59 protein-coding genes (2 of these 59 only partly in view) are annotated in these 55,478 nt (G+C 67.6%); 47 read left to right on the top strand and 12 right to left on the bottom strand.

Annotation, left to right across the window (positions count from 1 at the left end; translation table 11 throughout):
- The 11 genes from nuoH to QO010_RS03830 all read left to right on the top strand — a co-directional run.
- On the top strand, positions 1-593 hold the 3' portion of the coding sequence (gene nuoH / locus QO010_RS03780; RefSeq protein WP_307346121.1) for an NADH-quinone oxidoreductase subunit NuoH. It extends 481 nt beyond the left edge of the window; 593 of the gene's 1,074 nt are visible here — the last part of the coding sequence; the start codon falls outside the window, past its left edge; the stop codon is at positions 591-593.
- Complete coding sequence (locus QO010_RS03785) at positions 593-859, top strand: hypothetical protein (protein WP_307346124.1); 267 nt, start codon at positions 593-595, stop codon at positions 857-859. Before nuoH ends, QO010_RS03785 begins: the two co-directional genes overlap by 1 nt.
- Entirely contained in the window at positions 856-1,347 is a 492-nt protein-coding gene (gene nuoI / locus QO010_RS03790; protein WP_307346127.1) for an NADH-quinone oxidoreductase subunit NuoI, read from the top strand. The genes QO010_RS03785 and nuoI overlap by 4 nt, the downstream gene beginning before the upstream one ends.
- A gap of 118 nt (positions 1,348-1,465) precedes the next feature.
- Positions 1,466-2,098, top strand: coding sequence for an NADH-quinone oxidoreductase subunit J (locus QO010_RS03795; RefSeq protein ID WP_307346130.1), 633 nt, complete (start codon positions 1,466-1,468; stop codon positions 2,096-2,098).
- Positions 2,095-2,400 (top strand): NADH-quinone oxidoreductase subunit NuoK, encoded by a 306-nt coding sequence (gene nuoK, locus QO010_RS03800; protein ID WP_307346133.1) that lies wholly within the window; start codon positions 2,095-2,097, stop codon positions 2,398-2,400. The genes QO010_RS03795 and nuoK overlap by 4 nt, the downstream gene beginning before the upstream one ends.
- 10 nt (positions 2,401-2,410) lie before the next feature.
- The gene (nuoL, locus tag QO010_RS03805) at positions 2,411-4,489 is read left to right on the top strand and encodes an NADH-quinone oxidoreductase subunit L (protein WP_307346137.1); all 2,079 of its coding nucleotides are present in this window, start codon (positions 2,411-2,413) and stop codon (positions 4,487-4,489) included.
- A gap of 7 nt (positions 4,490-4,496) precedes the next feature.
- A complete protein-coding gene (locus QO010_RS03810) occupies positions 4,497-5,981 on the top strand; it encodes an NADH-quinone oxidoreductase subunit M (protein WP_307346139.1) in 1,485 nt (494 codons plus the stop codon).
- A gap of 4 nt (positions 5,982-5,985) precedes the next feature.
- On the top strand, positions 5,986-7,419 hold the full coding sequence (gene nuoN, locus QO010_RS03815) for an NADH-quinone oxidoreductase subunit NuoN (RefSeq protein WP_307346141.1): 1,434 nt from the start codon (positions 5,986-5,988) through the stop codon (positions 7,417-7,419).
- A 1-nt stretch (position 7,420) separates the two neighbouring features.
- Positions 7,421-8,158, top strand: a complete 738-nt coding sequence (locus tag QO010_RS03820; protein WP_307346144.1) for a biotin--[acetyl-CoA-carboxylase] ligase — start codon at positions 7,421-7,423, stop codon at positions 8,156-8,158.
- Complete coding sequence (locus tag QO010_RS03825; RefSeq protein WP_307347066.1) at positions 8,155-8,943, top strand: type III pantothenate kinase; 789 nt, start codon at positions 8,155-8,157, stop codon at positions 8,941-8,943. Before QO010_RS03820 ends, QO010_RS03825 begins: the two co-directional genes overlap by 4 nt.
- Positions 8,940-10,619, top strand: a complete 1,680-nt coding sequence (locus QO010_RS03830; protein WP_307346149.1) for a ribonuclease J — start codon at positions 8,940-8,942, stop codon at positions 10,617-10,619. Before QO010_RS03825 ends, QO010_RS03830 begins: the two co-directional genes overlap by 4 nt.
- Here the strand turns inward: QO010_RS03830 and QO010_RS03835 are convergent.
- Positions 10,616-11,002 (bottom strand): hypothetical protein, encoded by a 387-nt coding sequence (locus QO010_RS03835; RefSeq protein ID WP_307346152.1) that lies wholly within the window; start codon positions 11,000-11,002, stop codon positions 10,616-10,618. The two genes, QO010_RS03830 and QO010_RS03835, sit on opposite strands and share 4 nt — an antisense overlap.
- Before the next feature lie 13 nt (positions 11,003-11,015).
- Positions 11,016-11,459: a hypothetical protein gene (locus tag QO010_RS03840; protein WP_307346154.1), complete on the bottom strand. Its 444-nt coding sequence runs from the start codon at positions 11,457-11,459 to the stop codon at positions 11,016-11,018.
- A gap of 129 nt (positions 11,460-11,588) precedes the next feature.
- Here QO010_RS03840 and mce point away from each other — a divergent pair, with 129 nt between their 5' ends.
- The 6 genes from mce (at position 11,589) to QO010_RS03870 (ending at position 16,113) form a co-directional block, all read left to right on the top strand.
- Positions 11,589-12,008: a methylmalonyl-CoA epimerase gene (gene mce / locus QO010_RS03845; RefSeq protein ID WP_307346157.1), complete on the top strand. Its 420-nt coding sequence runs from the start codon at positions 11,589-11,591 to the stop codon at positions 12,006-12,008.
- Positions 12,008-12,268 carry a DUF1467 family protein gene (locus QO010_RS03850; RefSeq protein WP_307346159.1) on the top strand — a complete coding sequence of 87 codons (261 nt, stop codon included), beginning with the start codon at positions 12,008-12,010 and terminating at the stop codon, positions 12,266-12,268. The genes mce and QO010_RS03850 overlap by 1 nt, the downstream gene beginning before the upstream one ends.
- 63 nt (positions 12,269-12,331) lie before the next feature.
- Positions 12,332-13,651 (top strand): proline--tRNA ligase, encoded by a 1,320-nt coding sequence (proS, locus tag QO010_RS03855; protein ID WP_307346162.1) that lies wholly within the window; start codon positions 12,332-12,334, stop codon positions 13,649-13,651.
- Positions 13,648-14,934 carry a lipoprotein-releasing ABC transporter permease subunit gene (locus tag QO010_RS03860; protein ID WP_307346165.1) on the top strand — a complete coding sequence of 429 codons (1,287 nt, stop codon included), beginning with the start codon at positions 13,648-13,650 and terminating at the stop codon, positions 14,932-14,934. Before proS ends, QO010_RS03860 begins: the two co-directional genes overlap by 4 nt.
- Complete coding sequence (locus tag QO010_RS03865) at positions 14,927-15,613, top strand: ABC transporter ATP-binding protein (RefSeq protein WP_307346166.1); 687 nt, start codon at positions 14,927-14,929, stop codon at positions 15,611-15,613. The genes QO010_RS03860 and QO010_RS03865 overlap by 8 nt, the downstream gene beginning before the upstream one ends.
- Before the next feature lie 116 nt (positions 15,614-15,729).
- Positions 15,730-16,113, top strand: coding sequence for a hypothetical protein (locus QO010_RS03870; protein ID WP_307346169.1), 384 nt, complete (start codon positions 15,730-15,732; stop codon positions 16,111-16,113).
- A gap of 19 nt (positions 16,114-16,132) precedes the next feature.
- Here the strand turns inward: QO010_RS03870 and QO010_RS03875 are convergent, their stop codons facing one another.
- Positions 16,133-16,429, bottom strand: coding sequence for a hypothetical protein (locus tag QO010_RS03875; protein WP_307346172.1), 297 nt, complete (start codon positions 16,427-16,429; stop codon positions 16,133-16,135).
- A gap of 190 nt (positions 16,430-16,619) precedes the next feature.
- On the opposite strand from QO010_RS03875, the gene QO010_RS03880 reads away from it, so the two are divergent.
- From QO010_RS03880 to QO010_RS03980, 22 genes are all read left to right on the top strand, one after another.
- Positions 16,620-17,597, top strand: a complete 978-nt coding sequence (locus QO010_RS03880; RefSeq protein WP_307346175.1) for an IS1595 family transposase — start codon at positions 16,620-16,622, stop codon at positions 17,595-17,597.
- A 55-nt stretch (positions 17,598-17,652) separates the two neighbouring features.
- Complete coding sequence (locus QO010_RS03885) at positions 17,653-18,072, top strand: hypothetical protein (RefSeq protein WP_307346179.1); 420 nt, start codon at positions 17,653-17,655, stop codon at positions 18,070-18,072.
- 195 nt (positions 18,073-18,267) lie between these two features.
- The gene (locus QO010_RS03890; RefSeq protein WP_307346182.1) at positions 18,268-18,852 is read left to right on the top strand and encodes a DUF4145 domain-containing protein; all 585 of its coding nucleotides are present in this window, start codon (positions 18,268-18,270) and stop codon (positions 18,850-18,852) included.
- Positions 18,853-19,068: 216 nt separating this feature from the next.
- Positions 19,069-19,158, top strand: a complete 90-nt coding sequence (sidA, locus tag QO010_RS23965) for a cell division inhibitor SidA (RefSeq protein ID WP_370873708.1) — start codon at positions 19,069-19,071, stop codon at positions 19,156-19,158.
- Between the two features lie 43 nt (positions 19,159-19,201).
- Positions 19,202-22,633, top strand: a complete 3,432-nt coding sequence (gene dnaE, locus QO010_RS03895; protein WP_307346185.1) for a DNA polymerase III subunit alpha — start codon at positions 19,202-19,204, stop codon at positions 22,631-22,633.
- Positions 22,634-22,832: 199 nt separating this feature from the next.
- A complete protein-coding gene (rpsB, locus tag QO010_RS03900) occupies positions 22,833-23,777 on the top strand; it encodes a 30S ribosomal protein S2 (RefSeq protein WP_307346188.1) in 945 nt (314 codons plus the stop codon).
- A gap of 81 nt (positions 23,778-23,858) precedes the next feature.
- A complete protein-coding gene (gene tsf, locus QO010_RS03905) occupies positions 23,859-24,797 on the top strand; it encodes a translation elongation factor Ts (protein ID WP_307346190.1) in 939 nt (312 codons plus the stop codon).
- Between the two features lie 89 nt (positions 24,798-24,886).
- Positions 24,887-25,606 carry a UMP kinase gene (pyrH, locus tag QO010_RS03910; protein WP_307346193.1) on the top strand — a complete coding sequence of 240 codons (720 nt, stop codon included), beginning with the start codon at positions 24,887-24,889 and terminating at the stop codon, positions 25,604-25,606.
- A gap of 12 nt (positions 25,607-25,618) precedes the next feature.
- Positions 25,619-26,185 carry a ribosome recycling factor gene (frr, locus tag QO010_RS03915; protein ID WP_307346196.1) on the top strand — a complete coding sequence of 189 codons (567 nt, stop codon included), beginning with the start codon at positions 25,619-25,621 and terminating at the stop codon, positions 26,183-26,185.
- A gap of 61 nt (positions 26,186-26,246) precedes the next feature.
- Positions 26,247-27,035, top strand: a complete 789-nt coding sequence (gene uppS, locus QO010_RS03920) for a polyprenyl diphosphate synthase (protein WP_307346197.1) — start codon at positions 26,247-26,249, stop codon at positions 27,033-27,035.
- Positions 27,013-27,864, top strand: coding sequence for a phosphatidate cytidylyltransferase (locus QO010_RS03925; protein WP_307346199.1), 852 nt, complete (start codon positions 27,013-27,015; stop codon positions 27,862-27,864). Before uppS ends, QO010_RS03925 begins: the two co-directional genes overlap by 23 nt.
- Positions 27,852-29,051: a 1-deoxy-D-xylulose-5-phosphate reductoisomerase gene (locus QO010_RS03930; protein ID WP_307346201.1), complete on the top strand. Its 1,200-nt coding sequence runs from the start codon at positions 27,852-27,854 to the stop codon at positions 29,049-29,051. Before QO010_RS03925 ends, QO010_RS03930 begins: the two co-directional genes overlap by 13 nt.
- Before the next feature lie 20 nt (positions 29,052-29,071).
- Positions 29,072-30,289 (top strand): M50 family metallopeptidase, encoded by a 1,218-nt coding sequence (locus QO010_RS03935; protein ID WP_307346204.1) that lies wholly within the window; start codon positions 29,072-29,074, stop codon positions 30,287-30,289.
- Between the two features lie 23 nt (positions 30,290-30,312).
- Positions 30,313-32,709 carry an outer membrane protein assembly factor BamA gene (bamA, locus tag QO010_RS03940; RefSeq protein WP_307346206.1) on the top strand — a complete coding sequence of 799 codons (2,397 nt, stop codon included), beginning with the start codon at positions 30,313-30,315 and terminating at the stop codon, positions 32,707-32,709.
- 6 nt (positions 32,710-32,715) lie between these two features.
- Positions 32,716-33,399 carry an OmpH/Skp family outer membrane protein gene (locus QO010_RS03945; RefSeq protein ID WP_307346209.1) on the top strand — a complete coding sequence of 228 codons (684 nt, stop codon included), beginning with the start codon at positions 32,716-32,718 and terminating at the stop codon, positions 33,397-33,399.
- Positions 33,400-33,552: 153 nt separating this feature from the next.
- Positions 33,553-34,575, top strand: coding sequence for a UDP-3-O-(3-hydroxymyristoyl)glucosamine N-acyltransferase (lpxD, locus tag QO010_RS03950; protein WP_307346211.1), 1,023 nt, complete (start codon positions 33,553-33,555; stop codon positions 34,573-34,575).
- Positions 34,575-35,039, top strand: coding sequence for a 3-hydroxyacyl-ACP dehydratase FabZ (fabZ, locus tag QO010_RS03955; protein WP_307346213.1), 465 nt, complete (start codon positions 34,575-34,577; stop codon positions 35,037-35,039). Before lpxD ends, fabZ begins: the two co-directional genes overlap by 1 nt.
- On the top strand, positions 35,036-35,830 hold the full coding sequence (gene lpxA, locus QO010_RS03960; RefSeq protein ID WP_307346216.1) for an acyl-ACP--UDP-N-acetylglucosamine O-acyltransferase: 795 nt from the start codon (positions 35,036-35,038) through the stop codon (positions 35,828-35,830). The genes fabZ and lpxA overlap by 4 nt, the downstream gene beginning before the upstream one ends.
- Before the next feature lie 4 nt (positions 35,831-35,834).
- The gene (lpxI, locus tag QO010_RS03965; protein ID WP_307346218.1) at positions 35,835-36,674 is read left to right on the top strand and encodes a UDP-2,3-diacylglucosamine diphosphatase; all 840 of its coding nucleotides are present in this window, start codon (positions 35,835-35,837) and stop codon (positions 36,672-36,674) included.
- On the top strand, positions 36,671-37,831 hold the full coding sequence (lpxB, locus tag QO010_RS03970; protein ID WP_307346221.1) for a lipid-A-disaccharide synthase: 1,161 nt from the start codon (positions 36,671-36,673) through the stop codon (positions 37,829-37,831). The genes lpxI and lpxB overlap by 4 nt, the downstream gene beginning before the upstream one ends.
- A 1-nt stretch (position 37,832) precedes the next feature.
- Complete coding sequence (locus QO010_RS03975) at positions 37,833-38,252, top strand: hypothetical protein (RefSeq protein ID WP_307346224.1); 420 nt, start codon at positions 37,833-37,835, stop codon at positions 38,250-38,252.
- Positions 38,253-38,278: 26 nt separating this feature from the next.
- Positions 38,279-38,731 (top strand): hypothetical protein, encoded by a 453-nt coding sequence (locus tag QO010_RS03980; RefSeq protein WP_307346227.1) that lies wholly within the window; start codon positions 38,279-38,281, stop codon positions 38,729-38,731.
- Here QO010_RS03980 and gltA read toward each other — a convergent pair.
- Positions 38,728-40,011 carry a citrate synthase gene (gene gltA / locus QO010_RS03985; protein ID WP_307346229.1) on the bottom strand — a complete coding sequence of 428 codons (1,284 nt, stop codon included), beginning with the start codon at positions 40,009-40,011 and terminating at the stop codon, positions 38,728-38,730. The genes QO010_RS03980 and gltA overlap by 4 nt on opposite strands.
- Positions 40,012-40,081: 70 nt before the next feature.
- Complete coding sequence (gene gltX / locus QO010_RS03990; RefSeq protein ID WP_307346231.1) at positions 40,082-41,512, bottom strand: glutamate--tRNA ligase; 1,431 nt, start codon at positions 41,510-41,512, stop codon at positions 40,082-40,084.
- Here gltX and QO010_RS03995 point away from each other — a divergent pair.
- A complete protein-coding gene (locus tag QO010_RS03995) occupies positions 41,436-43,664 on the top strand; it encodes a ComEC/Rec2 family competence protein (protein WP_307346234.1) in 2,229 nt (742 codons plus the stop codon). The genes gltX and QO010_RS03995 overlap by 77 nt on opposite strands.
- Before the next feature lie 39 nt (positions 43,665-43,703).
- Here the strand turns inward: QO010_RS03995 and lexA are convergent, their stop codons facing one another.
- The 4 genes from lexA to QO010_RS04015 all read right to left on the bottom strand — a co-directional run bounded on the left by lexA (position 43,704) and on the right by QO010_RS04015 (position 46,890).
- Entirely contained in the window at positions 43,704-44,402 is a 699-nt protein-coding gene (gene lexA, locus QO010_RS04000) for a transcriptional repressor LexA (protein WP_307346235.1), read from the bottom strand.
- Positions 44,403-44,495: 93 nt separating this feature from the next.
- Positions 44,496-45,287 (bottom strand): indole-3-glycerol phosphate synthase TrpC, encoded by a 792-nt coding sequence (gene trpC / locus QO010_RS04005; protein ID WP_307346237.1) that lies wholly within the window; start codon positions 45,285-45,287, stop codon positions 44,496-44,498.
- Entirely contained in the window at positions 45,287-46,300 is a 1,014-nt protein-coding gene (gene trpD / locus QO010_RS04010; protein WP_307346239.1) for an anthranilate phosphoribosyltransferase, read from the bottom strand. Before trpD ends, trpC begins: the two co-directional genes overlap by 1 nt.
- Entirely contained in the window at positions 46,300-46,890 is a 591-nt protein-coding gene (locus tag QO010_RS04015; protein WP_307346242.1) for an anthranilate synthase component II, read from the bottom strand. Before QO010_RS04015 ends, trpD begins: the two co-directional genes overlap by 1 nt.
- Before the next feature lie 82 nt (positions 46,891-46,972).
- Between QO010_RS04015 and QO010_RS04020 the strand changes: the two genes are divergently transcribed.
- The 4 genes from QO010_RS04020 to QO010_RS04035 all read left to right on the top strand — a co-directional run bounded on the left by QO010_RS04020 (position 46,973) and on the right by QO010_RS04035 (position 48,824).
- Positions 46,973-47,188 (top strand): hypothetical protein, encoded by a 216-nt coding sequence (locus tag QO010_RS04020; protein ID WP_307346244.1) that lies wholly within the window; start codon positions 46,973-46,975, stop codon positions 47,186-47,188.
- Position 47,189: 1 nt separating this feature from the next.
- Complete coding sequence (locus tag QO010_RS04025) at positions 47,190-47,639, top strand: GNAT family N-acetyltransferase (protein ID WP_307346246.1); 450 nt, start codon at positions 47,190-47,192, stop codon at positions 47,637-47,639.
- Between the two features lie 4 nt (positions 47,640-47,643).
- Complete coding sequence (locus QO010_RS04030; RefSeq protein WP_307346248.1) at positions 47,644-48,330, top strand: VOC family protein; 687 nt, start codon at positions 47,644-47,646, stop codon at positions 48,328-48,330.
- Positions 48,331-48,554: 224 nt separating this feature from the next.
- Positions 48,555-48,824: a hypothetical protein gene (locus QO010_RS04035; protein WP_307346251.1), complete on the top strand. Its 270-nt coding sequence runs from the start codon at positions 48,555-48,557 to the stop codon at positions 48,822-48,824.
- A 37-nt stretch (positions 48,825-48,861) separates the two neighbouring features.
- Here the strand turns inward: QO010_RS04035 and trpE are convergent, their stop codons facing one another.
- Positions 48,862-50,406 carry an anthranilate synthase component I gene (gene trpE, locus QO010_RS04040; RefSeq protein ID WP_307346254.1) on the bottom strand — a complete coding sequence of 515 codons (1,545 nt, stop codon included), beginning with the start codon at positions 50,404-50,406 and terminating at the stop codon, positions 48,862-48,864.
- A complete protein-coding gene (locus tag QO010_RS04045; RefSeq protein ID WP_307346258.1) occupies positions 50,403-52,370 on the bottom strand; it encodes a peptidyl-prolyl cis-trans isomerase in 1,968 nt (655 codons plus the stop codon). The genes trpE and QO010_RS04045 overlap by 4 nt, the downstream gene beginning before the upstream one ends.
- A 165-nt stretch (positions 52,371-52,535) precedes the next feature.
- On the opposite strand from QO010_RS04045, the gene tpiA reads away from it, so the two are divergent.
- Positions 52,536-53,285: a triose-phosphate isomerase gene (gene tpiA / locus QO010_RS04050; RefSeq protein ID WP_307346261.1), complete on the top strand. Its 750-nt coding sequence runs from the start codon at positions 52,536-52,538 to the stop codon at positions 53,283-53,285.
- A 172-nt stretch (positions 53,286-53,457) separates the two neighbouring features.
- Here the strand turns inward: tpiA and QO010_RS04055 are convergent, their stop codons facing one another.
- Positions 53,458-53,973, bottom strand: coding sequence for a GNAT family N-acetyltransferase (locus tag QO010_RS04055; RefSeq protein ID WP_307346263.1), 516 nt, complete (start codon positions 53,971-53,973; stop codon positions 53,458-53,460).
- A gap of 121 nt (positions 53,974-54,094) precedes the next feature.
- On the opposite strand from QO010_RS04055, the gene secG reads away from it, so the two are divergent.
- Positions 54,095-54,547 (top strand): preprotein translocase subunit SecG, encoded by a 453-nt coding sequence (gene secG / locus QO010_RS04060; protein WP_307346265.1) that lies wholly within the window; start codon positions 54,095-54,097, stop codon positions 54,545-54,547.
- A gap of 58 nt (positions 54,548-54,605) precedes the next feature.
- Positions 54,606-55,478: the 5' portion of a CTP synthase gene (pyrG, locus tag QO010_RS04065; RefSeq protein ID WP_307346268.1), read on the top strand. 777 nt of this gene lie beyond the right edge of the window; the window shows 873 of its 1,650 coding nt (coding positions 1-873); its start codon is at positions 54,606-54,608; its stop codon lies beyond the right edge, outside the window.

A 55,478-nucleotide genomic window follows, 5' to 3' on the forward strand; every position in this document is an offset into this window, starting at 1 on the left:
TCGTGATCATCACCGTCATCCTGCTCAGCGGCACCATGCACCTCAGCCAGCTGGTCGATCAGCAGAAGGGCTGGATCTGGAACTGGTACGTGTTCGGCGGCGGCCTGAAGAACCTGCCCCTGGCCCTGGTGATGATCCCCATGGCGGTGATCTTCTTCATCTCGGCCCTGGCCGAGACCAACCGTCCCCCCTTCGACCTGCCCGAGGCGGAGTCGGAACTCGTGGCCGGCTACCAGGTCGAATACAGCTCCACCCCGTACCTGCTGTTCATGATCGGCGAGTATTCCAACATCGTCCTGATGTGCGCCATGATCGCGGTGCTGTTCTTCGGCGGCTGGAACCCCGGCTTCCCGACCGACTTCATGGCCAGCTGGTCGCCGACCCTTCAGAGCTTCCTGCTGTTCCTGGTCTTCTTCGCCAAGATCATTTTCTTCTTCTTCCTGTTCGCCATGGCCAAGGCCATCGTGCCCCGCTACCGCTATGACCAACTGATGCGGCTGGGCTGGAAGGTCTTCCTGCCGATCACGGGCATCGCGGTGGTGCTGGTAGGCGGCTACCGGGTGTTTTCACCGCTGCTCTGGGGACAAGGCTGATGCTGAAAGTCCTGCCGCCCACGGTTTTGTTTGGCGCCCTCCTGCTGGGTTTGGGCGCCTGCGCCACCGATGGGACTTCGCCGACGGCCCAGGCGAGCGACCAAAGCTACACGCTGGGCAGCGGCCTGATGAGCTATGACGGCTTTAGGCGCGCCACGGACCTATGCAAATCGCGCGGCGGCGAGGTGCGGCCCAAGGACGAGGGCGGCGATATGGCTCAGATGTCCAACTACATCTGCTTCGTTCCGAAGAAGACCAAGTCATGACGAACCGACTGACCCAGGCCATCAAGGGCGCGGCCCTCATGGATTTCGGCGGGGCCTTCTGGCTGGCCATGAAATACATGCTGGCCCCCAAGAAGACGGTCATCTACCCCAACGAGCGCGGCCCGCAGTCGCCGCGTTTCCGGGGCGAGCACGCCCTGCGCCGCTACCCCAGCGGCGAGGAACGCTGCATCGCCTGCAAGCTCTGCGAAGCCATCTGCCCGGCCCAGGCCATCTATATCGAGGCCGAACCCCGCGAGGACGGCAGCCGCCGCACCACCCGCTACGACATCGACATGGTCAAATGCATCTATTGCGGCCTGTGCCAGGAGGCCTGCCCGGTGGACGCCATCGTCGAGGGGCCCAACACCGAGTTCGCCACCGAGACCCGCGAAGAGCTCTATTACGACAAGGAACGCCTGCTCGATAACGGCGACCGCTGGGAGCGGCAGATCGCCAGGAACCTCGAGATGGACGCCGAGTACCGATAGCCCTTCCCACTCTTTGCAAACCCAGGACCGGCGTCTAGAAGACCCCCGCCGGTCTGGGCCCTGGCGGTAAAGATTCGTCAGGCGCCCTTCGACAACCGAACGGAGCCCAAGACCCCAGATGCCGCTTCAGGCGATCGCATTCTACCTGATGGCGGCGGTGACCATCGCGGCGGGCCTGGGCGTGGTTTCGGCCCGCAACCCGGTCCATTCGGTGCTGTTCCTGATCACCGCCTTCTTCTCGGCCGCCGGCCTCTTCGTGCTGCTGGGCGCGGAGTTTTTGGCCATGCTGCTGGTCGTCGTCTACGTCGGCGCGGTAGCGGTGCTGTTCCTGTTCGTGGTGATGATGCTCGACATCGACTTCGCCGCGCTCAAGCAGGGTTTCGCCCGCTACATGCCCATCGGCCTGGTCGTCGCCGGCGTGCTGGTGCTGGAGATGATCTTCGTCACGGTCAGCGTGGCCAACGGCGGCAAGGCCGGGCCGGGCGCCACGCCGCAAGCCTCCGGCGTCGATATCAGCAATGTCGAGACCATCGGCCGGGTGCTCTACACCGACTACGCCTACTTCTTCGAAGCGGCCGGCATGGTGCTGCTGGTGGCGATGATCGGGGCCATCGTGCTGACCCTGCGCCACAAGCCCGGCGTCAAGCGCCAGAACATCGGCGCCCAGGTGGCCCGCGGTCCGAAGACTGGCATGACCATCGTCGATATCGGCTCGGGCGCCTCGGTCGATGAGGGGAGCCTCAATCAATGATCGGCCTGACCCATTATCTGGTCGTCGCGGCCATCCTGTTCACCATCGGGGTGTTCGGCATCTTCGTGAACCGCAAGAACGTCATCGTCATCCTGATGTCGATCGAACTGATCCTGCTGGCGGTGAACATCAACCTGGTCGCCTTCTCGGTCTATCTGCACGACGTGGTGGGTCAGATCTTCGCGATGTTCGTGCTGACCGTCGCCGCGGCCGAGGCCGCCGTGGGCCTGGCCATCCTGGTGACCTTCTTCCGGAACCGCGGCGACATCGCCGTGGACGACGCCAATGTGATGAAGGGCTGACGCCAGACCGATGACGCCGCAGCTTCTCGTCACTCTGCTGGTCTTCGCGCCCCTGCTCGGGGCCGCGATCGCCGGCCTGTTCGGCCGCCGCATCGGCGACATCCCCAGCCAGGCGGTGACCACCGGCCTGCTGCTGGCCGCCGCCGCCGGCTCGTGGGTGACCTTCTACGGGGTGATCTGGGGCGACTGGCCGGCCCGGTTCATCGTCCAGATCGCGCCCTTCATCGACGTCGGAAACTTCCATTCCAACTGGTCGATCCGCATCGACAGCCTGTCGGCGGTGATGCTGGTGGTGGTGACCACCGTCTCCAGCCTCGTGCACGTCTACAGCTGGGGCTACATGGCCAGCGACGACAGCCGGCCGCGCTTCTTCGCCTACCTGTCCCTCTTCACCTTCGCCATGCTGGCCCTGGTCACCGCCTCGGACTTCATGCAGCTGTTCTTCGGCTGGGAAGGGGTGGGGCTGGCCTCCTATCTGCTGATCGGCTTCTGGTACAAGAAGCCCACCGCCAACGCCGCCGCCATCAAAGCCTTCGTGGTCAACCGGATCGGCGACTTCGGCTTCGCGCTCGGCATCATGACCTGCTTCTGGGTGTTCGGCTCGGTGCAGTTCGCCGACATCTTCCCGCAGGTCGCCGCCAAGGCCGCCACCACCTGGCAGTTCGCCGGCCACAGCTGGCACACGGTCGACCTGGCCTGCGCCCTGCTGTTCGTCGGGGCCATGGGCAAGTCGGCCCAGTTCTTTCTGCACACCTGGCTGCCCGACGCCATGGAGGGCCCGACCCCGGTCTCGGCCCTGATCCACGCGGCGACCATGGTCACCGCCGGCGTCTACATGGTCTGCCTGCTGTCGCCGATGTTCGAATACGCCCCGGTGGCCAAGCAGATCGTCACCCTGATCGGGGCGATCACCGCCCTGTTCGCCGCCACGGTCGGTCTGGCCCAGAACGACATCAAGCGGGTCATCGCCTATTCGACCTGCTCGCAGCTGGGCTACATGTTCTTCGCCGCCGGCGTCGGCGCCTATCAGGCGGCCATGTTCCACCTGTTCACCCACGCCTTCTTCAAGGCCCTGCTGTTCCTGGGCGCCGGCTCGGTGATCAACGGCATGCACCACGAGCAGGACATGCGGAAGATGGGCGGCCTGTGGAAATACCTGCCCGTCACCTACGGGGTGATGATGATCGGCACCATCGCCATCACCGGCATGGGCATCCCAGGCTACGACCTGGGCTTCGCCGGCTTCTATTCCAAGGACACCATCATCGAGGCCGCCTTCGCCGCGGGCCGGACCAGCGGCGTCGGCTATTTCGCCTTCGTCATCGGCGTCCTGGCCGCTGGCCTGACCGCCTTCTACAGCTGGCGGCTGGTGTTCATGACCTTCCATGGCCACGCCAAGTGGGGCCATGACGCCCACCACGCGGTCGCCGACGACCACGCCAGCCACGCCCAGATCGAGACCCACAGCGAACCGCTGCCGGATGATGCCCACGACGACCATGGGCACGGCCACGACCATACCCCGCATGAGAGCCCGCTCTCCATGCTGGTCCCGATCTGCCTGCTGGCCGTCGGCGCCATTGGGGCGGGCTATCTGTTCGTCGAGAACTTCGTCGGGGCCGAGCAGGTCGAGTTCTGGCGCGGCGCCATCTTCAACGGCGCGGCCAACCACATCCTGCACATGGCCCATACCGAGACCCCCGAATGGGTCAAGCTGGCGCCGCTGGTCGTCTCGCTGCTGGGCCTGCTGGGCGCCTGGTATGTCTATATCGCCCGCGAGGGCATGGGCGCGCGGATCGCCGCCGAGAAGGGGCCGGCTTGGTCCTTCCTCTACAACAAGTGGTTCTTCGACGAGATCTACGACGCCACCTTCGTGCGGCTGGCCAGAATCCTGGGCGACCTGTTCTGGAAGGGCGGCGACCAGAAACTGATCGACGGCCTGGGCCCCAACGGCGTCTCCTGGCTCTCCTACGTCATCGGGCGCGGGACCGGGCGGCTGCAGACCGGCTATGTCTACCACTACGCCTTCGTGATGCTGCTGGGCATCGCCGGCCTTCTCGGCTGGTTCCTGTTCATGTGGTCGCGGTGAGGCAGCGATGACCGGTATCCTCTCCGCCATCACCTTCGTGCCCCTGGTCGGCGTCGCGGCCATCCTGCTGCTGCGCGCCTTCGGCCAGACCGGCGAGCGCGCCGACACGGCCGCCAAATGGATCGCCCTGGCCGCCACCCTGGCCAGCTTCGCCCTGTCTGTCCTGCTGGTCTTCCAGTTCGACCCCGCCAACACCGGCTTCCAGTTCCTGGAAGATGTCCCGTGGTTCGCCGGCCTGCACTACCGCATGGGGGTCGACGGCATCTCGGTGCTGTTCGTGCCGCTGACCACCTTCCTGATGCCGCTCTGTATCGCCGCCTCGTGGAAGTCGATCGACAAGCGGGTGGCCGAATACATGGTCGCCTTCCTGGTGCTGGAGACCCTGGTCATCGGGGTGTTCTGCGCCCTGGACATCATCCTCTTCTATACGTTCTTCGAATTCGGCCTGGTGCCGATGTTCCTGATCATCGGCATCTGGGGCGGCAAGAACCGGGTCTATGCGGCCTTCAAGTTCTTCCTCTACACCCTGCTGGGCAGCGTGCTGATGCTGGCCGCCATCTTGTTCATGATGGGCGTGGCCCACACCAGCTCCATCCCCGAGCTGATGCAGTTCAAGTTCTCGCCCTCGACCCAGACCTGGCTGTGGCTGGCCTTCTTCGCCAGTTTCGCGGTCAAGATGCCGATGTGGCCGGTCCACACCTGGCTGCCCGACGCCCACGTCGAGGCCCCGACCGCCGGTTCGGTGATCCTGGCTGGCATCCTGTTGAAGATGGGCGGGTACGGCTTCCTGCGGTTCTCGCTGCCGATGTTTCCGCACGCCAGCATTCAGTTCACGCCGCTGATCTTCGCCCTGTCGGTGATCGCCATCATCTACACCTCGCTGGTCGCCTTCCGGCAGACCGACGTGAAGAAGCTGATCGCCTATTCGTCGGTCGCCCATATGGGCTTCGTGACCATGGGCATCTTCAGCGGCAACGCCCAGGGCGAGCAGGGCGCCATCTATCAGATGATCAGCCACGGGGTGATCTCGGGCGCGCTCTTCCTCTGCGTCGGCGTCATCTACGACCGCATGCACACCCGCGAGATCAACTTCTACGGCGGCCTCGTCAGCCGCATGCCGTTCTACGCGGCGGTCTTCATGCTGTTCACCATGGGCAATGTCGGCCTGCCGGGCACTTCCGGCTTCGTCGGCGAGATCCTGACCATGACCGGGACCTACCAGGCCTCGACCTGGACGGCGCTGCTGGCGGCCACCGGGGTCATCCTGTCGGCCGTCTATGCCCTGACCCTCTATCGGCGGGTGATCTTCGGCGAGATGACCAACCCGGCCCTGGCGACCATCACCGACATGGACTGGCGCGAGATGGCCATCTTCGCGCCGCTGATCGTCTCGACTCTCTGGCTGGGCGTGCAGCCCAACCTAATCTTCAACATTACAGGCGCTTCCGTCGACGCGCTGGTCGGCGCCTGGCGCGTCGCCGTAGCCGGGTAGGGCGATGCCACTCTCCGATCTCCAACTCGCCGCGCCCGAACTGATCCTGGCCCTCTCGGCCATGGTCCTGCTGCTGTGGGGCGCCTTCGCTGGCCGCGCCAGCACGGCCCACACGGTCGCCAGCATGGCCGCCCTGCTGGCCGCCGCCGTGGCCGCCGTCTATGCGCCGCACGGCCGGGCGTTCGCCGGCGGCTTCGTCTCGGACGACGCGGCGACCTTCGCCAAGGTCGCCATCTTCGTCGCCAGCGCCGTCTCGATTCCCCTGGCCACCGGCTGGTTCGCCCGCCGGGGCGACAGCCGCTTCGAGTTCCCGGTGCTGGTCATCCTGGCCGCGCTTGGCATGGGCATGATGGTCTCGGCCGGCGACCTGATCAGCCTCTATGTCGGGGTCGAGCTGCAGTCCCTGGCCCTCTACGTCCTGGCCGCCTTCCGCCGCGACGATCCCAAGGCCTCCGAGGCGGGCCTCAAGTATTTCGTGCTCGGCGCCCTCTCCTCGGGCCTGCTGCTCTACGGCGCCTCGCTGATCTACGGCTTCGCCGGCTCGACCCATTTCGACGTCATCGCCGCCGCGGTGGGCGATGGGGTCGGCAAGTCGGGCGTGCTGTTCGGCATGGTCTTCCTGATCTGCGGCATCGCCTTCAAGGTCTCGGCCGCGCCCTTCCACATGTGGACGCCGGACGTCTACGAGGGCGCCCCGACCCCGGTTGTCGGCTTCTTCGCCGCCGCCCCCAAGCTGGCCGCCATGGTCCTCTTCGCCCGGGCCCTGGCCGACGGCTTCGCCGGGGCGCTGGACCAGTGGCGCCAGGTGCTGATCATCATCGCCCTGCTGTCGGTGTTCGTCGGCGCCTTCGCCGGCCTGGCCCAGAGCAATCTGAAGCGCCTGTGGGCCTACAGCTCGATCGCCAATGTCGGCTACGCCCTGATCGGCCTGGCCTCCGGGGACCAGGCCGGCATCCAGTCGATGCTGATGTTCATGGTCCTCTACATGGTCGATGTGACCGGCTTCTTCGCCTGCCTGACCGCGCTCAGCCGCGAGGGCAAGCCGATGGAAACCATCCAGGACATGGCGGGCCTCTTCAAGGAAAAGCCCGGCATGGCCCTGGCCATGACCGCCTTCTCGCTCTCGGCCCTGGGCCTGCCACCGTTCAGCGGCTTCTTCGCGAAATTGTATGTCTTCAAGGCCGCCGTCTTCGCGCCGAACATGGCCTGGGTGGCCGTGGCCGGCCTGGTCGGCAGTGTGGTGGCCGCCTTCTATTACCTGCGGCTGATCAAGGTCATGTGGTTCGACGCCGCCTCCGGCCCGGTCGAGGCGACGCCGACCGAGGCCCGCGTCATCGCCATTGGGGCGGCGGTCTTCTCCATGCCGCTGGTCTGGCTGGCCCTGCATTGGCTCGATCAGTGGGCGGGTGCGGCCGCCGCGGCTTTCGGCCATAGCTGAGGTGTCCATCCCGCCGATCGAGGCGCTGGACGAGATCGACTCGACCAACGCCGAAGTGCGGCGCCGGGCCGAGGCCGGCCAGACCGGCCCGGTCTGGATCACCGCCCTTAGACAAACGGCCGGCCGCGGCCGCCGGGGCCGCAGCTGGGAAACCCCCGTCGGCAACCTCGCCGCCACCCTGCTGTTCGTCACCGACAAGCCGCCCGCCGAGGCCGCCCAGGTCAGCTTCGTCGCCGCCCTGGCCGTCGCCGACCTCGCCTCGACCTACGTGCCCGCCAGCCTGGTCAGCCTCAAATGGCCCAATGACCCGATGATCGCCGGGATCAAGACCAGCGGCGTCCTCATCGAGTCCGGCCAGCATCCGATGGGCGGCCTGTGGGTCGCGGTCGGGATTGGCGTCAACCTGGCCCATCCGCCGGTCGTGTCCGAAAAGCCCGCCACGGCCCTGGCCCTGCACATGACGGCCCCGCCGCCCAAGCCCTTGGAGGCGCTCTCGATCCTGGCCGAGGCCTTCGAGCGCTGGCGCCGCCTCTGGGACAGCGCCGGCTTCGCGGCCATCGCCGATGCCTGGACCGCGCGCGCCCATGGCCTGGGCGAGCCCTGCGTGGCGCGGCTGGGGACTGAAACCCTGCACGGGGTGGCCGAGGGCCTGGACAGCGACGGCGCCTTGCGTCTTCGTCTGCCCGACGGCTCCCTTCGGCGGATCACCGCCGGCGATGTCTTCTTTGGAGAGGCCTGATGCTGCTGGCTATCGAGCAGGGCAACACCAACACGCTCTTCGCCATCCATGACGGCAATGAGTGGATCGCCCAGTGGCGCGCCGCCACCGACAGCCGCCGCACCGCCGACGAATACGCCGTCTGGCTGTTGCAGCTTCTGGAGATGCGCGGCCTGAAGCTGGCCAGCCTGGACGGCTGTATCATTTCGAGCGTCGTGCCGCAGTCGCTGTTCAACCTGCGCAACCTCTCGCGCCGCTACCTGCATGTCGAGCCGCTGGTGATCGGCGAGAACGCCGAGCTGGGCGTCGCCGTCCGCATCGAGAAACCTTCCGAGGCCGGCGCCGACCGCCTGGTCAACGCCATCGGGGCCCATGTGATCTATCCGGGCGACCTGATCGTCATCGACAGCGGCACCGCCACCACCTTCGACATCGTGGCGGCCGACGGCGGGTTCGAGGGCGGGGTGATCGCGCCCGGCATCAACCTCTCCATGCAGGCCCTGCACGACGCCGCCGCCAAGCTGCCGCGCATCGCCATCCAGCGGCCCGAGCGCAACCGCGTGGTCGGGACCGACACCGTCACCGCCATGCAGTCGGGGGTGTTCTGGGGCTATATCGCCCTGATCGAGGGGCTGATTGCCCGCATCAAGGTGGAACGGGGAACGCCGCTCACCGTTGTCGCCACCGGCGGCGTCGTCTCGCTGTTCGAGGGCGCCACCGATTCCATCGACTTCTTCGATCCCGATCTCACCATCCGAGGGCTTCTCGAAATTCACCGTCGCAATCGCCATATCGCCGGCCAATGAGCAAAAAAACCGACGATCAGCTCGTCTTCCTGCCGCTGGGCGGGTCGAACGAGATCGGCATGAACTTCAACCTGTATGGCTTCGGCCCCGCCGACGACCGCAAATGGATCGTCGTCGACCTGGGGGTGACCTTCGGCGACCAGACCACGCCCGGGGTCGACATCATCCTGCCCGACCCGGAATTTGCCGTCGGCATCGCCGACGACATCCTCGGGATAGTGCTGACCCACGCCCATGAGGACCATATCGGCGCGGTGGCCTGGCTGTGGCCGCAGCTCAAGGCCCCCGTCTACGCCACCCCCTTCACCGCCTACCTGCTGCGCGAGAAGCTGCGCGACGCCAACCTGCTCGACGAGGTGAAGATCACCGAGGTTCCGCTGTCGGGCCGCTTCAGCCTAGGGCCGTTCGACCTCGAACTGATCACCCTGACCCACTCCATTCCCGAGCCCAACGGCCTGGCCATCCGCACCCCGCTGGGCACGATCCTGCATACCGGCGACTGGAAGATCGACCCCGACCCCATGCTGGGCGAGGTCACCGACATCGACGCCATACGCCAGCTGGGCGACGAGGGCGTGCTGGCCATGGTCTGCGACAGCACCAACGTCTTCGTCGATGGCTCGGCGGGCTCGGAGTCCGATGTCCGCAAGGCGATGACCGCGCTGATCAAGCCGCTCAAGGGCCGGGTCGCCGTCGCCTGCTTCGCCTCCAACGTCGCCCGCATGGACACCGTCATCCGCGCCGCCGAGGCGGCCGGGCGCAGGGTCTGCCTGGTCGGCCGCTCGATGTTCCGTATGGCCGGCGCCGCCCATTCGGTGGGGCTGATGAGCGACATCAAGCCCTTCCTCAGCGACGGCGAGGCCCGCCACATGCCCGCCGACGGCGTGCTCTATCTCTGCACCGGCAGCCAGGGGGAGGGCAGGGCCGCCCTGGCCCGCATCGCCGAGGGCAACCACCCGCATGTCAAGCTGGGGCAGGGCGATCACTGCATCTTCTCCTCGCGGGTCATCCCCGGCAACGAGGTGCCGATCCGCAACCTGCAGAACAAGCTCGCCGACCGCGGGGTGCGCCTCTACACCGAGCGCGACCACCCCGGCATCCACGTCTCCGGTCACCCGTGCCGCGACGAACTCAAGCAGATGTACCAGTGGGCCCGGCCGCAGATCGCCGTCCCCACCCACGGCGAGCGCCGCCACCTCTTGGAACACGCCGCCTTCGCGCGCGACCTGCAGGTCGGCCAGACCGTCTCACCCCGCAACGGCGACATGGTCCTGCTGGCCCCCGGCCGCGCCCAGATCATCGACGAGGTCCCGTCAGGCCGACTCTATGTCGACGGCGGTGTCGTCACCCCCGAGAACGGCGAGGCCCTGAAGGAACGTCGCCACGCCGCCTTCAATGGCGTCTTGATGGTTTCGGTCGTGCTGGACGGCAAGCACCGCATCGTCTCGGGCCCGCAGGTCAAGGCCATCGGCCTGCCGGGGGACGCGGAATACACACTCGACGAAGCCCTCTACGACCTGGCCGAGGATGCCGAACAGGCCCTGCGCAAGCTGCCGGCCGAGGAACGCGACCTGGACGAGACCATCGAGACGGCCCTGTCACGCGCGGTCAAGAAGGGAGCCTATCGCATCTGGGAGCGGCGGCCGGTGGTCGAGACGACAGTGCTGCGGATCTAGGTGGCCGCCGGTTTCGGCTGCACCAAAGTCGGAAACAGATTGAACCCCGTCTTGTTGTAGATCGCCCAGCCGACCACCTTGAACACGGTGTTCTCGACCTGCTGGGCCAGGGCCAGGGTCATGTACTGGGAAAACTGCAGGGTCTGGGTGAAGGCGGTCTTCTGCATGCCCAGGATCTGGGTCGCGGTCGCCTGGTCGATGCGGCCCTCGGCCAGGGCCAGCTGAGTCTGGATCGCCGCTTCCGAGAGCGACTTGATATAGCCCGCCACCAGGGTCGAGTTGGTGTTCCACCAGGCGGTGGCGTCACCCGACACCTGGCTGGTGATTTCCTGGAACAGCGCCTGGGCGTTGGCCGGGTTGAAGGTGCTGAGATCGGTGGCCATCGGGCGCTCCTTGTTACGGCTTCAGCGCCTGGGCCGCGCGGGCGGCCTGGTCGCAGCTGGTCAGCATCGGCGCGCTGATCCCGGCGCCAGGGGCCAGGCCCGTGGCCTTGTGGATCGCCGCCACCGTCGTCACCTGGGTCTGGCAGCCCTTGATCAGGCCGACCAGCAGGGTGCGCGCCCGCTCGGCCGGGGCCTTGGCCTGGACCGGCAGGGTGTCGGCCCGCAGGGCCGCCACGGTCAGGGACGAGATGATGGTGGTGTATTCGCCGGTCGCCCCATCATAGGTGGCCTTGTCGGCATAGCTGCCCAGCTCGATCTCGGCCGACAGCTTGGCCACCCCCTGGAAGGCGGTGGTCATCTGGGTGTCGAGAGTGTTGTCGTAGGCCGGGGCGAAGGTCTGGCATCCGGCCAGCATCAAGGCGGCGAATACCGCGACGACAGGGGCAGGCAGTCTCATGGCGCTCCTCCGACTTAGCCCCGACATTGACCCCGACGCGACCTTCCCGTCAAACGCGAACATGGCAAATTGGCTTTCTGGTGAGCCCGCCGGAGTGCTACGGACGGCCAGCGTTCCAAGGAGCCTTTGATGATCGGCAAGCTCAACCACGTCGGCGTCGCCACGCCCTCCATCGACGAGTCGGTAGCCATGTACCGCGACCTCCTCGGCGCCACCTCGATCACCGACAAATGGGTGATGCCCGAGCAGGGCGTCTGGGTCTGTTTCGTCAACCTGCCCAACAGCCAGATCGAGCTGATCGAGCCCTATGGCGACAAGTCCCCGATCACCGCCTTCCTGGAAAAGAACCCCAAGGGCGGCCAGCATCACGTCTGTTTCGAGGTCGAAGACATCATCGAGGCCCGCGACGCCATGAAGGCCAAGGGGGCCACCGTGCTGGGCGAGCCGCGCATCGGCGCCCACGGCACCCCGGTGATCTTCGTCCACCCCAAGAACATGGGCGGCGTCCTGGTCGAACTCATGGAAACCCCTAAGGGAGACCATCACTGATGGGACCCGTCACCGGCATCGCCATCTACCTGACCATCTGGTGGACCGCGCTCTTCTGCATCCTGCCGCTGGGCGCGCGCAGCCATCATGAGATGGGCATCGACCTGAAGGACGGCGGCGATCCCGGCGCCCCGGTGAACCCGAACCTGAAGCGCAAGTTCTTCACCACCACCTGGGTGTCGGCCATCATCTTCGCGCTGTTCTGGCTGACCATCCAGTTCCATTGGGTGACCCTGCCGCAGCTGCCGGCCAACTACTGAAGGCACGTTGCCAACGCCACCCCCCAGAGGCTAAGTCAGCCCCCAGTTTGAACGGGGATATCCATGCGCCTGTCGCGCTTCTTCCTGCCGGTGCTGAAGGATGCGCCGTCCGACGCCCAGATCGTCTCCCACCAGCTGATGCTGCGCGCCGGCATGATCCGCCAGGAGGCGGCCGGCATCTATGCCTGGCTGCCGCTGGGCTTCCGGGTGCTCAAGAAGATCGAGCAGATCGTCCGCGAGGAAATGGACCGCGCCGGCGCCGTCGAGCTGCTGATGCCGACCCTGCAGCTGGCCGACCTGTGGCGGGAGTCCGGGCGGTATGACGCCTATGGCCCGGAGATGCTGCGCATCACCGACCGCAACGATCGCGAGCTGCTCTACGGCCCCACCAACGAGGACATGATCACTGAGATCTTCCGGGCCTATGTGAAGAGCTACAAGGCGCTGCCGCTGAATCTCTATCACATCCAGTGGAAGTTCCGGGACGAGCGCCGCCCGCGCTTCGGGGTCATGCGCGGCCGAGAGTTTCTGATGAAGGACGCCTACAGCTTCGACATCGACGAGGCGGCGGCCCGCAAGTCCTATGACCGGATGTTCGTCGCCTATCTGCGCACCTTCAAGCGCATGGGCCTGACCGCCATCCCCATGCGGGCCGAGACCGGCCCCATCGGCGGCGATCTCTCCCACGAGTTCATCATCCTGGCCGACACCGGCGAGTCGGCGGTGTTCTGCGACAGCCGCATCCTGGACCTGCCGGTTCCCGGTGAGGACGTCGACTATGACGCCGACCAGAAGCCCGTGGTCGACGACTGGACCCGCTACTACGCCGCCACCGAGGATGTGCATGACGCGGCCCGCTTCGAAAGCGAGACTCCGGCCGAGTTCCGGCGCGAGGCGCGCGGCATCGAGGTCGGCCAGACCTTCTATTTCGGTGAGAAATACAGCCGGCCGATGAAGGCCAGCGTCACCGGCCCCGACGGCAAGGAGCATTTCATCCACGGCGGCTCCTACGGCGTGGGGGTCTCGCGCCTGCTGGGGGCGGTGATCGAGGCCAGCCATGACGCCGGCGGCATCATCTGGCCCGACGCCATCGCCCCGTTCGGGGCCGGCGTGCTGTCGCTGCGCCCGGGCGATGCGGCCGTCGACGCCGCCTGCAACACCGCCTACGAGGCGCTGGTCAAGGCCGGCAAGGAACCCCTGTTCGACGACACCGACGAGCGGCCGGGCGGCAAGTTCGCCACCGCCGACCTGATCGGCCTGCCCTGGCAGATCATCGTCGGGCCTAAGGGCCTGGCCGAGGGCACGGTCGAACTGAAACGCCGGGCCACCGGTGAGCGCGAGTCGCTCTCCCTGGAATCCGCCATCGCCAAGGTGGCCGGGTGAGCAAATCGGGCGGCCCAGCCGGTCCGTTCAGCCAGTGGGAGCGGGCCATAGCGGGCCGCTACCTGCGGGCCCGGCGGCAGGACGCGGGCCTGGCCCTGGTCGCCATCATCTCGTTCCTGACCATCATGCTGTCGGTGACGGTGCTGGTCGTGGTGATGAGCGTGATGAACGGTTTCCGGGCCGAGCTGCTCGACAAGATGCTGGGCTTCAACGGCCACGCCTTCGTCACCGGCGACCAGATGAACACCGCGGCCCGCGACGCCATGGTCGCCCGGCTGCGCAAGGTGCCGGGCGTGGTGCAGGCCACCCCGATGATCGAGACCCAGGCCATGGTCATCGGCCGGGGCCAGATCTCCGGCGCGGTGGTTCGCGCGGTCAACCTGGCCGACGTCAAGGCCACGCCCCTGGTCGCCGGCACGATCAAGGAGCCCGGCAGCCTCGCGGGTTTCGACGTCGGCGAGGACGGCGGCGACATCATCCTGATGGGCGAGCGGCTGGCCAACAACATGGGCGTCCATGTCGGCGATTCCGTGCAGCTGGTCTCGCCCAGCGGCGACGCCACCGCCTTCGGCTCCACGCCCCAGACCAAGGACTATACGGTCGGCGGCGTCTTCAGCGCCGGAATGAGCCAGTACGACGAGATCTACATCTACATGCCGCTGCGCCAGGCCCAGCTGTTCTTCGGCCGCGACAACACCATCGACGCGGTGGAGATCAAGCTCGACGACCCCGACAAGGCCAAGGCGCTCAAGCGCGACCTGGCCCGCGCCGCCGGCCCGGGGGGGCAGGTCCAGGACTGGACCGAGCGCAACGAGGCCTTCTTCAATGCCCTGCAGGTCGAGCATGTGGTCATGCGCTTCATCCTGCTGGCCATTGTATGCATCGCCAGCCTCAGCATCATCGCCGGGCTGATCATGCTGGTGAAGAACAAGCAGCGCGATATCGCCATCCTCAGAACCATGGGCGCCAGCCGGGGCGCCATCATGCGCATCTTCTTCATGTCGGGGGCCTCGCTGGGCATTGCCGGCACCGCCGTCGGCGTGGGACTGGCCAGCCTGTTCTGCGTCTTCATCCAGCCGATCCAGAACTTCGTGGAGCGGGTGTCGGGGACCCAGGTGTTCAACGCCAACGTCTATTTCCTCACCCACCTGCCGGCCAAGGTCGATTGGGTCGAGACCGCGGCGGTGGCCGGCATCGCCATCCTGGCCAGCTTCGTGACCACCCTGCTGCCCTCGTGGCTGGCCTCGCGGATCGAGCCGGTGGAGGCGCTGCGCAATGAGTAGTCCCGTCCTGCGCCTCACCAAGGTCGAGCGGACCTATGTCACCGACTCCGGCCAGCTGCCGGTGCTGCGCGGCGTCGACCTGGAGCTGATGGCCGGCGAGATCGTCGGGCTGATCGGCCCTTCCGGCTCGGGCAAGTCCTCGTTGCTGCACTCGGCCGGCCTGCTCGAGCGGCCGGACGGCGGCACGGTCGAGATCGGCGGCCAGAACTGCTCGGACATGAAGGACGGCGCCCGCACCCGCGTGCGGCTGAGCCAGGTCGGCTTCGTCTATCAGTTCCACCACCTGCTGCCCGAGTTCAGCGCCCTGCAGAATGTCGGCATGCCCGGCATGATCGCCGGCCGCGGCGAGGCCTGGTCCGCCGAGCGGGCGACCGAGCTCCTGACCCAGCTGGGCCTGGGCGAGCGGCTGCACCACCAGCCCGGCCAGCTGTCCGGCGGCGAACAGCAGCGGGTGGCCATCGCCCGGGCCCTGACCAACCAGCCGCGCCTGCTGCTGGCCGACGAGCCGACCGGCAATCTGGATCCCGAAACCGCCGCGGTGGTCTTCCAGGCTCTCTACGATCTGGCCCGGGGCCAGGGCGTCGCGGCGCTGATCGCCACCCACAATCTCGAGTTGGCCCGGTTCATGGACCGGGTCTTCACTCTCAAGGACGGCCACCTGGAACCCTGGCAGGGGTAAAGCCACCGTGAAGCCCGATTCATCAATTAGGCCGTGCCCGGTCTGATTGCCGCCCTGTTTTCGCCCCAGGGCTCATTGCATCAAGACCCCTCACACGGGGACGGGAGCGTTCGTACATGACCCGCCATCTCGATGTCGCCGGCAAGTCAGGCGTCGTCTATCGCTACCGGCCGCTGTCGGAGGACATGCCGGTCACCCTGGCAGGGGCCAATTATCTGATCCTGGAAGGCCAGGGCGAGAACGTCACCATCGCCCGGGTGGGCGAGAGCGACTGCCTTTATCGCGATGTCGATGAAGTGCGCGAGCAGGCCGGGCGCCGCCGCGGCCGGGTGTCGCTGTTTGTCCGTCTCAATGTCAGCGGCGAGGCGCGCCGTCAGGAGCAGGCCGACATCCTGGCGGCTCAGGAACGGGCGGAAGCGGAAAACCGGGTCGAACGTCCGGTGCGGCCGGCGCCCAAGCGCAAGCCCGCCGGGCGCGGCAAGGCCCCGCTGGACTCCTGACGCCCTGACGAAAGGCCGATCAGCCGCCCGGCGGCTTCGACGCGTCGGCGCGCGGGCCGCTCAGCAGGTCGCGGCCCTGGGCGGCCTGCTGATCGCGCTCGGCCTGGGTCGTGCACACCTTTTTCGAGAACCGGGTCCCGGTGATCTGCTTCATCTTGCAGATGACGCCTTCGTCGACCTTGGGCGCGGTCGAGGCCGGGGTGGCCGTGGACGCGGTGGCGTTGGCCGGACCGCTGGCGGCCGGCGTGGGCTGGTCAGCCAGGACCGGCAAGGCGAAGGCCGCGGCGCAGGCGGCGGTGACGAGGAGCAGACGCACGATAAATATCCCCTGGGAGTGATCGCACTATGGTGCGCCATTGAAGCACGGCTTGGCGGAGTCGCAAAGTTAACGACGGGCAATGCGTCGGTGGGACGCGGTCGTTGGGTGCGGCAAAAGCGCTTGGGCGTTTATGCACTTCACATACCACGCTTGATTTGATAGGGTGTTCTCACTGGAGAACGACCCAATGTCCGCCGATCTGACGAACCCGATTTTCACGAACGAAGAAGCCGCCCGCATCCATTTCGAGGCGCTGCGCTGGCCCGATGGCCGCGTCTGCCCTCACTGCGGAACTGTTGGGAACTCCACGCTGATGCAGGGCAAGACCACCCGCGCCGGGCTCTACAAGTGCAAGGATTGCCGCAAGCCGTTCACCGCCACGATGGGCACGGTTTATGAGAAGTCGCATATCCCGCTCCATAAGTGGCTGCTGGCGACGCACCTGATGTGCGCGAGCAAGAAAGGCATGTCGGCGCATCAACTGTATCGGATGCTCGGCTTCGGCTCTTATCGGACTGCCTGGTTCATGGCGCACCGCATCCGCGAAGCCATGCGTCCCGGCGGAAACCTTCCCCCGATGGGCGGCGACGGCTCGCCGGTCGAAGTCGATGAAACCTTCATCGGTCACGATCCGAAGAACCCCGCCGAGCCGGGCAAGAAGGCCAGCATCAACCAAATGAACAAGGTGCTGTCTCTGGTCTCCCGCGAAACCGGCGAGGCCCGCAGCTTCGTCGTCAAAGACCTGCGCATGGCGACCATCGTTCCGATCATCGAAGCCAACGTTGCCCGCGAGGCTCGGTTAATGACGGATGAAGCCACCCGCTACACCTCGATTGGCTGGAACTTCGCCGATCACGGCGTGGTCAATCACGGCAAGGAAGAGTTCGTTTCGACCGTCGATCCGACCGTCCACACGAATACGGTTGAGGGCTTCTATTCGATCTTCAAGCGCGGCATGCGCGGCGTCTATCAACACTGCGGCTCGCGCCATCTGCACCGCTACGTTGCCGAGTTCGATTTCCGCTACAGCAACCGCATCGCCAACGGCTTTGACGACAAGGCCCGCGCCGAACGCGCCGTGAAGGGCGTCGTTGGAAAGCGTCTGACCTACCGACAGCCTGACGGCCACAAGTCCTTTAGCCTGCGAGCCGCGACCGCTTGGTAAGAAGCGTAGGCGGTCCCGCTGGCGGACCAAAGGCTAAGCTTTCTGGGAATCAAACATGATCACCAATGAAGGACTACAGGCCGCAACCGTTGTCGGCGCAGGCGTGGCAGATGACGGACTGGCCCGCATCACGTTCGATGTCGGCAGCGGCGAGATCGCTATACCGGAGCCCGGACACCTGACGATTGGGTTCCCGCAACAGGAACTTCGCCCCTTGGCGCTGCTCCTGTTGAACCTTGCCGGTGGTCAGTCCATCCCCAACGGTCAGCAGTCAGGACCAGTGTTTTCAATACCTGCCGATGAGTGCCTGATTGGCTGGACAGACGATGCGCGCCCGGCTCTGATTGTGCGGCTTTCGGAAGGGGGACAGGTGATCTTTGATCTTCCCCCAGAAGCGGTATCTCAATTGAGAAGCGCGATTGAACTTGTGGCAGAGCGATTAGCCCCCGCCCCATCAGGCCAGCAGAAGCACTAAGCTGACGCAGCCCCGTTCGGTCTGACATATGCGCTCCCCTTACTGAGGCGCAACGAAACGCCTAGCCTTCTTTTGGCTTTCCCCGCTTCCCGTTCGATTCTGATTTGGTCCGGGGCTGCGGGGGCGTTGCCAGCATACGCTTTACGACCTCATCCCGGCGGCGGGCCGCCTCTTCGTCTGACAGGGAGTCATCCGATGGCGAAGGTTTCTGCATACATCCAAGCCCTCAAAGATCACGGCCGGGCGCGCCCGACAGACGCGGCGGAAATCCCCGCGATGCTAAACGACCTGATGTCGGAAAGCGACCGGAGCGCAATCATCCTCATCTCCACGACCGTTGAGGACGCGATTGAGTCTGAGCTGATCCGGCGCATGCCAGGGGTGGCGGATGAGACGGCCCCTTACTCCCTGATCTTCGGGTCTGACGGACCGGTCTCGACCTTCTCCAATAAGATCAAGATGGGGCTTGCCATGGGCATCCTATCGCCGGACGTCCGGCGCCAAGTCGATATCGTTCGCGAGATTCGGAACGCCTGCGCCCATGCCCGCTATCCGACTTCATTCGAAACGCCCGCCATCATCGAAGCCTGTAAGCATCTGTTGGCCGATATGCGGGTGGCGTCTGAGAAGGAACCGACCCTGCGCGACTACTTCATCATGAAGTGCATGCTGATCACCCAGTATGTGGTCGATGGGAAATGGCGCACTACGAGCGATGACATTCTGGACCTTCTCGGGGACGAACTGCCGCCATCGCCTGAAACACGGCCTCAACAATAAGTTCCGGATCATCGTCGCGCTGAGACCAAACGCCCAGCGTTTCAGCCCCTGCCGCGATCATCGCGGGGGTTATTTCCATCTCAGTCTCTAGCGCCGGCCTGTCCGGTAGCGGGATACCGTCAGTCATCGTGGTATGTCAAATGCATAATCACCAGCGCTTGACGACGAGAACAAAAGGGGAATAAGAACAAAGACAGAACTCAAGGGGAGGCCCCAATGGCCCGTATCGCGCGTGAGACTCTGGCGCTTGCATCTGTCGCCAGCTTCGTCTGGATGATGTGTTCGTTCGCAACCCTGGTGGCCTGAGTCGAATAGGCTTAGAGGACCCCCGCATCCGGAGAGGACTCGCATGACCGACGCCGCGTCCGGATTCATCCATCTGCGGGTGCGGTCGGCCTATTCCCTGCTGGAAGGGGCCATCAAGGCCGACAAGGTCGGGACGCTGGCGGCGGGGCAGGGCATGCCGGCCGTTGCGGTCACCGACCGGGCCAACCTGTTCGGGGCCCTGGAATTCTCCGTCACCGCCAAGGACGTCGGCGTCCAGCCGATCATCGGCTGCGCCCTGCCGGTCACCGGCATCGGCGAGGGCCCGCCCGAGCGCTGGGCCCGCCTGCCGACCATCGTGCTGCTGGCCCAGAACGAGGCCGGCTACCTCAACCTCTCGCGGCTGTCGTCCCAGGCCTATCTGGAGATCGACCAGGTCTCCGAGCCGTCGGTCCCCTGGTCGCGGGTGGTCGAGCAGTCGGAAGGGCTGATCCTGCTGTCCGGCGGCCCCGACGGCCCGATCGACCCGCTGTTCGCCGCGGGCAAGACCGGGGAGGGCGGGGCGGCCCTGGCCGAAATGCAGCGGGTGTTCGGCGACCGCTTCTATGTCGAGCTGCAGCGCCACGGCCAGGCGGTCGAGGCCGCCGCCGAGCCTGGGCTGGTGGCCTGGGCCTATGCCAACGATGCGCCGCTGGTCGCCACCAATGACGTCTATTTCGGTCCCGCGGACCTCGCCGAGGCGCATGACGCGCTGATCTGCATCTCCGATGGCGCCTATCTGGGCCAGGACGAGCGGCGGCGGGTCAGTCCCGACCACTGGTTCAAGCCGGCCGCCGATATGCGCCGGCTGTTCGCCGACCTGCCCGAGGCCTGCGACAACACCATCGAGATCGCCCGCCGCTGCGCCTTCATGGTCAAGAAGCGCGACCCGATCCTGCCGCGCTTCCCGACGGTGGGGGGCCGCACCGAGGACGAGGAACTGGCCCACCAGGCCCGCGAAGGGCTCAAGGCCCGGCTGGCCGACATCGTGCTGGCGGCGCCGGAAGAAGACTACTGGGCGCGACTGGAGTTCGAGATCGGGGTCATCGTCCAGATGGGCTTCCCCGGCTACTTCCTGATCGTGTCGGACTTCATCAAATGGTCCAAGGCCCACGGCATCCCGGTCGGCCCGGGCCGGGGCTCGGGGGCCGGCTCGCTGGTCGCCTGGTCGCTGACCATCACCGACCTGGATCCGCTGCGCTTTGGCCTGCTGTTCGAGCGCTTTCTCAATCCCGAGCGGGTCTCCATGCCCGACTTCGATATCGACTTCTGCCAGGAGCGCCGGGAAGAGGTCATCGCCTACGTCCAGGACAAGTACGGCGAGGACCGGGTCGCCCAGATCATCACCTTCGGCACCCTGCAGGCGCGGGCGGTCATGCGGGATGTGGGCCGGGTGATGCAGCTGCCGCTGGGCATGGTCGATCGCCTGGCCAAGATGATCCCCAACAACCCGGCCAGTCCCGTCACCCTGGCCCAGGCCATCAAGCTGGAGCCGCGCCTGCAGCAGGCCCGGGACGACGATCCGTCCGTCGCCCAGTGCCTGGACGTGGCGATCAAGCTGGAGGGCCTCTACCGCAACGCCTCGACCCACGCCGCCGGGGTGGTGATCTCCGACCGGCCGCTGACCGAGCTGACCCCGCTCTACAAGGACCCGCGCTCCGAGCTGCCGGCCACCCAGTTCAACATGAAATGGGTCGAGAGCGCCGGTCTGGTGAAGTTCGACTTCCTGGGCCTCAAGACCCTGACCGTGCTCGACCGCGCTCTCAAGCACCTGGCCAAGCGCGGGGCGGCGGTCGATCTGACCAAGCTGCCGCTCGACGATACCGCCACCTACGAACTGATGGCCTCGGGCCAGACGGTGGGGGTGTTCCAGCTGGAAAGCCAGGGCATGCGCGACACCCTGCGCAAGCTGCGGCCCGGCTCGGTCGAGGAGGTGACGGCGCTGATCTCGCTCTATCGGCCAGGCCCGATGGAGAACATCGACAGCTTCGTGGACTGCAAGTTCGGCCGAAAGCCCGTCGACACCCTGCATCCGCTGCTCGAGCCGGTGCTGAAAGAGACCTACGGCATCGTCGTCTACCAGGAACAGGTGATGCAGATCGCCCAGATCCTGGCCGGCTACAGCCTGGGCGAGGCCGACCTGCTGCGCCGGGCCATGGGCAAGAAGAAGCCCGAGGAGATGGCCCAGCAGAAGGCCCGCTTCGTCTCCGGCGCCACCGAGCGTGGGGTGGACGCGGCCCAGGCCAAGTCGATCTTCGACCTGGTCGAGAAGTTCGCCGGCTACGGCTTCAACAAGAGCCACGCCGCCGCCTATGCGATGATTTCGTACCAGACCGGTTGGCTCAAAGCGAACGCGCCGGTCGAGTTCCAGGCCGCCTCGATGAGCCTGGACCTGTCCAACACCGACAAGCTGGCGGTGTTCTACCAGGACGCCCGCCGCTTCAAGATCGCCGTGCGGCCGCCGGACGTGAACCGCTCGGGCGCCGACTTCGAGGTCGAGGATGGCGAGGTGCTCTACGCGCTTGGGGCCGTGCGCAATGTCGGCTTCGCGGCCATGCAGCATCTGGTGGCGGTGCGGGCCGAGGGCGGACCGTTCCGCGACCTCTTCGACTTCGTCGAGCGGGTCGATCCCAAGCAGGTCAACAAGCGGGCCCTGGAAAACCTGGCCCGGGCCGGCGCCTTCGACTCCATCCACCCCAACCGCGCCCAGATCGTCGAGGCGGCCGACATGCTGACCTCGCACGGCCAGATGCTGGCCGCCGACCGCGCCTCGGCCCAGGTCAGCCTGTTCGGCGGCGAGCAGTCGGACGCTTCGCGCCCGCGCTTGCCGCGCACCGAAAACTGGGACCAGATCCGCCGCCTCGACGAGGAACTGGCCGCCGTCGGCTTCTACCTGACCGGCCACCCGCTCGAGGACATGGTCGAGGTGCTGCGCCGCCGTCGCACCACCATGCTGGCCGACGCCCTGGTCCAGGCCGAGGCCGGCTCGGAAGCCTTCAAGATGGCCGGCATGGTCCGCCGCCGCCAGGAACGCGCCCAGGCCAGCGGCGAACGCTTCGCCTTCGTCTCGCTGTCCGATCCGACCGGCGAATACGAGGTGCTGTTTCCGCCCGAGGCCCTGCGCCGCTGCCGCGACATCCTCGAACCCGGCAAGGCGGTCGTCATCAAGGTCCGCGCCAAGTCCCGCGACGGCGAGGTCCGCTTCTTCGGCGACGACGCCGAAACCGTCGACAAGGCCGTCGAGTCGGTCGCCGCGAGCCTGCGCGTCCATGTCTCGCCGCGCTCGACCGAGATCGAAGCTCTCAAGAAGCGCCTGTCCTCGGCCGCCTCGCAACGCGGCGGCGAGATCATCCTGGTCGCGGGCCTTAGTGGTGGCCGCGAGGTCGAGCTGAAGCTTCCCGGTTTCTACAACCTCGACGCCTCGCTACGGGGTGCGCTGAAGACCGCGCCCGGGGTGGCGTACTTAGAGGACGTCTAACCTCTGGATTTGAGGGGAGGCGGGCTTTGCGGGGCCCTTGCCTTTTCAACCCTTTCCGACTAAACCCCGCGCCATCTCACACGCAGATGTGCGGCCAGGCGCGGGTCAATCCCCGCGTTTTTCCGTTCCGGTCCCAAGTCAGAATGGTCTGAGGCGGGGGTGTCTGCGGAGGTTGAACCGGAAGAAGGACCAAGGTTCCATGGCACTGCCCGATTTCTCCATGCGCCAACTGCTTGAAGCCGGCGCCCACTTCGGCCACCAGACTCACCGCTGGAACCCGAAGATGGACCGCTACATCTTCGGCGCCCGCGCCAACATCCACATCATCGACCTGTCGCAGACCATGCCGCTGCTGCACCAGGCCCTGGTCAAGGTCCGTGAAGTCGCCGCCGCCGGCGGCCGCGTGCTGTTCGTCGGCACCAAGCGCCAGGCCTCCGACCCGGTGTCGGTCGCGGCCAAGCGCTGCGCCCAATACTACGTCAACCACCGCTGGCTGGGCGGCACCCTGACCAACTGGCGCACCATCTCCGGCTCGATCGCCCGTCTGCGCGAACTGGAAGGCCTGCTCGAGGGCGAAGGCCAGGGCCGCTCCAAGAAGGAGCTGCTGCAGCTGACCCGCGAGCGCGAGAAGCTGGAACTGTCGCTGGGCGGCATCAAGAACATGGGCGGCATTCCCGACCTGATGTTCGTGATCGACACCAACAAGGAAGCCATCGCCATCCAGGAAGCCCGCAAGCTGAACATCCCGGTGGTGGCCATCCTGGACACCAACTGCGATCCGGACGGCATCACCTTCCCGATCCCCGGCAACGACGACGCCGCCCGCGCCCTGCAGCTCTACTGCGACCTGGTTGCCGACTCGGTGCTGGACGGCATGGCCGCCGGCACGGTGGCCTCGGGTGTCGACATCGGCGCTTCGGAAGCCCCCTTCGAGCCGGCCCTGGCCCGCGAGCTGACCCCGGAACCCGTGACGGCCCCGGCCGCCAAGGCCGCCCCGGCCCCCGAGCCTGTCGCTGAAGCCGCGCCGGAACCGGTCGCCGAAGCCGCGCCCGAGACTGCTCCCGAAGCGGCTCCTGAAGCCGCCGCGGAAGAAGCTCCGGCTGAAGAAGCCCCGGCCGCCGACGAAGAGACCGCTTCGACCTGACCCTGGGTCTGACTGCAATAGAGATTGCGGCCGGGCTCCAAGGGGCCCGGCCGCACCCGTATCCGAACTGGAGGACTGAATATGGCGGAAATCACCGCTGCGCTGGTCAAGGACCTGCGCGAGAAATCGGGCGCCGGCATGATGGACTGCAAGAAGGCCTTGCAGGAAAACGACGGCAACATCGAAGCCTCGATGGACTGGCTGCGCACCAAGGGCATGGCCCAGGCCGCCAAGAAGGCCGACCGCGCCGCCGCTGAAGGCCTGGTGGGCGTGGCCCTGAAGAAGGACGGCAAGGGCATGACCGGCGCGGTCATCGAGCTCAACGCCGAAACAGACTTCGTCTCGCGCAACGAGCTGTTCCAGGCCGCCGCCCGCAAGATCGCCGACACCGCCCTGTCGGTCGACGGCGACGTGGAAGCCATCAAGGAAGCCAAGACCTCGGACGGCGAAAAGATCGCCGACCTGGTCACCAACCTGATCGCCACGATCGGCGAGAACATGAACCTGCGCCGCTCGGCCCGTTTCAGCGTCGCTGAAGGCGCCGTCGCCGCCTACATCCACAACGCCACCGCGCCGGAACTGGGCCGCATCGGCGTGCTGGTGGCCATGGAAGGCCCCGGCGACCAGGACGCCCTGCAGGCGGTCGGCAAGAAGATCGCCATGCACGTGGCGGCCACCAACCCGCTGTCGCTGTCGACCGACGACCTGGACCCGGCCGCCGTCGAGCATGAGCGCGCCATCCTGACCGAGAAGGCCAAGGAAGACGGCCGTCCGGAGGCCATGATCGGCAAGATCGTCGACGGCCAGATCGCCAAGTTCCAGCGCGAAGTGGTCCTGCTCAAGCAGGCCTTCGTGATGAACCCCGACCAGACCATCGAGCAGCTCGTCGCCGAGACCTCGAAGGCTCAGGGCGGCCCGGTTTCGGTCAAGGGCTTCGTGCGCCTGGCCCTGGGCGAGGGCGTCGAGAAGAAGGTCGATGACTTCGCGGCCGAAGTCGCCTCGATGACCGGCGGAAACTGACCGACCTTTGATGAAACTTGGGGGCGCGTGCGGCTTAACGGCCGCCGCGCCCTTGGTCTATGTTGGGTCCGACTCGTTCCGGAGCGTGCATGTCGCAGCCGCGTTACAAGAATATCCTGCTGAAGGTCTCGGGCGAGGTGCTGATGGGCGACACGCCCTTCGGCATCGACATGCCGACCGTCGAGGCCGTGGCCCGCGACATCAAGCAGATCGTCGATGAGGGCGTGCGCCTGAGCCTGGTGATCGGCGGCGGCAACATCTTCCGCGGCATGGCCGGGGCCGCCAAGGGCATGGACCGGGCCAGCGCCGACTATATGGGCATGCTGGCCACCGTCATGAACGCTCTGGCCATGCAGGACGCCCTGGAGCGGGTGGGGGTCAACACCCGCGTGCAGTCGGCCATTCCCATGCCGACCGTCTGCGAGCCGCTGATCCGCCGGCGGGCCGAGCGGCATCTGGAAAAGGGCCGGGTGGTGATCTTCGCCGCCGGCACCGGCAATCCCTTCTTCACCACCGACAGCGGCGCCGCTTTGCGCGCGGCCGAGATGAAGTGCGACGCCCTGTTCAAGGGCACCAGCGTCGATGGCGTCTACACGGCCGATCCGAAGAAGGACGCCAAGGCCACGCGGTTCGAAAAACTGAGCTATCATGAGGTCTTGTCGCGGGACCTGAAGGTGATGGACGCCTCGGCGATCAGCCTGATGCGCGAGAACGCGATCCCGATCGTGGTGTTCTCGATCCGCGAGCGGGGCAATCTGATGAAGGTGCTGCACGGCGAAGGCGTCTACACGACCATCACGGCAGACTGAGGGAGAGAGACGATGGCGACCGCCGAGAAGCCGGTACTGGCCAACTACAAGAGCCGAATGGACAAGGCCGTCATGGCCCTGAAGGAAGAGTTCTCGACCCTGCGCGCCGGCCGGGCTTCGGCCAACCTGCTGGACCAGGTGCATGTCGACGCCTACGGCTCGACCATGCCGCTGACCCAGTGCGCCTCGGTCACCGTTCCCGACGCCCGCTCGCTGGCGGTCAGCGTCTGGGACCGCGGCCTGATCGTTTCGGTCGAGAAGGCCATCCGCAGCGCGGGCCTGGGCCTCAATCCGGTCGTCGAGGGCCAGAACCTGCGCATCCCGATCCCGCCGCTCACCGAGGAGCGCCGCAAGGACATGGCCAAGCTGGCCGGCAAATACGCCGAGCAGCAGAAGATCGCCATCCGCAACGTCCGTCGCGAAGGCATGGACGACCTGAAGAAGGCCGAGAAGGACGCAGTCATCTCGCAGGACGAGCAGAAGCGGATGGAAACCGAGATGCAGAAGCTCACCGACGAGGCCGTCAAGCGCGTGGACGAGGCCTTGAAAACCAAAGAACAAGAGATCATGCAGGTTTAGTGTCGTTCGCAGGGCGCGCCTTGGCGCGGGTGGGGCTTTGGGCGAACGAAAGGGGACGGATATGACGCCGGCGGACGGCCAGCATCGACGGGGGGAGAAATCCGCCCCGGGCGCGCCGCAAGAGCGTCAGGCGGGTCTCCACGTCGCCATCATCATGGACGGCAACGGCCGCTGGGCCAAGCGCCGGGGCCTGCCGCGCACCTTCGGCCATCGCGAGGGTGTGAAGGCCCTGAAACGCACCGTCGAGGGCGCGCCGAAACTGGGCGTCACCCAGCTGACCGTGTTCGGCTTCTCGACCGAGAACTGGCGCCGGCCGGTGGCCGAGGTCTCCGAACTGATGGACCTGCTCAAGGCCTATGTGCAGAGCGACCTGGACCGGCTGGCCCGCGAGGGCGTCAAGGTGCGCATCCTGGGCCGCCGCACGGGCCTGCGCCCCGACATCCTGGAAATCATCGAGAACGCCGAGCGCCGCACCGCCGCCAATGAAAAATTCGTGCTGCAGGTGGCCTTCAACTATGGCGGCCGGGCCGATATCGCCGACGCCGCCCGGCGACTGGCTGAGGAGGTCGCGGCCGGAACGCTGGACCCCGCCACCATCGACGAGGCGGCCTTCGCGGCCCGGCTGTCCAGCGCCGAGGCGCCAGAGCCGGACCTGATCGTCCGCACCAGCGGCGAGCGGCGGATGTCCAACTTCCTGCTCTGGGAATGCGCCTACGCCGAACTGATCTTCCAGGACGTGCTATGGCCTGACTATGGGCCCGAACAACTCAAGGCGGCCATCGCCGAATTCCAATCCAGGGAACGGCGTTTTGGAGGAGCCGCGGCAGATGACGTCCTCGCCGCCGGCTAGGCGTTTCGACTGGGACAACCTGGGCGTACGGGTGGTGTCGGCGGTGGTGCTGGTCCCCGTCGCCCTGGCGGCTATCTGGTTCGGCGGCTGGGCCTTCCTGCTGCTGCTGTCGGTCGGTATCGCCCTGCTCTCGATCGAATGGGGCGGCATGACCGCCGCCAAGGCCCCGATCCGCATCGCCGCGGTGGTCATGATCTCGGTTCTGGCCGCCACCTTCGCCTCCTATCGCGGGGAGGTCTGGATCGGCTGGTACGGCGTCGCCTGGGCCAGCGTGATCGTCGGCGCCGCCCTGGCCGCCTTCGTCGCCCGCAATGTCGCCGAGCACCCGATCAACGCCGCCTATGGCGTCATCTACCTGGCCCCCGCCTGCATCGCCCTGATCTGGCTGCGCTCGAGCATCGGCAACGAAAAGGGCGTCAGCTGGACGTTCCTGGTGTTCGCCGTCGCCTGGTCGGCCGACATCGCCGCCTATGTGGTCGGCAGCACCCTCAAGGGACCCAAGCTCTGGCCGCGCTTCTCGCCAAACAAGACCTGGTCGGGCTTCATCGGCGGCCTGATCGCCGCCATGATCACGGCCTGGGCTGTGACCCATTTCAGCGGCCAGACCCTGCCGATGACCTCGGCCCTGCTGTGCGGCCTGTTCGGCGGGCTGGCGACCATGGCCGGCGACCTGTGGGAATCGATGCTCAAGCGCCGCTTCGGGGTGAAGGACTCCGGCGATCTGATCCCCGGACACGGCGGACTGCTGGATCGCGTCGACGGCCTGTTGTTCTGCATCATGGTGGTGGCCGCCGCCCGGCTGGCCGCCCATGAGGGATGGGTGTTTTGAGTAAGCCTCGCACGATCGTCGTCCTGGGCTCGACCGGCTCGGTGGGCGTTTCCACCCTGGATTTGCTGGAGCAGTCGGGGGCGGAGGTCGAGATCCTGGCCCTGACCGCCGGCCGCAACGTCGCCAAGCTGGCCGAGCAGGCGTTGAAATGGCGCCCCCGCCAGGCGGTCATCGGGGACGAGCGCCTGTTGCCCGAGCTGCGCGAGCGCCTGAGCGGCTCGGGCGTCGGGTGCGCCGCCGGCGCGGCCGCCGTCGTCGAGGCGGCGGGGCAGGGGGCTGACTGGGTGATGAGCGCCATCGTCGGCGCCGCCGGCCTGCCACCGACCCTGGCCGCCGCCCGGGCCGGCTCGGTGGTGGCGCTGGCCAACAAGGAAAGCCTGGTCTGCGCCGGGCCCGCCCTGCTGGAGATCGCCCGGCGGGCTGGAGGGACCATCATCCCGGTCGATTCGGAGCATTCGGCCATCTTCCAGGTGCTGCAGCCGGCCTGCGCCAGCCGCGTCGCCAAGCTGATTCTCACCGCGTCCGGCGGACCGTTCCGGACCTGGACGCGCGAGGCCATGGAAGGCGCCACCCCCGAGCAGGCCGTGGCCCATCCCAACTGGAGCATGGGCGCCAAGATTTCGGTCGACAGCGCCACCATGATGAACAAGGGGCTGGAGATGATCGAGGCCTCCTACCTGTTCGAGACCGGCCCCGACCGCATCGACGTGCTGGTCCACCCGCAGTCGATCATCCACAGCATGGTGGAGTACGAGGACGGCTCCACCCTGGCCCAGCTGGGGGCGGCGGACATGCGCACGCCCATCGCCTGCGCCTTCAGCTGGCCCGACCGCCTGCCCTGGCCCGCGCCGCGCATGGATCTGGCGGCCATGGGGCAGCTGACCTTCGAGGCCCCCGACCTCGAGCGCTTCCCCGCCATCGACCTGGCCCGCTCGGCGCTGCGGGCCGGCGGCATGGCCCCGGCGGCGATGAATGCGGCCAATGAGCTGGCCGTGGCCGCCTTCCTTGACCGGCGCCTCGGCTTTCTGGATATTGCCCGGGCTGTGTCGGAGACGCTGGACCGTATGAATGGGCAAGGCGACCTGGCCGAGGGGGCGGACGACGCGCTGGAGACCGCGATGATGACCGACGCCAGCGCCCGCCGGGTGGCGGCCCAGGTCCTCACCGGCTTCCAGAGCCGCTCTTAACTTAAGCCCGGTTCGGATACATGCACCTGCTTCAGAACATCTTCCTGTTCATTGTCCCGTTCCTGCTGGTGATCACCGTCGTGGTCACCGTGCACGAGTTCGGCCATTTCCTGATGGCCAAGCGATTCGGGGTGGCCATCGACCGCTTCTCCATCGGGTTCGGCCGGGCCGTGTTCGCCCGCACCGACCGGGATGGCGTCGAATGGCGGATCGGCTGGCTGCCGTTGGGCGGCTATGTGCGGTTCGCCGGCGACGAGAACGCCGCCAGCGTGCCGGACAAGGAAGACCTGGAGAGCCTGCGCGAGCACATCGTCGAGGAGCAGGGCGCGGCGGCCGTCAGCCGCTATTATCATTTCAAGCCGGTCTGGCAGCGCGCCCTGATCGCCGTGGCTGGCCCCAGCGCCAACTTCGCCCTGGCCATCCTGCTGTTTGCCGGGCTGGCGATGGTCTTCGGCCAGGTTCGGCAGGACGCGCGGGTCGGCTCGGTCGAGCCCGGCAGCGTCGCGGCGACCGTCGGGTTCAAGTCCGATGACCTGATTCTGTCCATGGACGGCCGGCCCGTTCGCGACTTCTCGGACCTGCCGCCCTATGTCGGGCTTCGGACCGGGGTTCCGATCCGCTTCGAGGTCCAACGCGGCGATCAGCTTCTGAACATCACCGCCACGCCGCGGAAGACGACGATCGAGGACAAGGTCGCGGGACGGCACACCCAGGGCCTGCTCGGGCTCAACGGGCCCCTGTTCAAGGGGCCGTACACCCATCACGTCCGCTACAATCCCATCGAAGCCGTCGGCGTCGGCGTCAACCAGACCTGGCGCACGGTGGCGACCACCAGCTTCTATCTGGGCCGCCTGATCACTGGGAAGACTTCGCCGGACCAGCTGTCCGGCATGATCGGCATGGCCAACGCCACCTCTGCCCTGACCAAGGAAAGCGTCGAGGGGACCAAGACCTTCGGGCAGGCGGCGCTCAGCGTATCGGCGAATCTGCTGGCGCTGATCGCCTTCCTGTCTGTTGGAATCGGCTTCATGAACCTGATGCCCATTCCCGTTCTGGACGGCGGCCACCTGGTTTTCTACGCCTATGAGGCCGTGGCCCGCAGGCCACTCGCCGCCAGCATACAGGCGGTCGGATACCGCCTTGGTCTTGCCTTGCTTGTCGGTTTCATGCTGTTCGCGGGGTGGAACGATCTACACCGGTACGACGTGTTCAAAAAGCTGGGCGAGCTCCTGTTTTGACGCCCCGAGGTCATGGCTGCACTATGAAGCATTCTCGCGCCTACGGCGCCGCGTTCGTCTCCGGCCTGGCCCTGCTGCTGGGCACGACCAGTCTGACCGCGCCGACGGCTGCCTATGCGCAGTCGCAGACCGGCGTCGTCGACCGAATCGATGTCCAGGGCAATGAACGCATCGAGGCCGGGACGGTTCTGTCCTATCTGCCGATTCAGCCGGGCGACACCGTCGACGCGGCCAAGCTCGATGTGGCGCTGAAGACCCTTTACCGGACCGACCTGTTCGCCGACGTCAAGATCGACCTGCAGAACGGCGCCCTGGTGGTCCGCGTCGTCGAGAACCCGATCATCAACCAGGTGGTCTTCGAGGGGAACGGCAGCCTCAAGGACGACAAGCTGAAGGACGAGGTTTCGGTCCGTCCGCGCGGCATCTTCACCAAGGCCAAGGTCCAGGCCGACGTCCAGCGTATCATCGAGCTCTACCGCCGGGCCGGCCGCATCTCGGCCACCGTCACCCCCAAGGTCGTGGAACTGCCCCAGAAGCGGGTGGACCTGATCTTCGAGATCAACGAGGGCCCCAAGAGCGGCGTCCTGGACGTCAACTTCCTCGGCAACCAGGCCTATTCCGACAACGACCTGGCCGACGTGGTCGTGACCAAGGAAAGCCACTGGTACAAGTTCTTCTCGAACAACGACAACTACGACCCCGACCGGATCGAGTACGACAAGGAACAGCTGCGGAAGTTCTACCGCAACAAGGGCTATTACGACTTCCGGGTCGTGTCGGCGGTGGCCGAGCTGGCCCCCGACAAGAACGGCTTTGCGATCACCTACACCCTCGACGAGGGCAAGAAGTTCAAGTTCGGCAAGCTGTCGGTCGAGACCGAGCTGAAGAAGCTGGACGGCACGGTGCTGGCCCAGCTGCTGCCGATCCGCACCGGCCAGCTCTATGAAGACCAGAAGATCGAGCAGGCCACCGACGCCCTGACCTTTGCCGCGGGCGCGGCCGGGTTCGCCTTCGTCGACGTCCGCCCGCGCTACGTGCCCAACCGCGAGACCAACACGGTCGATGTGGTCTTCCAGGTCAAGGAAGGCCCGCGCGTCTATGTCGATCGCATCGACATCGTCGGCAACACCCGCACCCTGGACTATGTCATCCGCCGCGAACTGGAGGTGTCGGAGGGCGACGCCTACAACCGCGTGCTGGTCGACCGCTCCAAGAACCAGATCCGCTCGCTCGGCTTCTTCAAGGATGTCGACATCAGCGAAGTGCCCAGCGCTCAGCCTGACCGCACCAGCCTGCGGGTCAAGGTCGAGGAGCAGCCCACCGGGGAACTGTCGTTCAGCGCCGGCTACAGCTCGGTCGACAAGCTGGTCCTCGACCTGGGGGTCAGCGAGCGCAACTTCCGGGGCCGCGGCCAGAACCTGCGGGCCCGCATCTCGGTCGGCTCGCTGCGCCAGCAGATCGACTTCTCGTTCACCGAGCCGCGCTTCCTGGGCCGCGACCTGCGGGCCGGGGTCGACATCTATTCCTACAAGTACGACTTCAGCCGGCAGACGGCGTTCAACACCGCCTCGACGGGCGGCAACCTGCGCCTGGGCTTCCCGCTGACCAACGCGACCTCGATGTCGCTGACCTACACCCTGCGTCAGGACGAGGTGACGGTCGACTCCAGCTACTGCATTCCGGGCCAGGAGATCGTCTCGCCGATCCTCTGCGAGCAGCGGGGCGCCCGTATCACCTCGATGCTGGGCTACGGCCTGCGCATGGACCGCCGCAACGACCCGATCAATCCGACCCGCGGCTTCTATGTCGACCTGGAACAGGCGCTGGCCGGCGTCGGCGGCGACACCAACTATCTCAAGACCGAAGTCGATGGCGGCTGGTATCACGGCTTCAACAAGGACTTCATCCTCAGCCTGACCGGCGGTTTCGGCTATATCGACGGCTGGCGCGGCGACACGGTGCGGATCAACGACCGCTTCTACCGCGGCGGCAACACCTTCCGCGGCTTCGAGGTCGCCGGTATCGGTCCGCGCGACACGACCTTTGGCCGTGGCGACGCGCTGGGCGCCAAATTCTATGCCCTGGGCTCGGCCGAACTGACCATCCCGACCTATCTGCCCGAGCAGTATGGCATCAAGGCCTCGCTGTTCGCCGACGTCGGCACCGCCGGCGGCCTGGACAAGGTCGACAAGGAAGTGCGGCCGGGGGTGGTCGAGCAGTGCCTGATCAACCCCAGCAACACCTCCGGCCCGACCCGCGACTGTATCCAGGATGACTACGCGCTGCGGGCCACCGTGGGCCTGAGCGTCTTCTGGAAGTCGCCCATGGGGCCCATCCGCTTCGACTTCGGCCAAGTTTTGGCCAAAGAAGACTACGACAAGACCGAATCCTTCCGGTTCTCCACCTCCACAAGGTTCTAATCAGACATGACCGCCAAGAAGTTCGCCACGGCCGCCATCGGCGCCGCCGTCGCTCTCCTTATCGCCGACGCCGCGCTGGCCCAGGCCACGCCGCCGAAGCCCGCCGCCACGACCGGCGCCGCGGTCCCGCCCCTGAGCGCCGCGCCGCCCGCGACCGGCCCCAAGATTTCCTACGGTCCGGCCCTGCCGGGCATCTGCATCCTCAACCAGCAGCGCGCCGTCGTGCAGTCTATGGTCGGCAAGGCTGTTGGCACCCGCCTGCAGACCCTGACCGCCGCCGTCCAGGCCGAACTCAAGACCGAGCAGACCGCCATCGAGACCGAGGACAAGGCGATCAGCGCGGCCGAAAGCCAGCCGGGCGCTGACGCCCTGGCGCTGCAGCAGCGCCGTGAGATCCTGCAGGCCCGTTACAACGCCTATCAGCGCAAGGGTCAGGTTCGCGACCGCGAGCTGCAGATGACTCAGCAAAAGGCGCTGGGCCGTATCGAGACCGAAATGGGCCCGGTGATCGCCGCCGTCTATCAGGCGCGTGGCTGCTCGGTGATCCTGACCTCCGACGCCCTGGTCGTCGGCAACCCGGCGATGGATGTCACCGATCTGGTGGTCAAGGGCCTGGACGCCAAGATCCAGACCTTCGCCTTCGACCGCGAGCGCCTCGACCAGCCGGCCGCTCCGCCCAAGCCGAAGTGATCCGGCGGGCGTAAGCGCGCAGGCGCCAGACCCGGCCAGGTTCGGACAAATCGTCCGATCCTGGCCATCGGGGTCTCGATTCAAACGTTTAGAGCCTGTTCCGGCGGCGAAACCGCATACACTTCCGCCTGACGTGCTTTAGTCGAGGGAATCATGCCTGACGCCCGATTCTTCGAGTCCCTGGGGCCCGTCGCCCTTGGCGATCTGGCGACGCTCGCGGGCGCCGCCTCACCGCCGCCGCAGGTTGCGGACCGGCGCATCGAGCGTGCGGCGACCCTCGCGGGCGCCGGGCCCGGCGATGTAGCCTTCGTCACCAATCGCAAGCACCTGGCCGAGCTGAAGGCCAGCAAGGCCGGCGCCTGTTTCGTGCCCGCCGACCTGGCTGACGAGGTCCCGGACGGCTGTGTGGCCCTGGTCACCCGCATTCCGCAAGGGGCCTGGTCGCAGGCCGCCAACACCCTGCACCGGCCGATCGGCCATGCCGGCGAAGGGCCCGCGGTGCATCCCTCCGCCAGACTGGAAGACGATGTGGTCGTTTCGTTCGGCGCGGTGATCGGCGCCGGGGCCGAGATCGGCCGGGGAACCCGCATCGGGCCAGGGGCGGTAATCGGTCCGGGCGTGGCCATCGGCCGGGACTGCGTGATCGGCGCCCGGGCGGTCATCGGTTTTGCCCTGATCGGCGACCGGGTGAAGATCTATTCCGGCGCGGCGATCGGCGAGGCGGGCTTTGGCGCCACGGCCGGGCCGGGCGGGGTGATCGATATTCCGCAGCTGGGCCGGGTGATCCTGCAGGATGGCGTCACCATCGGCGCCAACAGCTGCGTCGACCGCGGCGCCTGGGACGACACCGTGGTCGGCGAGAACACCAAACTCGACAACCTGGTGCACATCGCCCACAACGTTCGCGTGGGTCGCAACTGCGTCATGGCCGCCTATACCGGCATATCCGGCAGCGTCACCATCGGTGACGGCGTAGCGTTCGGCGGCCGGGCCGGCGTGGCCGACCATGTCACCATCGGCGACGGGGCCCAGATCGCCGCGGCGGCCGGGCTGTTCCGGGATGTGCCGGCCGGAGAGACCTGGGCGGGCGTGCCGGCCCAGCCGTCGCGGGACTGGTTTCGCGAGCTCGCCTGGATTCGCAAGTCCATGAAGCAGAGCCGCAAGGGGGACGCCTGATGAGCGAAGAGACGCAAGGCCGCATCGATTTCGGCATCGACGAGATTTTGAAGCGCATCCCGCACCGCTACCCCTTCCTGCTGGTCGACCGGGCCGAGGACTATCGCGCCTTCAAGTCCATTGTCGGCTTCAAGTGCGTGACGGTGAACGAGCCCTTCTTCCCGGGCCACTTCCCGGGCAACCCGGTGATGCCCGGCGTGCTGATCGTCGAAGCCCTGGCCCAGACGGGAGCGGTGCTGATGTCCAAGTCCCTGGACGTCGACATCGACAAGACGCTGATCTTCTTCATGTCGGTCGACAACGCCCGCTTCCGCCAGCCGGTGCGGCCGGGCGATGTGCTGCGCATGGAGGTCGAGGTGACCCGGGCGCGGGGCGATGTCTTCAAATTCGCCGGCAAGGCGCTGGTCGAGGGCAAGCTGGCGGCCGAGTGCGAGTTCGCGGCCATGCGTGGAGAGCGCAAGTGACCACCATCCACCCCACAGCCCTGGTCGATCCCGGCGCGCGGCTCGGCGCGGACGTCGAGATCGGACCCTACTGCATCGTGGGCGCCACCGTGACCCTGGGCGATCGGGTGAAGCTGGCCAGCCATGTCTCGATCCAGGGCGTGACCTCGATCGGCGCCGACTGCGTGGTGCATCCCTTCGCCGTCCTGGGCGGACCGCCGCAGCACACCGGCCACAAGGGGGAAGCTACCCGGCTGGAGGTCGGCGAGCGCAACGTCATCCGCGAGCATTCGACCATGCACACCGGCACGGTCATGGGCCATGGGGTGACGAAGATCGGCTCGGACGGCCTGTTCATGGCCGGCAGCCATGTCGCCCATGACTGCGTGGTCGGCGATCGCGTGGTCCTGGCCCAGGGCGCCATCATCGGCGGCCATGTGACGGTCGAGGATTTCGTCTTCATCGGGGCCATGGCGGGCGCCCACCAGTTCTCGCGCATCGGCCGCTACGCCTTCATCGGCGGATTGGCGGCGGTGACCAAGGACGTCATCCCCTACGGCTCGGTCTGGGGCAACCATGCCCATCTCGAGGGGCTGAACCTGATCGGGCTCAAGCGCCGCGGCTTCACCCGCGAGGCGATCAACACCCTGCGGTCCGCCTACCGCCTGATGTTCGCCGACGAAGGCACCTTCCAGGAGCGGCTGGACGATGCGGCCGAGCTCTATGGCCACAATGCCGAGGTGATGGAGATCATCGCCTTCATCCGCGCCGACGCCAACCGGCCGCTCTGCCTGCCCGAACGCGAGGTCTGATCCGTTGCGCAAGTTGGGACTGATCGCCGGCGGCGGCGGACTGCCCGCGCAGATCGCGGCCCAGTGCCGGGCGGCGGGGCGACCCTATTTCGTCATCCGGCTGAAAGGCTTCGCCGACGACGGCGTGGCGGGCCATCCGGGGGTCGATATCGGCATCGGCGAGCTGGGCAAATGCTTCAAGACCCTGCGCAAGGAGGCTTGCGAGGCGGTCTGTTTCGCCGGCACGGTGGCGCGGCCCGATTTCGCCACCCTGATGCCGGACGCCCGCGGCCTGGCGGCGCTGCCAGGCATCGCCATGGCCGCCCGCAAGGGTGACGACGCCCTGCTGCGCCGGCTGCTCGAGGAGTTCGAGAAGGAAGGCTTCGTTATCGAGGGCGCCCACCAGGCGGTCGAGGACCTCACCCTGCCGCTGGGCCTGCTGGGCCGGCATGCGCCCAGCGCCGAGCATCGCGCGGACATCGAGCGGGCCCTCGTCGTCGCCAGGACCATCGGCGAACTGGACGTGGGGCAGGGGGCGGTGGTCTGCAACGGCCTGGTCCTGGCGGTCGAGGCCCAGGAAGGCACCGACGCCATGCTGCGCCGGGTGGCCGAACTGCCCGCCGCCATTCGCGGCGAACCTGGCCGCTATCGCGGGGTGCTGGCCAAGGCCCCCAAGCCGATCCAGGAGGTCAAGGTCGACCTGCCGACCATCGGTGTGGCTACCCTGCAGCGCGCCGCCCGGGCCGGGCTGGCCGGCATAGTCGGCGAGGCCGGGCGGCTGTTGGTGGTCGATCGGGAGTCCGTCATCGCGACGGCCGATGACCTGGGCCTCTTCGTCATGGGCGTGGAGCCGCGCGCATCGTGAGCCAACCGCTGACCGTGATGCTGGTGGCGGCCGAGGCGTCCGGCGACGCCCTCGGCGCACGGTTGGCCCAGGCCCTGCGCCGGCGGCTGGGCGAGGGCGTGCGGTTCGTCGGGGTCGGCGGCCCCAAGATGGCGGCCGAGGGCGTGGCCAGCCCCTTCGACATCGGCGAGCTTTCGGTGCTGGGCCTGGTCGAGGGGCTGATGACCTGGCGCAAGGCGGTGCGGCGGGCCAACGAGACCGTCGAGCTGGCGGTGCGCGAGCAGCCGGACGTCGCAGTCCTGATCGACTCCTGGGGCTTCACCCTGCGGGTCGCCACGCGCCTGCGCAAACGCCTGCCGGGCCTGAAGCTGGTCAAGTATGTCGGTCCCCAGGTCTGGGCCAGCCGGCCGGGCCGGGCCAAGACCCTGTCGGCGACCGTCGACCTGCTGCTGGCCACCCAGCCGCTGGACGCGCCCTTCTACGAGCCTCACGGCCTGCCGGTGGTTTTCGTGGGAAATCCAGCGCTTGCACGGGACTTCTCAAGCACCGACGGCGCGCGTTTCCGCGAGGCGATCGGCGCCGGGCCGGACGAGCCGGTGCTGCTGGTGCTGCCCGGCAGCCGGCCCAGCGAAATCCAGCGGATCATGCCGATCTTCGAGGACACGGTGAACCGGCTGAAGGCCGCGCGGCCCGATCTGCTGGTCGCCGTGGCGGCGGCGGGCACGGTGGCCGACACGGTCAAGGCCCGGGTCGCCGGCTGGCCGCACCGGGCCCATGTCATCGAGGATGGCGGAACCAAGGATGACGCCATGGTCGGCGCGACGGTCGCCCTGGCCTGCAGCGGCACGGTGACGACAGAGTTGGCGCTCGCGGGCTGTCCGATGGTGGTCGGCTATCGGCTGGGCGGCCTGACCTACGCCCTGCTCAAGCCGCTGTTCAAACCCAAGTGGATCACGCTCTTCAACATCGCCGCAGACCGTGAGGTGGCGCCGGAGTTCCTGCAGGACCTCTGCACACCCGAGAACCTAGCCGAGGCTCTGGCCTGGCTGCTGGACGATCCGACCCGCCGGGCCAGTCAGATCGAAGGGCAGTTCACCGCCCTGGACGCCATGGGCCGGGGTATTCCCGACCCGTCGGAGGCGGCGGCGGACGCGATCCTCGCCCTGGTGAATACCTGACATGACCGCTCGCCTGGCGATGGTGGCCGTCCTGGGGTTTTTCAGCGTGGCTTGCCGTCCGGCAGAGCCGCCGCCGCTGGTGTCGGTGCACGATCTGGCGATCTCGTCGCCCGGCGACTATCCGCCGGTCGTCCGGCTCAAGGCGCGGGTGGGGGCCAGCATTGAGTCCATGTTCGTCGAGGATCTTTCATGCGCTGACCCCTGCGGTGAGAGCTACAGCCTCACGGGCAAGTATCCGGACATCGTCCGAATCCGCGGGGCGCTCATCCCGGCGCAGGGCGGCGGGGCGTCGGCCCAGGCCGTCCTGGTCGTCAGCCCCAGGTACCTGACGCATCCCAAGCTGGGCCGAGGGCGAACCCAACCCATGCTGGCCTGGGTCGAACTCGTGCGGATTGAGCAACTCGGGCCGTCCGTCCGATGAAAGGCCGCCCTCTGGCCGTGACCTGCTTGGCGGTCGTGCTGTCAACCGGTGCGGCCAGGGCGGATGTGACAGGTTCGCCGACGCTGCGAGAACCTCCCAAGGGCTGCTCGACCACGAACCTGGCGAAGCTGCCGCGCCTGATACGGGCGGCCAAGGGCGGCGAGGTGTGCTTTGTCGCCAAGGTCTATTCTGTGTCGGACCGCATCCGTCTGGTCGATCGGCGGTATGAAGCGGGCGAAGATCCGTCAGGGGTCTTCCTCGAAGCCGATCTGGCAGCCTATGCCGGCGACTCACGCAATCTCAGATACGGCGACGTCGTGAGGGTGACCGGGCGACTGTCGCTCAACCGGCTGTGCTGGGAAGAACCTCTGGCCTTCTGCGCCCCGGCGCGTCGGCCGGGAACCTTGACCGGCGGACGGATCGTCAAGATCGCGTCCGCCCGGCCTGGCGAAGTCGCTCCGTGGGAAGCGGCGCCCTAGCCCCGCTTGTCGATCCCGACATAGTCGCGCTGGGTCGGGCCGGTATAGAGCTGGCGCGGCCGGCCGATCTTGCGCTGGGGATCCTCGAACATTTCCTTCCACTGGCTGATCCAGCCCACGGTGCGGGCCAGGGCGAACAGCACGGTGAACATGGTCGAGGGGAAGCCCATCGCCCGCAGGGTGATGCCCGAATAGAAGTCGATGTTCGGATAGAGCTTGCGGTCGATGAAGTAGGGGTCGCTGAGCGCGATCCGCTCCAGTTCCATGGCGATCTTCAGCAGGGGGTCGTCGCCGTGGCCGATCTCGTCGAGGACCTCATGGCAGGTCTGCTGCATGACCTTGGCCCGCGGGTCGAAGTTCTTGTACACCCGATGGCCAAAGCCCATCAGCTTGTATTTGCGGTCCTTCACGCCCTGCACATAGGCGGGGATGTTCTCGACGCTGCCGATTTCCTCCAGCATCTCCAGGGCTTCCTGGTTGGCGCCGCCATGGCTGGGCCCCCAGAGGCAGGCGATGCCGGCGGCGATACAGGCGAACGGATGGGCGCCCGACGAGCCGGCCAGGCGCACGGTCGAGGTCGAGGCGTTCTGCTCATGATCGGCGTGCAGGATGAAGATGCGGTCCATCGCCTTGGTCAGGACGGGGTTGGGGACCCAGTCCTCGGCCGGCACGGCGAAGCACATGCGCAGGAAGTTTTCCGAATAGCTGAGGTTGTTGCGCGGCGAAACGAACGGCTGGCCCATATGGTATTTGAACGCCCGGGCCGCGATGGTCGGCATCTTGGCGATCAGGCGATGGGCCGAGATTTCCCGCTCGCGGGCGTCGTCGACATTGATGCTGTCGGCGTAGAAGGCCGAGAGGGCCCCCACGGCGCCGGTCATGATCGCCATCGGGTGAGCATCCCGACGGAAGCCCTGGAAAAAGCTGTCGAACTGCGCGTGCAGCATGGTGTGGTAGGTGATGTTCTTCTCGAACTTGGCGAACTCGTCAGCCTTGGGCAACTCGCCGTTCAGCAGCAGGTAGCAGACCTCCAGGAAGCTGGACTTGTCGGCCAGCTGCTCGATCGGATAGCCGCGATGCAGCAGCACGCCGGCGTCGCCGTCGATATAGGTGATCTTGCTCTCGCAGCTGGCTGTCGAGGTGAAGCCGGGGTCGAAGGTAAATCGGTCGGAGTCCGCATATAGCTTGCGGACGTCGAGCACATCGGGGCCCAACGTCCCCTTGATCACCGGCACTTCGTAGCTGTCGAGGCCGATGGTCAGCATAGCCTTGTCGCTCATGCGATTTCCTTCCCGGAACACACACAAAATCAGAGTTCGAACAACCGTTCGGTCGACGCCTTATAGCGCGTCACGCGCCTAGCGAAAGCGCGTCTTCGAGCCGGCCCATCGCCTCGTTCGGACCGAGGGCGAAAAGCGTCTTGGCCAGATCGGGCGAGGGCAGGCCGCCGGTCAAGGCCGCCCGCAGCGCCGGAGCGAATTTGCCGAAACCGACGCCTTCGGACTCGGCGAAAGTCTTGAGGACTGCCTCCAGTTCCGGCGTCGACCAGGCCGCGCCCTCAAGTAGCGGTTTGAGGCGTCTCAGCCGCTCGGCGGTTTCGCCGGAAAGCTGCGCCCTGCCCTTGTCGTCCAGGGGCAACGGCCGGGCGGCGAACAGGAAGGCGGCCTGGTCGGCCAGTTCCAGCACGGTCTTGCCGCGATCCTTGAGCACCGGCATGGCATGCAGCAGCTGGGCCTGCTGCTCATTGGTCAGCAGCTGGCCCCGCCTGACCATGGCCGCGCAGACCAGGGCGGTCAGCCGCCCATCGTCGGCCTGGCGGATGTAGTGGCCGTTGATGAAGTTCAGCTTGTCGAAATCCATCCGGCCGGGCGCGCGCAGCCCGTCGGCGATATCGAACCATTCGATCGCCTGCTCGTCCGAGAAGATTTCGTCGTCGCCATGGCTCCAGCCCAGCCGCGCCAGATAGTTGCGCATGGCTTCGGGCAGGTAGCCCAGTTCGGCGAATTCGCCGACCGCCTGAGCGCCGTGGCGTTTGGAGAGCTTGGCCCCATCGGCGCCGTGGATCATCGGCACATGGGCGAAGGCGGGCGTTTCCCAGTCCAGGGCCTGGTAGATCAGCTTCTGGCGGGCGGCGTTGTTGAGATGGTCGTCGCCGCGGATGACATGGGTGATCCCCATGTCATGGTCGTCCACGACGACCGCCAGGTTGTAGGTCGGCACGCCGTCCGAGCGCAGCAGCACCAGGTCGTCGAGGTCGCGGTTGTGGAAGCTGACCCGGCCCTGGACCAGATCGTCGATCACCGTGTCGCCCGTTAGCGGGCCCTTGAAGCGAATGGCATGGGGCGTCGCCTCCAGGCCGGGCTTGGGGGTCTTGTCACGCCAGGGCGAGCGCAGGGCGTGACCGGCCGCGCGGGCCTTTTCGCGCTCGGCGGCGGTTTCGTCGGGCGTCATCCAGCAGCGATAGGCGCGGCCGGCGGCCAGCAGCTGGTCCACCGCCTGGCGATGGCGTTCGGCTCTGGCGAACTGGAAAGTCGGCGGCTCGTCGGGATTGAGGCCCAGCCAGGCCAGACCGTCCAGAATCACCTGGACATTGGCCTCGGTCGAGCGTTCGCGGTCGGTGTCCTCGATGCGGACCAGGAAGCGCCCACCGCAGTGGCGCGCGTAAAGGTAGTTGAACAACGCCGTTCTCGCGGTTCCAATATGCATGGAGCCGGTGGGCGAGGGGGCGATACGGGTGACGACGCCGGCGGAACCGGAACGTTTGGGCGGGTCTTGGGACATTGTTTCGAGGCTACGGCTCTGGGCGGGCGGTCTTAGCACGCTGGTTTCGCGCCGTCCCAGCGTTCGTGAGGCGGCCGGTTGGCTGGCGGCGCAGGGCGCGCGGCAGGCCGATCGCTGGACCCTGTGGACACCCGTCGCCCTGGGGTTGGGGGCGGCTGGCTACCTGGCCCTGAAAACCGAACCGCCGCTGTGGCTGCTGATCGACATCGCCGCGCCGCTGGTGCTGGTGGCGGTGTGGTCGGCCCGGCGGGGGCACAATCGCGCCATCGTGACGCTGCTGGTCCTGTTGGCCTGCGCCGCCTGCGGGGCCCTGGCCGGCAAGGTTCGGGCCGAGCGGGTGCGCACGCCGGTCGCGCCGGCCTCCAGCCGGGTGCGGGTCATCGAGGCCTGGGTGGTCGATGTCGCCAGCCCGGGGACTTCCGGGCCGCGCCTGGTGCTGGCGCCAGTGTGGATTTCCGGGCTGGAGCCGGAGGAGACGCCCAAGCGCATCCGGGTCAGCCTGCGCCAGGGCGAGACGCCGGCGCCGGGCAGCGCCATCACGCTGAAGGCTATCGTCGGGCCACCGCCACCGCCGGCCAGCCCGGGCGCCTACGACTTCAGCCGCGACGCCTGGTTCGACGGCATTGGCGGGGTCGGATTCGGACTCACGGCGCCTGAGGCGGTGAGCGACCTGCCGGCGCCGCCCGGCCGCCTGGCCTGGCAGATGCGGGTCAACCGCGTCCGCTGGGACCTGGCCCAGAAGATCTATGCCGACACCGGGCCCAAATCCGGCGGCCTGGCGGCAGCCATGGTCACCGGCTACGAGGCCTGGATACCCAAGGCCCAGGTCGATGACATGCGCGCCTCGGGCCTGGCCCACATCATCTCGATCTCGGGCCTGCACATGGCCATCGTCGGCGGGGCTGTGTTCTTTCTGGTCCGACTGTTAGTGGCGCTCTGGCCCTGGCTGGCCCTGCGGGTTCCCGGCAAGAAGATCGCCGCCGTCGCGGGCCTGGCGGCGGTGGGGCTCTATTTGGTGATCTCCGGCTCGCCGCCGCCGGCGGAGCGGGCGGCGATGACCGCGGCGGTGGCCTTCCTGGCCATCCTGGCCGACCGGCGGGCGATCAGTCTGCACGCCCTGGCGGTGGCCGCCCTGGTGATCCTGCTGCTGCAGCCGGAATCGGCCAGCGAGCCGGGCTTCCAGATGTCGTTCTCGGCCACCGCCGCCCTGGTGGCCCTGGCCGAGCTCTGGCCCCAGCCGGTGCGGGAAATCTCGGCCCCCTGGTGGATTCGCGCGCCCCAGGCCGTGGGCGTCTGGATCGCCGCCAGCCTGGCCGCCAGCTTCGTGGCCGGCGCGGCCACGGGGCCCTTCGCCATGCACCACTTCAACCGCATGGCCAGCTGGGGCCTCTTCGCCAATCTGGCCGTCGCGCCGCTGTCCTCCTTCGTCATCATGCCCTTCCTGGCGCTCGGCGCGGCCCTGGAGCCGCTGGGCTTGGGCCGGCCCTTCCTGCAGGTCGCCGGCTGGGGCATCGGGGCGATGACCGACATCAGCCACGGCGTCGCCGGCGCGCCTTTAGCCCAGGTGATCGTCGCCAGCGGCCCGGCCTGGACCCTGGTGGTTTCCTTCCTGGGCATGATGTTCCTCTGCCTGTGGCGCGGGCCCTTGCGGTGGCTGGGCCTGCCGATGGCCCTCTGCGTGGCGCTGTGGCCCAAGCCGACGCCGCCCGACGTGTGGATCGGCGACGACGGCTCCGCGATAGCGGTGCGGGACGGCAAGCAGGCGGTGCTGCCCAGGCCCAAGGCCCGGCGGTTCGCGGCCGATCTGTGGGCGCGCCGGCGCGGGCTGGAGAGCGTGGAGGCGACGGAGCTGCAGTTCACCTGCAACCGCTCCTGGTGCCTGCCGGTCGACGGCTCGGTGGCGATCTGGGCGATGCGCAAGGCGCCGAGCGAGGCTCAGGCGATGATCCTTTGCGATGCGGCGGATGTGGTGGTGTTCCGCTCGGACGCGCCCTGGAGCGGGTGCCCGGGCAAGGTGGTGCTCAGCCGCGTGGACTTCGAGCGGGGCGGGGCGGCGGAACTTTGGAAGGTTGGGAACGACTGGCGGGTGGTCTGGGCGCAGGACCTGCGCGGCCATCGGCCCTGGACGGGCGGGGTAGGGGACACAGAATGAGGGACATGTTCGGCGTGCGGCCGAACATGTCCCCTTCTGTCAGTGATACCGCCGGATCAGCCCGACCAGCTTGCCCTGCACCTGCACTTGGTCGGGGTTGTAGATCTGGGTCTGGTATTTCGGGTTGGCGGCTTCCAGGGCGACCGAGCCGCCCTTGCGGCGCAGGCGCTTGAGGGTGGCTTCCTCGCCCTTGACGAGGGCCACGACGATCTCGCCGGTGTTGGCGCTGTCGGTCTTGCGGATCACCACATAGTCGCCGTCCAGGATGCCGGCGTCGACCATCGAGTCGCCGTTGACCTCCAGCACGAAGTGCTCGCCGGCCCCCAGGATGGTTTCGGGCACCTGCAGCCGGTCGCGTTCCTGCTGGATGGCCTCGATCGGCGTGCCGGCGGCGATACGGCCCAGGATCGGCAGGTCGCGGGTGTCGTTGGCGATCATCGGTGGCGGCGGCGCCTGGCGCTCGCCCTCGATGACCTGGGGCTTGAAGGTCTGGCGCCCGCCCGAGGGGGCCGAGGTGGTGGCCTGCTGCGGCAGCTTCATCACCTCCAGCGCCCGGGCCCGGTGAGGCAGGCGGCGCAGGAAGCCGCGCTCTTCAAGCGCGGTGATCAGCCGGTGGATGCCGGACTTGGAGGCGAGGTCCAGGGCCTCCTTCATTTCATCGAAGGACGGCGACACGCCGGTCTCGCGGATCCGGTCATGGATGAACATGAGCAGTTCGTGTTGCTTGCGCGTGAGCATAACCGGAGCCTCGCCAACGAATCTGTCGCGGAACAAACCGCAAACGTTGTCGATGTTCTCTAGGTGTTCTTCGTTAATGTCAAGTTGACGGCCTTAGCCGCCCAGCAACGCCCTTGTCGCGGCCTCGACGTCGGCCTGGCGCATCAGGCTTTCACCCACCAGCATGGCCCTGGCTCCCGAACGTTCCAGCAACGCCGCATCCTGGGCGTTGGCGATACCGCTTTCGGTGACAAGCAGAGCGTTTTCAGGGGCTTTGGCCGCCAAACGGCCGGTGGCGCCGAGGTCGGTGACGAAGGTCCGCAGGTCGCGATTATTGACCCCGACCAGGCTGGCGCCGAGCGCGCCGGCCCGGGCCATTTCGGCCTCGTCATGCACCTCGACCAGGGCGTCCATGCCGAATCGGGCGGCCTCGCTCATCAGTTCGGCGGCCAGCGAATCGTCGACCATGGCCAGGATGACCAGGATGGCGTCGGCCCCCAGCGCCCGTGATTCGGCTGCCTGCCAGGGATCGACCAGGAAGTCCTTGCGGATCACCGGCAGGCCGACCGCGGCCCGGGCGGCGACCAGATAGTCCTCATGGCCCTGGAAGCTGGGCGCGTCGGTCAGCACCGACAGGCAGGCCGCGCCGCCGGCCTCGTAGGCTTTGGCGAGCGCCGGCGGGTCGAAATCGGCCCTGATAAGTCCCTTGGAGGGCGAGGCCTTCTTGATCTCGGCGATCAACGCCAAGCGTCCGGGCGCGTGGGCCCGCTCCAGCGCCGCCTTGAAGCCGCGCGGCGGATCGGCGGCCAGAGCCGCAGCCTCGACCTGCGCCTGCGGGCGGGCAGCCTTGCGCGCGGCCACCTCGTCCCGCTTGTAGGCAGCGATGCGGGTCAGGATGTCGGTCATCAGCCGTTGGTGACGGCGACCAGCCGGTCCAGGGCCTGCTGGGCGTGGCCCTCGTCGATGGCGTGGGCGGCCAGTTCGACGCCCTCGCGCAGGGTCTCGACCTTTTCGCCGACCAGGAAGGCGGCGGCGGCGTTGAGCAGCACGGTGTCGCGATAGGCGCTGGGCTTGCCCTGCAGCAGTTCCCGCAACGCCTGGGCGTTCTGGGCCGGTTCGCCGCCGGTGAGGTCGGCCAGGGCGGCGCGGGGCAGGCCGACGGCTTCCGGGGTGATGGTGAAGAGGCGGATCTGGCCATCGCGCCATTCGGCGACCTGGGTCTCGCCCGTGGTGGTCAGCTCGTCCATGCCCGCGCCGTGCACGACCCAGGCGCGGGTGGCGCCCAGCGCGCCCAGCACCTTGGCCAGCGGCTCGACCAGGCGGGGGGTAAAGACGCCCAGCACCTGCCGCTTGGCGCCGGCCGGATTGGAGAGCGGGCCCAGCAGGTTGAAGACGGTGCGGAAGCCCAGCTCCGCCCGGATCGGCTGCACATGGCGCATGGCCCCGTGGTGGGCGGGGGCGAACAGGAAGCAGATGTTGGCCTCGTCGAGGGCGCGCCGCTGCTGTTCCAGCCCGGCCTCGATATTGACGCCCAGCGCCGCCAGCACGTCCGAGGAGCCCGAGCGCGAGGAGAGGGCGCGGGTGCCGTGCTTGGCGATCTTCAGGCCTCCGCCGGCCGCCACCAGAGCCGAGGCGGTGGAGATGTTGTAGGTGTGCAGGCCGTCGCCGCCGGTGCCGCAGGTGTCCACGACATCGTAAGGCTGGTCCAGCATGCGGGCGGCCCGGCGCATGGCCCGGGCGCAGGCGGTGATCTCGCCGACCGTCTCGCCGCGCATGCGCATGGCGGTGACCGCCGCCCCGATCTGCGAGGGCGTCGGCTCGCCCCGCAGGCAGGCCGAGAAGAAGTCGTCGGCGTCGTCCTCGGAGAGGGTGGCCCCGTCGGCGAGGCGGCCCAGCAGCGGCTTGAAGGCGTCGGACATCAGACCTCCGCGAGGCGATGGACGCCCGCCTGTTCCAGGAAGTTGGCCAGAAGCTGGTGGCCGCCCTCGGTGGCGATGGATTCAGGATGGAACTGCACGCCGAATACGGGCCGGGTGCGGTGCTGGATGCCCATCACCTCGCCGTCCTCGGTCCAGGCGGTGACTTCCAGCTCGGCCGGGAAGGTCGCCGGGTCGATGGCCAGGCTGTGGTAGCGGGTGGCGGTGAAGGGGTTGGGCAGGCCCTTGAAGATGCCCTGGCCCTGGTGATGGATGGGGCTGACCTTGCCGTGCATGATCGACTTAGCCCGCACCACGTCGCCGCCATAGGCCTGGCCCATCGCCTGGTGGCCCAGGCACACCCCCAGGATCGGCAGGTCGTCCGGCGCGCCCCGCAGCAGGGGCAGACAGATGCCGGCCTGGTCGGGGGCCTTGGGGCCGGGCGACAGCAGCACCGCCTCGGGCCTCAGGCCAAACGCCTCCTGCACCGTCAGCGCGTCGTTGCGGTAGACGAGCGTCTCGGCCCCCAGCTCGTTCAGGTAATGGACGAGGTTGTAGGTGAAGCTGTCGTAGTTATCGATGACCAGGATCATGAGCCAAAGCTTCTAGGGGAGGGGGCTCGCTCCGCCAAGGGCGGCGTTGCAACGGCCATGGGCCAAAGCGCATCATGCCCTCATGTCGCCCGCCGATTCCGCCCTCGACCGCGAGGCCCTGTCCTACGCCCGGGCGCTCTTGAAACCGCCACTGCCGCGCGACCGTATCTGGCTGCTGCTGGCCGCCTCGGCCCTGGCGGCGGTCTCGGCCCTGTCGCTGGCGGTGGCCATCCCCTGGGCGGCGACCCAGGTGCGGGATGCGCCGGTGACCCGCGTGTCGCTCACGCCGGCGACCTAGGATGGCCATCGAGATCAGAATGCTGCGGGCGGGAGACGAGGCGACCCTGGCCAGGGTCGCGGACGAGGTCTTCGACAACCCCGTCGATCCTGACCTGACCCGGCAGTTCCTGGCCGATCCCCGCCACCACATCGCCGTGGCCATTGACGACGGCCTGGTCGTCGGCTTCGCCTCGGGCCTGGACTACGTCCATCCCGACAAGCCGGCCGAACTCTGGATCAACGAGGTCGGGGTGGCGCCCAGCCATCAGCGCCAGGGCCTGGGCCGCCGGGTGATGAAGGCGTTGTTCGCCGAGGGGCGGGCGAAGGGCTGCGGGACCGCCTGGGTGCTGACCGACCGGTCCAACACCGCGGCGCGGGCGCTCTACATCGCGCTCGATGGGGACGAGGGTGTCGACGAAGGGCCCGCCGACGCCATCGTCGGCTACGATTTCGATCTGGAGAACGGGTAGGGCGATGGAGCTGGCCAAGCCCCGGGTCGATATCGGCCTTTCGACCAACGACCTGCAGCCGATGCTCGCCTTCTGGCAGGGCCGGGTGGGCCTGCCCTTCGATCACGCCCTGCCGATCCGCAAAGGTCACGTCCAGCACCGGCACGACGCCCTGGGCTCGGTGCTGAAGATCAACCATCACGACGAGCCGCTGCCGGACGCGCCGCCGAGCGGCTATCGCGAACTGATCATCGCCCAGGCCGGCCGGACCGAGGCCGACTCTCTTACCGACCCGGACGGCAACCGCCTGTCGCGGGTCCCCCGGGGGCAGGACGGCATCGAGCAGGTCGCCATCCGGCTGGCCGTGCGCGACCTGGCGGCGCACCGCAGGTTCTATGGTCAAGCGCTTGGATTACCGGAAGAACCCCGACGGCGCGGCGCGGCCTTCCGGGCCGGCGAGACGCTGATCCTGCTGGAGGAGAGCCCCGACGCCCCGGCCGACGCCGGCATGCAGGGCAGGGGCTGGCGCTACATCACCTTCCAGGTCTTCAAGGTCGATGAGGTCCACGCGGCGGTGCTGGCCGCCGGCGGACGCGAGGCCCTGGCCCCGCTGACGCTGGGAACCACGGCGCGGATTTCGATGGTGCGCGATCCGGACGGCAATTGGATCGAGCTGTCGCAGCGGGCCTCGATCGTGGGCTCGCTCGACTAGGCTCCCGCCAGCCGGAACCAAACCCGCCGACGGCGGTTGCGACTGGGCAAGGCTTGGACGCGCCGTTCCCACGGCCCAGTCCACGGAGGGCTGCGGGAGGACGACGTGGGACGCCTTCGCCTTTGGGCAGGCAACCCTATTCCCTAATTCTCGGGCCCATCGGTTGGGCAGTCGACCAGGAGACGCCGCCGCGTGCGACGCGCTCCGATCCTTGGAGACCAAAAATGCGCCTTCCTGTCATCGCCGCCCTGGCCGTCGCCAGCCTGACCCTGATCGCCTGCTCGCAAAAGACCCAGGACAACGCCGCCGCGACCGGCGACGCCGCCGGCGCGACCGCCAGTTCCGCCGCCGCCGACACCGCCGCCAACACTCAGGGCGCGGCCGCCGCCACGGGTGAGGCCGTCGACAACGCCGCCGACAATACCGCGGACGCCGCCGCCACCGCCGGTCGCAAGGCCGACGCCGCCGCCGACGCGGCCGCCAAACAGAAGTAGCGCCCTGCCGGCGACCGTCGCTCTCGCTGAGCGGCGGTCAGCCGAACCGCCAGGCCTCCTGCGCCGCCCGGCGCAGGGCCTGGGACTTGTGCAGGGTCTCGTCGTATTCGGCGTCGGCGTCGCTGTCGGCGACCACGCCGCCGCCGGCCTGGACATACATCATGCCGTCCTTGATCAGGGCGGTGCGCAGCACGATGCAGGTGTCGACCGAGCCGTCGGCGCCGAAATAGCCGACCGCGCCGGCATAGGCGATGCCGCGCTTTTCGAGCTCCAGCTCGTCGATGATCTCCATGGCCCGCACCTTGGGCGCGCCCGACAGCGTGCCGGCGGGGAGGGCCGCCATCAGCACATCGACCGGGTCCAGGCCGTCCGGGGCGTCGCCCTCGACGTTGGAGACGATGTGCATCACGTGGCTGTAGCGCTCGACCACGAAGCTCTCGGTGACCCTGACCGCCGAGCCTTTGGTCCGGACGCTGGGTTCGTTGCGGCCGGCCTCGCGCAGCCGGGCGACCCGGCCCACATCGTTGCGGCCCAGGTCCAGCAGCATCAGATGCTCGGCCCGCTCCTTGGGATCGGCCAGCAGTTCGGCCTCGAGCGCGGCGTCCTCCTCCGGCGTCGCGCCGCGGGGGCGGGTGCCGGCGATGGGGCGGATGGTGATCTTACCGTCGCGCAGCCGGACCAGGATCTCGGGGCTGGAACCGACCAGCTGGAAGTCGCCGAAGTTCAGGAAGAACAGGAAGGGTGAGGGGTTGGTGCGCCGCAGCGAGCGGTAGAGGGCCAGCGGATCACGGTCGAAGGGCGCGCGGAAACGGTGGCTGGGCACCACCTGGAAGATGTCGCCGGCCTCGATGTACTGGCGGCAGTCGGCCACGATGCGGTGGTAGTCCTGGCGGCTGACAGGGCTGGTCAGGGTCAGCGGCTCGGCGGGCTCGGTCGTGGGTGGCGGGGCGGCAGGCAGCGGCGCGCGCAGATCCGCGTGGACCGCTTCGAGCCGGACGTTGGCGGCGGCGTAGGCGTCCTTGGCCGAAACGCCCCCGGCGGGCCGCACCGGCGTCACCAGCACGATCTCCTGGGCGATGGCGTCGAACACGGCCACCACCGAGGGGCGGATCATCACCGCGTCGGGCAGGCCAAGGGGGTCGGGATTGACGTCGGGCAGCTTCTCGACCAGCCGGATCATGTCGTAGCCGATGGCGCCATAGACCCCGGCGGCCGGCGGCGGCAGGCCGGCCGGCAGGTCGATGCGGGACTGGGCGACCAGGTCGCGCAGCGAGTCCAGCGCACCGCCGGTCTGGGGCTCAAAACGCCCGGCGGCGATGGCTTCGGGGCCCCTGGCGATCTCGGCCTGGTCGCCCCGGCAGCGCCAGACCAGATCCGGCTTCATGGCCAGGATCGAGTAGCGGCCGCGCCAGGCGCCGCCCTCGACGGACTCGAACAGGAAGGCGTAGGGCTGACCGGCCCCGATCTTCAGATAGGCCGAGACCGGGGTCTCCAGGTCGTCGATCAGCCGGGTCCAGACGACCTGTGGCGCGCCGGCGTCGTAGCCCTTCGCAAAGGCGTCAAACGCCGGCTCGCTGCTCACTTCTTCTTCTCAGCCTTCTTGTCGGTCTTCGGCTTGTCCGAATACTTCTTGGGATCCAGGCCCAGCGCCGTCAGGGCCAGGTCGCGGTGGATCTTGGGCTTGATCTTGGCCTGGCTGTAATCGGCCAGCTGCGGCGAGATATCCTGGGTCAGCTGGCGACCGAAGGCGCCCTTCTGGGTGGCGGTGAACATCGCCATCTGCTTGGGATCGCCGGTCCTGATCGCATCGATCCGGACCACCGCGATGCCCTTGGCGGTCGGCGCCAGGTAGGAGTTGCCGGTCTTCTGGCCCAGCAGGCCGGCGGTGAATTCGCGGCCGAACTCCTTGACATACTTGTCCTGCTCCTGGCGGCTGACGGCCGAGAGCTTGATCACGCTCAGGCCGGCCGACGCCGCCACGGCGTCGATCGACTCGCCCTTGGCGACCCGGGCCTGCAGGGCCTTGGCCTTGGCTTCCATGGCCTGGCCGGTGGCCCGCACCATGATCGCCTTGGTCAGCTTTTCCCGGATTTCGGCCAGCGGGGGCACGGTCGGCGGGGTGATCTTCTCCACGCGCACGGCGAAATAGACGCCTTTTTCGGTGGTCGACTCGGTGATGTCGCTGTCGGCCCCGGCGGCGGTTGTGAAGGCGGTCTTGATCAGGTCCGCCGACAGGCCGTCGATCGGCTTGGCCTGCTCGTCCAGGCCGTTGGCGGTGACCGGTCCGATGGTCCTGGGTTCGACGCCGGCCTTCCTGGCGGCCGCGGGCAGGGGCGCGCCGTCCTGGTGGGCGGTTTCGTAGGCGTCGGACACCTCGTAGGCCTTCTTGGCGGCCGCCTTCTCCTTCAGTTCGGTCTCGATCTCGGCGCGGGCGCTTTCCAGGGTGGCGACGACGCCGGGGGTGACCTTCTGGACCTTGAGCACCACGTAGCCGCCGAACTGGGTCTTCACCGGTCCGCTGATCTCGCCTTCCTTCAGGCCGAACGCCGCATTGGCGACGGCGGAGTCGGGGATGGCGGTCTTGGGCTTGTCGTCATAGGTGACGGCCTTGGCGCCGGTGGCGCGGGCCAGGGTCACCGGGTCGGCGCCGGCCTTCAGGCGGGCGGCGATGTCGGCGGCGGCCTTGAGGTCCTTGGCCGGGAACTGCACGACCGAGCGGGTCTCGGGCTTGGACAGGCTCTCCTTCTTGAAGTCGAACTGCTTTTGGACGGCGGCCGGGTCGACCGTGACCTTGTCCAGGAAATCCTTGGGATCGAACCGCACGACCGTCAGCGTCCGCATCTCGGGTCGGGTCCATTCGGAGGCGTGCGTCTTGAGGTAGGCCTGCAGCTGCTCGTCGGTCGGCTTGGCCGCCGCGGGGACGTCCTTCTCGTTGATCACGAAATAGCTGGCGTCGCGGGTTTCCGAGACATAGGCGGCGGCCAGCGAGGCATAGATGGCCGGGGCCTGCGAACCCAGCTGCAGCATGACGGCGAACTGGGTGGTGGCCAGCTGCTCCTTGAGGCCGTTTTCGTATTCGCCCGGCGAAACGCCGGTCTGCTGCTGGTTCTGGATCAGCAGGCGCTTGTAGGTGTCCGGATCGAACTGGCCGGTCACCGGATTGGCGAAGCTGGGGTCCTTGTGGACCATGGTCAGCAGCATCTTGTCGGAGGTGCGGAAACCCAGCCGGCTCAGCCATTCCCGGATGGTGCTCTGGATGGACAGGTTCTTGAGCACGTCCTTGTCCAGGCCGCCCTTGATGGCGTCCTCGAGGCTGATCGGCATCTGATACTGCTGCTCGGCCTGGCTCTTTTCGTCGTCGAAGGCCTTCTTGAATTCGGCCGGCGTGACGCTGTGCTTGCCGGCGGTGACCACCGCGCCGCTGAAATTGCCGCGGAAGGCGTCAAACTGACCCGAGGTGCCGGTCATCAAGAAAGCGATCATCAAGAGGATCATGACGCCGGCGGCGAGCGCGCTCTTGATCGTGTTGGTCAGCTTGTCGAACATGGAAGGACCTTGCATCCGGCGATGAGCGCCGCTCGGGCGGTATATTGAGGCTTATCGGCGCTAGCAAGCATGGCGGGCCAGCCTCATTCCTTGCAAGCGGCGTGACAGCCACGCCGGCTTGGCCTAACCGAAGGGCCGCCTGACAACCTGAGGAAAGCTGACCTCGTGACCACGCCCCGTCCGCTGATCGCCGGTAATTGGAAGATGAATGGCCTCGCCGCCAGCCTGGACGAGGCGCGCGCCGTGGCCGCCGCCCTCGACGCCCATCCGGTCGGTGCGCGGGTGGCGCTCTGCCCGCCGGCCACGCTGGTGGAGCGGATGGCTCAGGTCCTGGCCGGAACCGGGGTGGCGATCGGTGGCCAGGACTGCCGGGCCGAGGCCGGCGGCGCCTTCACCGGCGACATCTCGGCCGAAATGCTGGCCGAGGCCGGCGCCAGCCTGGTGATCCTGGGCCATTCCGAACGCCGCGCCGGCCATGGCGAGACGGACTCCGATGTCGCCGCCAAGGTGGCGGGTGCGCTGCGGGCGGGTCTGGAGCCCATCGTCTGCGTCGGCGAGACCCTGGAACAGCGCCAGGCCGGCCAGGCCCTGGCGGTGGTGACCGGCCAACTCAGAGGTTCGCTGCCCGCCGCTCTGGCCGACGCCGACTTCGCCGTGGCCTACGAGCCGGTCTGGGCTATCGGCTCGGGCCTGACCCCCAGCCTGGCCGAGATCGAGGAAGTCCATGTCGCCGCCCGCGCCACTCTGGTGGAACTGTTCGGCGCGGCGGGCGCGAGGGTTCCCATTCTCTACGGCGGCTCGGTGAAGCCGTCGAACGCCCGGGATATCCTGGCGGTGAAGGATGTCGGCGGCGCCCTGGTCGGCGGGGCCTCGCTGAAGGCGGCCGATTTCCTGGGCATTATTAACGCTGCATAGCCCTTATTCCTCGCCCCTTGGGCGAGGGGGACCACGAAGTGGTGGAGTGGGCTCTGGGAGCACACGGCGTTTCAAGCACGCCCACCCCGGCAGTGCTCAATCCGGAAACACCGTGTGCTCCACGGCCCACTCCGTCGGCTTCGCCGCCACCTCGCCCAAGGGGCGAGGAACCCTAGAGCAGCATCCCCCACAGCCGGCAGTCCCGCCGTTCGCCCTCGCGGTCGATGTGGCCGTGCAGGTAGCCTTCCTGCTTGAAGCCCAGCTTGGCCAGCAGGCTGTCGGAACGCACGTTGCCGACATGGGTGCGGGCGGTCAGGCGCTTGAGGCCCTGGCTAGCGGCGAAGGCCAGCACCGAGGCCATGGCCTCGAACGCATAGCCCTTGCCCCAGGAGTCCTTGCCCATCATGAAGCCGACCTCGGCCCGGTGGTGGCGCCAGTCGACGTCGGAGAGGTCGCAGACCCCGAGGAAGACGCCATCCTCGATCAGCCGCATCGACCAGTACCAGCCGGCGCCCTCCTCGACCTCACGCACCTGCGCGGCGACGTAGGCCTCGACCACGTCCGGGTCCTCGATAGGCTCCACGTCCCAATGGGCCATGACCTCCGGGTCGCTCATCATCAGATAGATGGCCGGCGCGTCGCCCTGGACGACGGGCGCGAGAGTCAGGCGTTCGGTTTCGAGAATCACGGGGCTGGACCTGGGACACTGGAGACACCAGCTATGGCGTGGCGGCCCTCACAGTGATAGAGGGGCCGGCTCAAATCTCCCCGGGACCAATGCCCCGGCCAGTTATCGGACCGTTCGCTCCATGCTGCACAACATTCTGCTCGGCCTTCAGATCTTTGTCTGCGTGGCGATGGTGGGCTTCGTGCTCATCCAGCAATCCGAGGGCGGGGCGCTGGGCATGGGCGGCAGCCCCAGCGGCTTCATGTCGGCGCGCGGCACGGGCGACCTGCTCACGCGGATCACCTGGAGCCTGTTCGCGGTCTTCCTGCTGCTCAGCATCTCGCTGACCTGGCTGACCGCCCGCGATCAGAGCAACAGCCTGGTCGTCGACCGGACCAAGGGCCTCAAGCTCGAGCAGACGGCGCCGTCGACGCCCACCAAGGCGCTGCCGGCCAATCCGCTGGCGGGGACACCCTCTCTGGCCCCCACCGGCGCGCCCGGCGCCGCCCCCAGTTCGGGCCTGCCGGATCTGTCGGCGCCCTCGACCGCCCCGTCCACGCTTCCGACGGCCCCGGCCGACAAGCCCAAGCAATAGCGGCGTTCTACCGAATCAGCGGCGCTTCCCCCGCGAATCGCTGCTAATCTGGTCTCCCATGGCCCGGTACATCTTCATCACCGGCGGCGTGGTCTCCTCCTTGGGAAAAGGTCTCGCGTCCGCCGCTCTCGGTGCGCTTTTGCAGGCGCGTGGATACAAGGTCCGCTTGCGCAAGCTGGACCCGTATCTCAACGTCGATCCGGGGACGATGAGCCCCTATCAGCACGGCGAGGTGTTCGTCACCGACGACGGGGCCGAGACCGACCTGGACCTGGGCCACTACGAGCGGTTCACCGGGGTGTCGGCCACGCGGGCCGACAACATCACCACCGGCCAGATCTACAAGACCATCATCGAGAAGGAGCGGCGGGGCGACTATCTGGGCGCCACCGTCCAGGTGATCCCGCACGTCACCAACGAGATCAAGGAGTTCGTCCGCAGCCCCGCCGTCGACGCCGAGGGCAATGAGGCCGACTTCGTGCTGGTCGAGATCGGCGGCACGGTGGGCGACATCGAGGGGCTGCCCTTCTTCGAGGCCATCCGCCAGCTCGGCCAGGAGCTGCCGCGCGGCGACAGCTGCTTCGTCCACCTGACCCTGCTGCCCTATATCAAGACCGCCGGCGAGATGAAGACCAAGCCGACCCAGCACTCGGTCAAGGAACTGCGCTCGATCGGCATCCAGCCCGACATCCTGCTCTGCCGCTGCGAGCAGCCGATCCCGGCCGAGGAAAAGCGCAAGATCGGCCTGTTCTGCAACGTGCGCACCACGGCGGTGATCACCGCCATGGACTCCAGCTCGATCTACGCGGTGCCGCTCGACTATCACCGCGAGGGGCTGGACGCCGAGGTGCTGGACGTCTTCGGCATCAAGGACGCCCCGGCTCCGGACCTGACTCGCTGGGAAGGCATCGACAACACCACCCGTCACCCG

The organism is Caulobacter ginsengisoli, from assembly GCF_030814835.1.
GTDB lineage: Bacteria > Pseudomonadota > Alphaproteobacteria > Caulobacterales > Caulobacteraceae > Caulobacter > Caulobacter ginsengisoli.

What these genes read in the sequence shown, in the direction of transcription:
- uppS (WP_307346197.1), top strand. Translation starts at nt 26,247, where the DNA reads ATGACGCCGGCGGACGGCCAGCATCGACGGGGGGAGAAATCCGCCCCG.
- QO010_RS03945 (WP_307346209.1), top strand. Translation starts at nt 32,716, where the DNA reads ATGACCGCCAAGAAGTTCGCCACGGCCGCCATCGGCGCCGCCGTCGCT.
- proS (WP_307346162.1), top strand. Translation starts at nt 12,332, where the DNA reads ATGCGCCTGTCGCGCTTCTTCCTGCCGGTGCTGAAGGATGCGCCGTCC.
- lexA (WP_307346235.1), bottom strand. Translation starts at nt 44,402, where the DNA reads ATGCTCACGCGCAAGCAACACGAACTGCTCATGTTCATCCATGACCGG.
- QO010_RS03850 (WP_307346159.1), top strand. Translation starts at nt 12,008, where the DNA reads ATGGGACCCGTCACCGGCATCGCCATCTACCTGACCATCTGGTGGACC.
- mce (WP_307346157.1), top strand. Translation starts at nt 11,589, where the DNA reads ATGATCGGCAAGCTCAACCACGTCGGCGTCGCCACGCCCTCCATCGAC.
- QO010_RS04015 (WP_307346242.1), bottom strand. Translation starts at nt 46,890, where the DNA reads ATGATCCTGGTCATCGATAACTACGACAGCTTCACCTACAACCTCGTC.
- nuoL (WP_307346137.1), top strand. Translation starts at nt 2,411, where the DNA reads ATGACGCCGCAGCTTCTCGTCACTCTGCTGGTCTTCGCGCCCCTGCTC.
- frr (WP_307346196.1), top strand. Translation starts at nt 25,619, where the DNA reads ATGGCGACCGCCGAGAAGCCGGTACTGGCCAACTACAAGAGCCGAATG.
- gltA (WP_307346229.1), bottom strand. Translation starts at nt 40,011, where the DNA reads ATGAGCGACAAGGCTATGCTGACCATCGGCCTCGACAGCTACGAAGTG.
- QO010_RS03975 (WP_307346224.1), top strand. Translation starts at nt 37,833, where the DNA reads ATGACCGCTCGCCTGGCGATGGTGGCCGTCCTGGGGTTTTTCAGCGTG.
- QO010_RS03835 (WP_307346152.1), bottom strand. Translation starts at nt 11,002, where the DNA reads ATGGCCACCGATCTCAGCACCTTCAACCCGGCCAACGCCCAGGCGCTG.
- pyrH (WP_307346193.1), top strand. Translation starts at nt 24,887, where the DNA reads ATGTCGCAGCCGCGTTACAAGAATATCCTGCTGAAGGTCTCGGGCGAG.
- trpD (WP_307346239.1), bottom strand. Translation starts at nt 46,300, where the DNA reads ATGTCCGACGCCTTCAAGCCGCTGCTGGGCCGCCTCGCCGACGGGGCC.
- QO010_RS04025 (WP_307346246.1), top strand. Translation starts at nt 47,190, where the DNA reads ATGGCCATCGAGATCAGAATGCTGCGGGCGGGAGACGAGGCGACCCTG.
- nuoK (WP_307346133.1), top strand. Translation starts at nt 2,095, where the DNA reads ATGATCGGCCTGACCCATTATCTGGTCGTCGCGGCCATCCTGTTCACC.
- rpsB (WP_307346188.1), top strand. Translation starts at nt 22,833, where the DNA reads ATGGCACTGCCCGATTTCTCCATGCGCCAACTGCTTGAAGCCGGCGCC.
- QO010_RS04020 (WP_307346244.1), top strand. Translation starts at nt 46,973, where the DNA reads ATGTCGCCCGCCGATTCCGCCCTCGACCGCGAGGCCCTGTCCTACGCC.
- QO010_RS03930 (WP_307346201.1), top strand. Translation starts at nt 27,852, where the DNA reads ATGGGTGTTTTGAGTAAGCCTCGCACGATCGTCGTCCTGGGCTCGACC.
- bamA (WP_307346206.1), top strand. Translation starts at nt 30,313, where the DNA reads ATGAAGCATTCTCGCGCCTACGGCGCCGCGTTCGTCTCCGGCCTGGCC.
- QO010_RS04045 (WP_307346258.1), bottom strand. Translation starts at nt 52,370, where the DNA reads ATGTTCGACAAGCTGACCAACACGATCAAGAGCGCGCTCGCCGCCGGC.
- QO010_RS03925 (WP_307346199.1), top strand. Translation starts at nt 27,013, where the DNA reads ATGACGTCCTCGCCGCCGGCTAGGCGTTTCGACTGGGACAACCTGGGC.
- QO010_RS03880 (WP_307346175.1), top strand. Translation starts at nt 16,620, where the DNA reads ATGTCCGCCGATCTGACGAACCCGATTTTCACGAACGAAGAAGCCGCC.
- QO010_RS03935 (WP_307346204.1), top strand. Translation starts at nt 29,072, where the DNA reads ATGCACCTGCTTCAGAACATCTTCCTGTTCATTGTCCCGTTCCTGCTG.
- QO010_RS03885 (WP_307346179.1), top strand. Translation starts at nt 17,653, where the DNA reads ATGATCACCAATGAAGGACTACAGGCCGCAACCGTTGTCGGCGCAGGC.
- QO010_RS04030 (WP_307346248.1), top strand. Translation starts at nt 47,644, where the DNA reads ATGGAGCTGGCCAAGCCCCGGGTCGATATCGGCCTTTCGACCAACGAC.
- QO010_RS03840 (WP_307346154.1), bottom strand. Translation starts at nt 11,459, where the DNA reads ATGAGACTGCCTGCCCCTGTCGTCGCGGTATTCGCCGCCTTGATGCTG.
- nuoN (WP_307346141.1), top strand. Translation starts at nt 5,986, where the DNA reads ATGCCACTCTCCGATCTCCAACTCGCCGCGCCCGAACTGATCCTGGCC.
- tsf (WP_307346190.1), top strand. Translation starts at nt 23,859, where the DNA reads ATGGCGGAAATCACCGCTGCGCTGGTCAAGGACCTGCGCGAGAAATCG.
- QO010_RS03890 (WP_307346182.1), top strand. Translation starts at nt 18,268, where the DNA reads ATGGCGAAGGTTTCTGCATACATCCAAGCCCTCAAAGATCACGGCCGG.
- QO010_RS03810 (WP_307346139.1), top strand. Translation starts at nt 4,497, where the DNA reads ATGACCGGTATCCTCTCCGCCATCACCTTCGTGCCCCTGGTCGGCGTC.
- lpxD (WP_307346211.1), top strand. Translation starts at nt 33,553, where the DNA reads ATGCCTGACGCCCGATTCTTCGAGTCCCTGGGGCCCGTCGCCCTTGGC.
- QO010_RS03865 (WP_307346166.1), top strand. Translation starts at nt 14,927, where the DNA reads ATGAGTAGTCCCGTCCTGCGCCTCACCAAGGTCGAGCGGACCTATGTC.
- sidA (WP_370873708.1), top strand. Translation starts at nt 19,069, where the DNA reads ATGGCCCGTATCGCGCGTGAGACTCTGGCGCTTGCATCTGTCGCCAGC.
- QO010_RS03830 (WP_307346149.1), top strand. Translation starts at nt 8,940, where the DNA reads ATGAGCAAAAAAACCGACGATCAGCTCGTCTTCCTGCCGCTGGGCGGG.
- secG (WP_307346265.1), top strand. Translation starts at nt 54,095, where the DNA reads ATGCTGCACAACATTCTGCTCGGCCTTCAGATCTTTGTCTGCGTGGCG.
- dnaE (WP_307346185.1), top strand. Translation starts at nt 19,202, where the DNA reads ATGACCGACGCCGCGTCCGGATTCATCCATCTGCGGGTGCGGTCGGCC.
- QO010_RS03870 (WP_307346169.1), top strand. Translation starts at nt 15,730, where the DNA reads ATGACCCGCCATCTCGATGTCGCCGGCAAGTCAGGCGTCGTCTATCGC.
- gltX (WP_307346231.1), bottom strand. Translation starts at nt 41,512, where the DNA reads ATGTCCCAAGACCCGCCCAAACGTTCCGGTTCCGCCGGCGTCGTCACC.
- QO010_RS04035 (WP_307346251.1), top strand. Translation starts at nt 48,555, where the DNA reads ATGCGCCTTCCTGTCATCGCCGCCCTGGCCGTCGCCAGCCTGACCCTG.
- nuoI (WP_307346127.1), top strand. Translation starts at nt 856, where the DNA reads ATGACGAACCGACTGACCCAGGCCATCAAGGGCGCGGCCCTCATGGAT.
- QO010_RS03795 (WP_307346130.1), top strand. Translation starts at nt 1,466, where the DNA reads ATGCCGCTTCAGGCGATCGCATTCTACCTGATGGCGGCGGTGACCATC.
- fabZ (WP_307346213.1), top strand. Translation starts at nt 34,575, where the DNA reads ATGAGCGAAGAGACGCAAGGCCGCATCGATTTCGGCATCGACGAGATT.
- trpC (WP_307346237.1), bottom strand. Translation starts at nt 45,287, where the DNA reads ATGACCGACATCCTGACCCGCATCGCTGCCTACAAGCGGGACGAGGTG.
- QO010_RS03995 (WP_307346234.1), top strand. Translation starts at nt 41,436, where the DNA reads ATGGAGCCGGTGGGCGAGGGGGCGATACGGGTGACGACGCCGGCGGAA.
- QO010_RS03785 (WP_307346124.1), top strand. Translation starts at nt 593, where the DNA reads ATGCTGAAAGTCCTGCCGCCCACGGTTTTGTTTGGCGCCCTCCTGCTG.